The organism is Desulfosarcina sp. (assembly GCF_055467485.1).
Genome location: NZ_JBUOIV010000025.1, coordinates 1 through 56,681 on the forward strand (window position 1 = coordinate 1; position 56,681 = coordinate 56,681).

Genomic DNA, 56,681 nt, shown 5'->3' on the forward strand with positions numbered 1-56,681 from the left:
AGATGGGGTCCACCACATAGGTGTCCGTGGAAAAGGCGAGGCGGTCGCCGCCCACACGCAGGGTGGCACCGTCATCGAGCATGGCCAGGGCCGGGTTGTTGAATGCGGGCAGCAACAGGTCCGCCGTCAGGCGGTGGGACATTTTCCCCCCGCCGCCGTGGTCCAGTAGGATCTTGTCCAGTTTCATGGAATTTCGATTTTTCCTTCTTGAATATAGATAGTTATCAAACTACTTGCCGGAAAAGGGGTCGCCGGTTCATACGCTGCCGTGGTAGCGATAGTAGGCTGCGCAGGTGCCTTCGCTGGAGACCATGCAGGGCCCCACCGGTGCCATGGGGTTGCACACTGTTTTGTACAACGGACACTGGGGGGGGATTTTCAGGCCGGTAAGAACCGCGCCGCACGCACACCCCTTGGGCTCGGCAACGGGCTTGAGCCGGATATCGAAAACCTTGACGGCGTCGAAAGCGGCATAGGTTTTCCGGATGGCCAGCCCGCTCTTGGGGATGGTGCCGATACCCCGCCAGTCGGCATCCGCCGTCTCGAACACCTCGTTCATGACCGCCATTGCCTTGGGGTTGCCGGCGGGTGAGACGGCCCGGGGGTAGGCGTTCTCCAACGCCGGCTGCCCGGATTCCACCTGGTCCACCAGCATGGCGATGCCCTGGAGCAGGTCGGCCGGTTCGAAACCAGCCACCACGCACGGCACCCGATGGGCCCCGAAAAAGGGACGGTAGGCGTCAAGGCCGATGATCACGGACACGTGGCCGGGAAGCAGGAACCCGTCGATGTTGATCTCGCCGCCGGCCAGGGCCTCCAGGGCCGGTGGCACGGTCTTGTGGGCCGACACCACACAAAAGTTGTCGAGTTTTTGCCGGTGGGCGGCCAGAATGGCGGCGGCCACCGTGGGCGCGGTCGTTTCGAACCCCACCCCCAGAAAAACCACCCGCTTGTTCGGGTTCTCACGGGCCAGAGTCACAGCGTCGAAGGTGGAATAGACGATGCGCACGTCGGCGCCGTCGGCCTTTTCGCGCTGCAGCGAGGAGCCGCTTCCCGGCACCCGGATCAGGTCCCCGAAGGTGGCCACGATGGTCTTCGGCTCCCGGGCCAGGGCGATGAAGGCGTCGATCTCCTTTTGCGCGGTGACGCACACCGGGCATCCCGGCCCCGAAAGCAGGGCGATGGTCTCCGGTAACAGAGAGCGGATGCCGCTCCTGAAAATGGAAACGGTATGGGTGCCGCAGACCTCCATGAAACGAACCGGCCTTCGGCTGGTGCGGGTGATGCGACCGGCCAGATGCCGGGCGATTCGTGGATCGTGAAAGGCGTCGCTGTGTTTCAGGGTCATGATGGGTCGTCCCTCATGGATGGTTTACTGTTGCTGCCGCCACCACAGCCTGTCCCAGCGAAAGCCCCCCGTCGTTGGTCGGCACCAGCCGGTGGGTGAGCAGATCAAATCCGCTTTTTTCCAGGGCGGCCGTCAACCCGGCCAGCAGCCGGTGGTTCTGGAACACGCCGCCACTCAGGGCCACGCGGTCGATGCCCGTGGCGCTGCGCAGGTGGCGGCACAACTGCTCAAAAAGCAGGATCAGGGTGTTGTGAAAGCGGGCGCTGACCGCATTCGGGGAAACACCCTTTTCCGCGTCCCTCGTCACGGCCTGAATGATGGGCGCGGTCGCTATCCGGCAGGGTTCGTCGCCCTCCCAGGAAAAATCGTAGCTGCCGGACTCGGCGTTGTCGAGGATCATCTCCAGCTCCATGGCGGCCTGGCCCTCGAAGGCCACCCGGCCGCGCAATCCGACAATCGCCGCCACGGCATCGAACAGACGGCCCAGGCTGGACGTCAGCGGGCTGTTGACCTGTTGTTGCATCATGGACAGCAGAATGCCCACCCGTTGGGGATCCAGCGACCGCAACCAGGGCAGCCGGAGGGCGTCAAGGTCCTCACCGAAAGCGGCGCTCAGATGGGCCACGGCCATGCGCCAGGGTTCCCTGATGGCAGCGGCGCCGCCGGGCATGGGCACCGGTGCCAGATGAGCCGCCCGGGCAAAGGAGTGGTAGTCCGCCACCAGCACCTCGCCCCCCCAGACCGTGCCGTCCGTCCCCAGCCCCGTGCCGTCGAAGGAGAGGCCGATCACCGGCCCGTCGGCATTATTCTCGGCCATGCAGGCGGCTATGTGGGCATGGTGGTGCTGAACCTCCACACAGGCAACGCCCCCCAGTTCCCTGGCATAGCGGGTGCTCATATAGTCCGGGTGCAGGTCGCAGGCCACGATCTGCGGGTCGATGTCCAGGATGCGCTTGAGGTGATCGACCGTGAGGCGGAAGAATGCGTCGGTGGCCCGGTTTTCCAGATCGCCGATGTGCTGGCTCACAAAGGCCTGCCTGCCCCGGGTGAGACAGACGGTGTTTTTCAGTTCGGCCCCGCAGGCCAGTACCGGCGGCATGTCGCCCTTTAAGAAAACGGGAACGGGCACGTAGCCGCGGGAGCGCCGGATCAACCGCATGTGGCCGGCACTGTGGCGGACGATGGAGTCATCGCTGCGTAGGAGGATGTCCCGGTCGTGGACCAGAAAGTCGTCGGCGATCCCACCCAGACGTTCGACCGCTTCGGCGTTGCCGATGGCGATGGGCTCCTCGCTCAGATTGGCACTGGTCATCACCAGGGCGATGAAGCCGGCATCGAGCAGCAGGTGATGCAAGGGGGTGTATGGCAGCATGATGCCGAAAAAACGGTTGCAAGGTGAAACCGATGCAGCAATCGGTGTGTTCCTGCGTTTTTTCAGCAGAACGATGGGACGCTGGATCGACACCAGCAGCCGTTCCTCCGCCTCACCGAAACGGGCAATCCCCCGGATGCGGTCCAGGCTGCTGCACATGAGGGCAAGCGGCTTTTCCTCGCGGTGCTTGCGGCGCCGAAGGCGCGCCACGGCGTCTTCCTGGGTGGCATCCACGGCCAGGTGAAACCCGCCGAGCCCTTTGACGGCCAGGATACGGCCGGCCTTGATCCGGGCGGCGGCGGCGGCGACGGGATCGTCCGTATCGATGGGCACCCCGCCGGCATCCAGCAGGGTCACCCGGGGCCCGCAGGCCGGGCAGGCGTTGGGCTGAGCGTGAAAGCGCCGGTCGGCGGGATTGTCATACTCGGCCTGGCACAAAGGGCACATGCGAAAGTGGCGCATGCTGGTTTTGGGCCGGTCATAGGGAATATCGTCGATGATCGTGTAACGGGGACCGCAGTTGGTGCAGTTGATGAACGGATAGCCGAAACGGCGGTCCGCCGGATCGCGCATCTCGGCCAGGCAATCGTCGCAGACCATCACGTCCGGTGAGATCAGTGTGGCCCGGGTGGCACTGCCCTGGCTTTTGACGATGGAGAACGCCGCAAACCCCTTCACGGCTTCGGGTGTTTTCGACACCTCGACGATGTGCGCCAACGGCGGCTTTTTGCCCGGGAGGTCGTCGATGAACTGCCGGATGTCCGTTTCCAGGCCCTCCAGCACCAGGGACACCCCGGTGGCGGTATTGGCCACCTCCCCCTTCAGACCGTGGTGGTTGGCCAGCTGGTAGATGAATGGCCGAAAACCCACCCCTTGAACAATGCCGTTGATCTCCAGGCGATATGCGGTGCGTGCATCTGTCATGGTCCGTGCAGGACGCCGTCCTTGATTAACATGTACCAACCATCACTTCAGCTGAGCTCGCATCAATCCCAGGGGATACGGCGTGTTGAACCGACTGGGCGGTGATGAGGGATGAAGCGAAACGCAGGTGCCGGGTGGTTAACCCACCCGTCATCCTTTACCGGCTTCCAGATTGTCCACAAAGGCGGCGGCCTCTTTGAGGAGCCGGATGGTTTCCATGGCCGATGCTTCGTCCAGTTTCTTGATGGCAAATCCGGCATGCACGATGACATAGTCGCCCACCGCCGGATTCTCCAACAGCATGAGACTGGCCGAGCGCTTGACCCCGTCCACGTCGATGGTGGCCATTTCGTTTTCGATATGGGTGATTTTAGATGGGATTGCAAGACACATGGCCGTCCGCTCCTTTATCTTGACAGGTGACACCCAGTCGCTCGAGTTCGCCCAGCACCATCCGGATGATGGCTTCCATCCGATTCTTGGTTGTTGCGGTCAGCTCCGTGCTCAAGGTGTTGATATCTTCAGGTTCCACGCCGAGGATGACTGCTTCAGGCACCTTTTCCATGGCCTGGCAAAGGGTCAGGGCTTCGAGGAAATCAATCTGGTGCAGCGAGTTTTTGGCCCGGATCCGTTCGGGGATGGCATCTCCGTCGAGACGATAAAGATCACCGGGCACGCCTTTGTTGCGAATCACATCCACCACGATCAGGTGGTCTGCTTCGGACATGACGCCCAGCAGACTCACTCCAAGGACACCGCCGTCGACGAGGGAAACGTTTTCGGGAAAGGCATACCGGCGCTCCAGTTCCTCCACGACCCTGACACCGAAGCCCTCATCGGAGAATAAAAGATTGCCGACACCCAGAATCATTACATGATCATTCGTCATTGCTGGCGTTCTTTCTGAAATTTTGAACCCTCCCCGCGGCAAGCCGCGGCGAATGTTCCGCCTGTAACGGCGGTGCTGCGCAGCACCGTTAGGTAGATATCGATTTCCAGTTCGCTCGCTGTCGCGGTTCAATGGCGGGCCTTCATTTACCTCAGGCACGAACCGTCTTAAACGAATGACCGGTCATCGGGAATACAGCAAAGAGATGTGGTAGCATGGATTGATCAACGGTTCAAGCCGTGATCAACGGATACGGCACCGGGCGTCTGGCGACGCCGGTGTGGGGGCACCCGATCAGCGTCGGCGGTTTTTGGGCAGGACCAGATTCTCATCGTTGAGGGTCACGACGCCGATCCGACCGGGAATCACGGTCACCGGTTCCTGCCAAGCGACCTTGTAGCCGTCGATCAGGGCTGGAAATTTCACCAGCACATAGTGGGTTCCGGGGGGCGCTTCCAGAAAGGCAAAATTTCCGGTTTCAGCGGTCACCGTCTGCGCGATGAGGTACCCGGCTTGCCGCTGCATTTGCTGAAACCGCTTGTAAAAATCAAGGTGGCAGCTGTTGATACAGTCCAATTGTCGCTGATGGTTGGTTTCTTCGGCGCATCGTATTGCCGGGACCGGGATTTTACCGCTCACCAAAAACACCGACAGACGCTCGCCATACTGGCGGTGGCCGGCATCGTTTTGAATGCAAACGGACCCCACAATCCAATTGCCGGCGAGGGCCTGGCCGATGCCTGCAGAGCCGACAACGACGAGCATCACTGTCAACACTTTGATCGTATTCTTAACCATCGCGCCTCCTTCGTTTCGGTACGATCTATATTGAAATTATACTCAAAACGTGAAATAGTAAAGTGTTCCTTTGGCCCTACCCTGAAAAACCTTCTCTTTCGATCCGCTTAGCCCGGGGGGCCCGATGAATCGCGCTTACATGGGAAAGGTACTGTGGGTTGACCTGACCACCGGCCGCATCGCCGCCGAGGCCATTTCAGAAGCGCTGTACCGCCGTTTTCTGTCCGGTACCGGTCTGGCCGCATGGCTGCTTTACCGACGGATTCCAGCCGGGGCGGATCCCCTGGGGCCTGACAACGTCCTGGGATTCGTTTCCGGCATATTGACCGCCAGCGGCTCCCTGTTCACCGGTCGTTGGATGGCGGTGGGCAAAAGCCCCCTCACCGGAACCTGGGGCGATGCCAATTGCGGGGGCAACCTGGCACCCGCTATCAAGGGGTGTGGGGTTGACGGCGTTTTTTTCACCGGCCGGAGCAGCCGGCCGGTTTACCTGTATGCCGACACCAAGGGCGCCGAGCTGCGCGACGCCTCGCATCTGTGGGGCCGTGATGCCGTTGATACCGAACGTCTGCTGATCGAAGAACACGGCAGCAGGCAGCGGGTCCGTGTGGCCTGCATCGGCATGGCCGGGGAGCGCCGCTCGCTGATCGCCGGCATTGTGAACCACGGCGGCCGGCTGGCAGCCCGCAGTGGATTGGGGGCCGTCATGGGAGCCAAAAGACTCAAGGCCGTTGTCCTGTGCGGCGCCCATCGCGTCCAGGTGCACGACCGCAAGGCCATGAAAACCCTGAGCCAGGCGTGCAACCGCCATGTGTCATTCCAACCGCCTTTTTTAAACGGCACCATGACCGCCTACCTGGGCGCGATCATGCGCATGCTGCCTGCCCAGATGGAAATCGACGGCATGCTCTACAAAATCATGTTGAGCAAGTGGGGCACCGTCAATCAGAACCAGATGGCCATTGAGATAGGCGATGCCCCGGTGATGAACTGGAAGGGGTCCAACCGGGATTTCGGGCTGGACAAATCCACGCTCATCGATCCCGACGCATTCACCCGCCCGGTGGTGGCCAAATACTTCTGCTATTCCTGCCCCCTGGGCTGCGGCGGCATCAGCCTGGCGCCTGACGGCAAGACCGAGGTGCACCGTCCCGAATACGAATCGACCATCGCGCTGGGAGGACTGTGCCTCAACGAGGATGCCGACAGCATTTACTATCTCAACGAACTGCTTAACCGCGCAGGCATGGACACGATCTCGGCCGGCGGCACGGTGGCCTTTGCCATCGAGTGCTTTGAAAACGGGCTGCTGACCGTCGCGGACACGGACGGGCTCAAGCTGACCTGGGGCAACACCGAGGCCATTGTCCGCCTGGTGGAAAAAATGGTCAGGCGCGAGGGCATCGGCGACCTCTTGGCCGACGGCGCCAAACGCGCAGCCCAAAAAATCGGCCGTGGCGCCGAAACGATGGCGATCCATGCAGGCGGGCAGGAACTGGGCATGCACGACGGCCGCTACGATCCCGGCTTTGCCCTTCACAACGTGGTCGAACCCACCCCCGGCCGCCACACCATCGGGGCCTATATGTACTATGAAATGTTCCAGCTCTGGCAGGTGCTACCGGACTTACCCGACCCCTCCCTGTTCTACCTCAAGCGCAGCAAGTACCAGGCGAACCGGGAAAAGGCAGCCATGGGGGCCGCCTGCAGCCAGTTCATGAACGTGGTCAACGGTGCCGGCTGCTGCCTGTTCGGCGCCTTCATGGGGGCCCACCGAATCCCGCTGTTTGACTGGCTCAATGCCGCCACCGGCTGGGCGCAATCGCCCGAAGCCTTCATGGCCGTCGGCCATCGGATCCAGACCGTCAAGCAGCTGTTCAACATCAAGCAGGGTATCAATCCCGCAGATATCCACCTCAGCAAACGGGTAATAGGCGACCCGCCCCAGCAGGAAGGGGCCAATAAAGGGGTGACGGTCCCTTTGGAAAAGCTGCGGCGATATTACTGGTCGGCCATGGGCTTCAACCCCGATACCGGTGTGCCGACGCCGGAAACTCTGGCCGGTCTTGATCTGAAAATATGATCGGCCTGCGTTCCCGCAGGAGCGTTTCCAACACGCCGAGGATATCCAATGGCCTATGTCATCACCCATGGATGTGTCGGGTGCAGCGTGTGCATGCGCGTCTGCCCGGTGGATGCCATTGTGGGCAAACCCAAGGAGCGCCACCGGATTATTTCGGACGTCTGCATTGACTGTGGGGCCTGCGGCCGGATTTGCCCTTACGCCAGCGTTAAGGATCCGGAAGATCGGGTGTGTGAACGAATCCGCATCCGCTCACGCTGGCCCAAGCCGGACTTCGACAATCAGCGCTGCATGGGGTGTACCATCTGTGTGGAAGCCTGCCCCACGGGCTGCATTGATTTGAAAGCGGATCGGGGCACCCGGGAAACCATTCGTTATCCGGTTTTAAAAAAAGCGCGCGATTGTATCGGCTGTGCCTTTTGTATGCTGGAATGCCCGGTGGACGCAGTGGGGATGGAAGAACCGACGGGATAACGGGACGAAAGAAGACCCCCTTCCCGGATCCGAAAGACCCGGGAAGGGGGCGCCTAAAAACTAAATTACCTTGAATTTGTAAACCTGATTGGAGTCCGGGTCGATCACATGGACGCCGCAGGCCACGCACGGGTCAAAGGAGTGGACGGTGCGCAAGACTTCCAGAGGCTGCTTGGCATCGGCCACGGGCGTCCCGATGAGCGCCTCTTCCACCGGGCCCAGCTTGCCCTTGTCGTCACGGGGACCGAAGTTCCAGGTCGACGGCACCACGTACTGGTAGTTCTTGATCTTGCCGCCCTCGATGTTAACCCAGTGTCCCAGCGATCCTCGGGGTACGTCGTTGAGCCCCAGGCCCATGCCTTCGTCGGGCATTTCCCAGGGGGTGTAGGTCTGGGTGTCGCCGCTCTTGATGTTTTCCAACAGTTCCATGACCCAGCCGGGCATGGCCTGGCCGATGGCGATGGTTTCAAGCCCTCTGGCGGCAGTCCGGCCGAGGGTCGAAAACAGGGCGGCGGCGGGGATGCCGAGCTTCTGAAGCGTGGCGTCCACCAACGGCTTGATTTCCTTGTGACCTTTGCCGTAGGCCACCAGCACACGCGCCAGCGGACCGACTTCACAGGGTTCGCTTTCATACCTGGGCGCCTTGAACCAAGAGTACTTGCCGCCGTCAGGCCGGTACTTGGGATCTTCCTGAAGGGGCTTGGTCTCGCCCTCGTAAGGATGCAGGGCGGCGCCGTCCTCATACCAGGCGCGGGTCACATTCTCCGCCACCTTTTCCTGGACCGCCATTGATATATTGGCCAGGTCCCGCTTATTGATCACGCCGCGGGGCATGAACAGGCTATCGGGTTCATTATCGCCTTCGGGGAATTCGCCCCAGGCCAGGAAATTGGTGGTACCGCCGATGGCGCCCCAATCCTTGTAGAAAGAAGCAACGGCCACCAGGTCGGGAATGTAGACGTTTTCGATGAATTCCTGGGTCTCCTTGGTCAGGTAGAGGAACTCGGCGATGCGGTCGGGCTTCAGGTCGGCCACGCTGGTAATGCCGCCCACCACCAGGAACTGCGGGTGGGGGTTCTTGCCGCCGAAAACGGCGTGCATGCGCGCGGATCTGGCCTGCAGGCGCAACGCTTCGATGTAGTGGGCACAGGCCATCAGGTTGGCTTCCGGCGGCAGCTTGTAGGCCGGGTGGCCCCAGTAGGCGTTGGAGAAGGGACCCAACTGGCCGCTGTCCACAAATGTCTGGATGCGCTGCTGGACCTGCTTGTAATATGCCGCACCGCCGACCTTGGCGTTGCTGACGTTGTCCGCCAGAGCGGCGGTTGCCTTGGGATCGGCCTTCAGGGCGCTGACGATGTCTACCCAGTCAAGCGCATGCAGGTGATAGAAGTGAACCAGATGGTCGTGCTGGAACTGAGCGGCGTGCATCATGTTCCGGATCAGTCTGGCGTTTTTGGGAATCTGGACACCAACGGCGGCTTCGACTGCCCTCACCGAGGACAGAGCATGGGTGTACGTTCAGACGCCGCAGGATCGGGCCACGAAATGATGCGCATCGCGCGGGTCGCGCCCCTGAAGAATCAGCTCGATACCGCGGAACATCTGTCCCGAACTCCACGCATTGACGACTTTACCCCCGGCCACTTCCACTTCGATGCGAAGGTGACCCTCGATTCTGGTGATTGGATCCACTACGACTCGTTTGCCCATATTTAGAACCTCCCTTTATTCGTCAACGGACTATTTCAGTTTGAAATAATTGGACTTACATCTCTTCATAGAACGGGGTCATGGTGTCCCAGAAATTGGGCTGGCTGCAACCGATGCACGGATGCCCCGCCTCCACCGGCCAGCTGGTGCCGTCATTGAATTTGGCGGTGGGGCAGTTGTTGTAAGTCTCCGGCCCGCGGCAGCCCACTTTGTAAAGGCAATAGCCCATGGCGGCTTCTTCGCTGCCGAACTCCTCCACAAATTCCTCGTTCTCGAAATGGGAGCGCCGGGGGCATTTGTCGTGGATGGTGTTGCCGAAGGCAAACAACGGCCTGCCCATGTCGTCCAGTTCGGGCAGTTTGCCCAGCAGCAGATAGTTGACCACGGTGCCCACCAGGTTGATCGGATTGGGCGGGCATCCCGGGATTTGCAGGGGTTTGATGCCGATGGCCTCGCCAACCCCCTTGTAACCGCCCGGATTGGGCGCTGCAGCCTGAATGCCACCGAATGTCGCGCAAGTGCCGTATGCGATGACAGCCGCTGCCTTGGGACAGACATCCTTGGCGATTTCCAGGAATGAACGGCCTCCCACTTTGCCATAGCCGCCGTCGTATTTGGTACCCACGCCGCCTTCGACGACGCAGATGAACTTGCCTTCGTATTTCTTTATCGCATTGTGAAGCTGCTCTTCGGCCTGGTGACCGGCGGCGGCCATGATGGTCTCGTGGTATTCAACCGAAAGCACCTCGAGGACCAATTCGTCGATATAGGGATACTGGGACCGCAGCAGGGACTCTGAGCATCCGGTGCACTCGGCGAAATGCAACCAGACCACGGGCGGACGCTGCGCCGGTGCGGCAAACACTTCGGCCACCTTGGGGACAAAGGATGACGACAGTCCCATGGTTGCCGTCAGCGCTGTACAGTACTTCATGAAATCTCTTCGCGAGACTCCTTTTTCCTTCAGCCTTTGATAAAATGATCTTTCCTTTTCCATTGGCACCTCCTGATGCAGATTATGGATGATAGTGGAGCAAAAAAAGAGAACCAGCCGTCCATCGAAAAAGCCGTCCGTGCCGCAATGCAGACGGCGCAGTCATGGTCGTACTGGTTCCACTTGTCTTTTCAAAGGCGTTGGAACGTTTTATCCGGGAAACTATCAATGGGCTTTTCGAACCACTCAGTTTTCAGATCCGGTAGTCGGAGTCACCATACAACTCACGGACGGGTGCCGCAGCCAAGAGGATGCGGCACGGTCAGTGTTTTTCGGCAATGCTAGATTGATTTCGAATTAAACGTGATGAAAAAAACTAAACGGCGCCTGGAACTATTAGTGGAAGACCCAGGGCAAGTCAAGGTAAAAAGCGTAATTTGGCTATTGTTCAAGCCGGTTGGAATCGCGGGCAGGGAATGTTGACGCGTGAATGGGGTTATGCAAGGAAACCCAAAGGCGCCGCATGCAGCCCGTACGATTTTGCAATGAACCTTCGCCGCGGTAAGCTGCAGGGAAGGTTCACCATGAGGTTAAGATCGATTTTCGGTTCACTCGCCACCCTCGCCGCAGACGACGGGGAATGTGCTCGCTATCAGGGTTCAATGACGTGGACAGATGTCTCAGGCATCGTCGATGCTGGCATCCTCATCGGAGATTTTTATGGATTTTTTCAGGCCTTTGATAATCCCTTTTTCCTCATAATCGTCATCGATGTCGTCATCGATGTCGTCATCGAGCAGGTCGTCCACCTCCAACCCGGCGTCCTCATCCTCATCCTCATCGTCGTCAGGCTCGTCCACCGCCGCTTCAACCACGGGTTCGAACATATCCCGTTCTTCGAAAAAGAGCTCGGCAGATGAATTGGCGCCGGGCTGAAACATCTCGACAATGGCATCGGCGATGCGTTCCGTGTAAGTGCCCGGTGGGTACATATTGTGCGTGCGAAGCGCCTGGATCAAGGCATTGCGATCTTTTTCCATGGCTGCCTTGATCGCTGCGGCATCGTATGTTTCTTCACACAGCAGCGAGAGCATCTCCTTGTCCAGTTCAGCGTATTCCTGAATGGCCAGCTTCCCGGCTTCATTGTCCAATAGAACCACATATTTTTGTTTCATCCGTGTCTTCCTCCAGAGGCGATATACCTCTATATTTTTTTTGGTGCACGGAGGAACATCACAAAACATCTTTGATGTCAACCATCATTTAAGATATCTGCGGGTCAGCGCTTTCAGTGAAACCTTCCTTATCGCCGTCGTTCTTCAGGCGTTGACATAACCCTTGCTCAGTGCTCCTGCTCGGGGAGAAGGCACTTTGCAGAGCGGGCATCACTGATCCCATCCCGGACTGGCCGGGGATAAAAGGATTGACGCTGATGGTCCGAAATGGTAATGAGGCGACTTATTTCAGTGGAGGGATGGCCGAGTGGTTTAAGGCGGCGGTCTTGAAAACCGTTGAGCGAAAGCTCCGTGGGTTCGAATCCTACTCCCTCCGCCAGACCCGAATTGCTGAACCTGGAGAGATGGCCGAGTCGGCTGAAGGCGCTCGCCTGCTAAGCGAGTGTGTGGTGAAAGCTGCACCGAGGGTTCGAATCCCTCTCTCTCCGCCAGTTTATACCATGACCCGATAGCCCGCCGATTCTGCGGGCTATCTTTTTTTGGCCGGGCGGATAGCGCCGCCTTCGCGCAGCTGTCGGCTTTTCCCCCACGGTCAACCCGGTATGCAGATAACCTTGGCAAATAGAAATCCGGCGGCGATAGTGGTCATGTACCTGCTTTGCACCGGGTTTCTGGCATGCGCCCTTTTCGGGTTCGCACCCAAAGCCCAGGCCGCCGACGCCATACTCGATCGGGTGCAAGCTGTCATCCGCGCCCGCTTGGACGGGGACCCGACAACGGCCTCCTTTTCCTGCCAGGGAGAAATAATCTGCGGCATCCAGATGCTGCCGCTGGTCTACCGCAACAGCAAGCATCTACCCCTGTGGATTGACGCTTCGCTTCGCCTGGAAAAGGCTCAGGCCCTGGCCGAGGCAATCGACCGTGCCGGCGAAGACGGACTCGTGCCGTTTGACTATCACCAGGAAGCTATCCATGGACTGCTGGCCGAGATTTGTGAGCAGTCCTCTGGGTCAAGTCCGGCTTCGGTCCCTCCCGAATGGTGGGCGGACCTGGACCTGATCCTCACCGACGCCTACCTGTTGTATGGTTCCCATCTGGCTGCCGGGCGGGTAAACCCCGAAACCCTGCATACCGACTGGATGATCAACACGGGTCCCGTGGACCTGCCAGCCTCCCTTGCCAACGCTGCCTCAACCGGCGATGTCATCGCCGCACTGAACAAATTGCGGCCGGCACACACGGGGTATACGACCCTTCGGCGCGCGCTGGCCCAACTTCGCGATCTGGCCCATGCCAATGGCTGGCCGGTGCTGGATGAGAGCAAAACGTTCAGGCCGGGCGACAGCGATTCTGCCGTTGGCGAACTTCGCCGTCGGCTCACCGCAGGCGGAGACCTCGACCCAGCGGCCCCGGATGAAGATTCGCTTTATTTCGATGCCGTGCTCACGTCCGCGGTGAAGCGGTTTCAACAGCGCAACGGATTGGAGGCGGATGGCATCGTAGGCCGACGCACGATCGGCATGCTAAACGTTCCCGTCGAAGCGCGCATCCGTCAGGTCATGGTCAATCTCGAACGGTGGCGGTGGCTGCCCCACGATCTGGGTGCCCGGCACATCATTGTCAACACAGCCGATTTCAGTCTCAAGGCGGTGGAGAACGGCACTGTGGACTTTCAATTGCGGGCGGTGGTCGGGCGGCCGGCCAGGCGGTCGCCGGTGTTCAGCGCCGACATGACCTACCTGGTGATCAACCCGTACTGGAATGTGCCCACCTCCATCGCCGTCGAGGACATCCTGCCCGAACTTCAAAAGGATGTGGCCTACCTGGCCCATCGTGGTATCCGCGTGTTTCAAAGCTGGGCGCTGGAGGCACCGGAAGTCGATCCCGCCACCGTCGACTGGCATGCCTACCATGCCGACCGTTTCCCCTTCAGGCTTCGCCAGGACCCGGGACCGGCTAACGCTCTGGGCCGCATTAAATTCATGTTTCCCAACCCGTTTGCCGTTTACCTGCATGACACACCCAACCGCTCTCTTTTCAAACGGGTTCAGCGGGATGTCAGTTCCGGCTGCATCCGGGTGGAAGCACCTTTCGTTCTGGCCAATTTTGTGCTGGCGGGTGATGGACGATGGACGCCGGCTGCATTGAGTGACGCCGTTGAAAAAGGAGAGACCCGGACCATCCGGCTGAAGCATCCGGTTCCGGTCCACCTGTTGTATATGACTGCCTGGGCGGACGAAACGGGTGAGATTCAGTTTCGCAGCGACATTTACGACCGGGACAGTGACCTTTATCGCGCGCTGGGCCAGCGACGGTCCACCCCACCGCCAGATTTCGTCCATCAGCCGCAAAACCGGCCGAGCAGCCGATAGGTGCATTAAGATAAAGGCCACCATGGCGATGAAGCCCTCCATCGTGGCCTTTCAGTTGTTAAACAAAGGTAGGTGCGCTTGGGCCGTTAGCCGTTCCAGGCTCGAAAGGCCCCGGTATCCAGGTGCACAAAGTCGGACCGGGGATAGTAGCCGACACCGCCGAGTTTCAAATCCAGGCAGGCTTGCCGGAGCTGGTGGGTATCGCATCCGGGCAGGCGAATATCGATGGCGCGGCCCAGCATGTGATAGCTGAACTTGGCTACACCGGTGCTTTGTTTGCGGAGCCGGGCATTGGTCTGGGGGGAGCGGTAACCGGAAATGATGTGAAAGGGAGAACAGGAGCCCAGCCGTTGGCTCACGGTAAAGAGCAGGTCAATCAACCGGGCATCCATGTTTTCAATGTCACCGGTGCGATGATCCCTCAGGATGCGGTTGATCTGTCCCATGGCGCCGGGGCAATACGCGCCGTTCCGGTAATAACAGACACCGAGCCGTTCGCCGGTGTGCGTGTTATAAAAGGACAGGGAACGGCGGGTGCTGTCCGGCAGCAGGGCGGACCATCCGGTTGCCGGCGCCAGGCAGGAGGTCAGCAAACCCGCGCCGATTTTTTTAATAAAATGGCGTCGACTGCAACTACCCATGTTTCTCTCCGCATTTCAGCAATTTGAATTTGATTCGGCCATTATTCCAAATTGTCGAAGATAAAAGCAAAAATCATACCTGAATGCTGAAGCGGGGGAGAAACTCAGGGGCCTGACCATCCGAAGAAGCATAACCCATTGGTATCAATTTATATTTTAACGTTCCGGGTTTTCATTTGCCGCATGCCGTCGATTGGTTAAGGCGCTCATTTACGGCTGTGGGGTACACCTTTTGTCAACCGGTTGACGTAAATCGGACCATCAGACGATCCGCTGGAAATGTTTTTCAAGTTCTTTGAGGCGCCATTGGATCCAGATGGGTCTGCCGTGGGGGCAGTGCGACGGATTGTCGCAGGCGTCCAGTTGTTCGAGCATGGCCTTGATCTGGGTCCCGGTCAGTTGCTGGTGGGCACGGATCGCATTGTGGCAGGCCATGACCATGAGGCATTCATCCACAATCGTTTCCATGTCGGCGCCCACACCGATTTCCGCTGCTTTTTCTACCAGCTGGGTAACCATCCCCGCAATACCGGAGCTGTCGAGCAGTGTGGGTACAGCCTTGACGACGAAGGTGTTCCCGCCGAAAGGCTCGATCTCAAGCCCGAAGCGGTCCAGTTCCGGAGCCAGCTTTTCCAGGATCTGGGTTTCACGGAATCCCAGGTCGATGGTTTCGGGCAGCAGCAGGCGCTGGGCGGCGGGTCGGTGGGCATTGGACTGGCGCCTGAGCTGTTCGAAAACGATACGTTCGTGGGCCGCATGTTGATCGATGAGCATCAGGCCGTCTTCGGATTCACAAATGATGTAAGTGCCCTTGTACTGACCAATGACAGTCAGGTCGGCAAAAAACCGCTGTTTCCACAGCAGCGCCTGCCGGGCTGGTTTGGTGTTGCGGGCCGTAGGGTCAACCGGTGGCACCGGCGGATTGACGGAATCTGCAGGCGGCGGGGATTCCTGCCTGTTCTCGGCCATGGCCGCGTGGGCCGTCGACGCCGCTTGGCGGGCCACCGTGTCACCGGCCGAGGAGCCAGTCCGGCTAACCGTGGGTGGCAGGTGGTATGCGGCATGCGGCTCGGACACGCGTGCCGGCTGCTGAGCCAATTCGGCAGGCCTGGGTTCGCTCGCTTTCCACCGGGTGGGATCGGATTGCCTGAGTGCATCGGCCACGGCGTCCCGCACGGTGTCGTGAACCATCTTCTGGCGGACAAAGCGGATCTCGTGCTTGGTGGGGTGGACATTGACGTCCACCTGGTCGAAGGGAACCTTTAAAAACAGCACCGCCACCGGATACTGACCCTTCATCAACCGCCCGGTATAACCGGCGAACAGGGCGTGCTGAATCACCCGGTCCTTGACCCAGCGACCGTTGACGAAGAGGTAGATGCCCCGGGCGGTGGACCGGTTCATCCGCGGTGAGGCGATCCACCCGCCGATTTCGATATCCCCGGTCGTCTGGTCAACCGTATACAGCTCTTTCTTGATGGCTGCCCCAAGAACATCGGCAACCCGATCCATGGGTTCTGCGGCCGGGGCCCAGCTTTTCACGATCCGGTCGTTGTGGGACAGTCTGAATTGAACGGACGGACGGCACAGGGCCATGCTGGCAATGGTGTCGGCGATGTGGCCCATCTCGGTGTCGATGCTTTTTAAAAACTTTCGCCGGGCCGGGGTGTTATAGAAGAGGCCGGCCACGCTGATCAGTGTGCCGGGAGGGGCCCCCACGTCGGAGACGTTGTTGATCCGCCCCCCCGCCACTTCGATCTGGGTACCCACATCGGCGTTGGCTTCCCGGGTAACGAGGGTGAACCGGGAGACCGAGGCGATACTGGGCAGCGCCTCTCCCCGGAACCCCAGGGTGCAGATGGCAAACAGGTCCGGGGCCGTGGCAATCTTGCTGGTGGCATATCGCTCCAGGCAGAGCAGGGCATCGTCCCGGCCCATGCCCTGTCCATTGTCCGAGACACGGATGAGTTTTCTCCCGCCCTGCTCAACGTCGACAAGGATCCGGGTGCTGCCGGCATCGATGGAATTTTCGACCAGCTCCTTGACCACGGATGCCGGACGGGCCACCACTTCTCCGGCAGCGATTTTATTGGACAGGATTTCCGGAAGGATTCTGATTCTGGCCATTAGTTAGACTTGGCAATCTCCTTGAAACTGCGCGCCAGATACTCCGCCTCCATGGGGGTCAGGTTGAACTTCAAACAAGCCGCCTCGATGAGTTGCTGCCGGCTTTTGGATGAGTGCGCCTTTTTTTCTTCGGATATCCACTGGACCGCTTTTCTCAGGCTTTCGCCTTCGGGTTGTATGCTCATAAAAACCTCTCTTCAACTATCTGTTTACAGTTATTTTTCGCCTCAATCCGCAATCACAGCGGCGGCTTCTTTTCGGTGATGTTCGCCGCCTTTTCGAACTGCCGGGCGATTTTAAAAAGCATCGGTTCGTTAAAGTGGCGGCCCATGATCTGCAGGCCGATGGGCAGCCCGTCGTCGGAGAATCCGCAGGGAACCGATATCCCCGGGATGCCCGCCAGGTTGGCCGACAGGGTGAAAATATCCGACAGGTACATGGCCAGCGGATCGTCAAGGGTCTTACCGATGGGATAGGCCGGTGTGGGTGCCACCGGGGAAACAATCGCATCGCAGGCGGCAAATGCCGTTTGAAAATCGTTCTTGATCAGCGTGCGGATCTGGGACGCCTTGCCGTAGTAAGCATCGTAGTAACCGGCGGACAGGGCATAGGTCCCTAAGATAATGCGACGCTGCACCTCCGGACCGAATCCTTGTGACCGGGTGCTGCGGTACATCTGAAGCAGATCGGCCTGCGACTTGTCGCGGAATCCGTATTTCACGCCATCGTAGCGCGCCAGATTGGAACTGGCTTCACTGGGGGCGATCACGTAATAGGCGGCCACGGCATGATCGGTGTGAGGCAACTGGACATCGATGCATCTGGCGCCCAGCGATTCGATGGTTTTTATGGCCCGTTCCACCGCCGCACCGACCTGGGGGTCCAACCCCCGGGCGGCGCTGTAGGCCGTGGGGATGCCCACCACCACATCCGAAAGCCCATCATCGGCGATCGCCGCAAAAGCCGGCACCGGTTCGGGGACGGAGGTGGAGTCTTTGGGGTCGTGCCCGGCGATGGCGTCCAGCATGATGGCACAGTCGGTCACCGTTTTGCCCAGCGGACCGATCTGGTCCAACGAAGAGGCAAAGGCCACCAAGCCGAACCGGGACACCCGGCCGTAGGTCGGCTTGATCCCCACCACGCCGCAGTGCGAGGCGGGTTGACGGATGGAGCCGCCGGTGTCCGAACCCAGGGCGCCCAGGCACATGTCCGCCGCCACGGCGGCAGCTGATCCGCCGCTGGAGCCTCCGGGGATACGCTCGAGATTCCAGGGGTTGCGGGTGGTCTGAAAGCCGGAGTGCTCGGTGGTGGAACCCATGGCGAACTCATCCATGTTCAGCTTGCCCACGATCACCGCGCCGGCCTTCTTCAACCGCGCAATGACGGTGGCGTCATATGGCGGGATGAAATTGTCGAGCATCTTCGACGCACAGGTCGTACGAAGGCCCTTGGTGCAGATCAGGTCCTTGATGCCCATTGGGATGCCGGTCAGGGGGTGCGCGTCACCTGTGGTCAGGCGACGATCCGCCGCTTCGGCCTGGGCCATGGCGCCGTCGGCATCGACGGTCAGGAAGGCGCCGACCTTGCCGTCGACCGCCTCGATGCGATCGAGGACGGCCCGGGTCAGTTCCACGGAAGCGACTTCTTTATCTTTCAACAGGCCGCTGGCCTGTTCGATGGTCAGTTCGTGCAGTTTCATGGCATCGGTTCCTTGCGGTGTTGCGGTCCGGAATGACGACGGCCAAGTCGTCGATGCGGCGTCAGAGTATCCTGGGTACGACAAAGGCGCCGTCTTCCTTCTCCGGGGCGTTGGCCAGAGACGCCTGCGGGTCCAGATGGTCCTGCGCTTCATCCTCCCTGAATGCATTGGTCAGGGTGATGGCATGGGAGGTGGCAGGAACCCCGCTGGTGTCCACCTGATTCAAGGTGTCCACATAATCGAGAATGGTGCCGATCTGGTCGGCCAGCCGGTCGACGTCCGCTTCAGCGATATCCAGCCGGGCCAGGTGGGCGACGTGCAGGACTTCCTTTTGGGATATTTTCATTGTTGCTGTCTCGGCATCAATAGATGGTGAATAGGGTTGGTAGTATGTGCAATTCGTGAAGCGCTTCGATGATTTCCAGAAAACCAACGATCCATACAAACCAGAGTGCGTCAAACATGTGGCGTTTATACACTTTTGGTTTCACCACATATTCGTCGGGTTCGGTGATTGGCGACAGCCTGGGGAAGAACCGCGGCACCCGCTGGCAATAGCTGTCGAAGGCGGCTTGATGAATGGTCGACAAAACGGCCTCCTCACTGTTGATCACAAACGGATAATAGGCGCAAAAGGCTATCAGGATGACCGCGGGGATCAGGATCGATTCCGTGGCCAGACCAACACCCACCGCACCCACCAGACTGAAGAGATAGAGCGGGTTGCGGCACATCGAGTATGGTCCCTGGGTAATCAGTGTGTCCGTCTTGTACCCCGCGATGTAGAGCGAGCACCACAGCCGCCCCATGGAAGCGACACCCACCAGTACGATGCCCGCAAAAAACAACAGGGTGCTGAATACAGGCGCCCCTTCTTCAAGCGCGCTGGACGACACAAGAATCACTGCCACCAGTGCGAAGGCGAAAATCCGGGAGATAAGGATTCTCAGTTTTTCGATCATTTCAGATCCTGTAGGCGCCTCCATTGGCAGTGGCTGCGCCGCTTGGGTTATTTTTCCACCAGGATGGGTTTTATCTGGTTTCGGGCCAACCGGTCCATGTCCGTCGCTGCCTGTTCACGGTCCGCGTAGTGGCCCACCTGAACCCGGAACCAGAGTCCTTTATCGGGGATGACGATTCGCGACACGTAGGCAGGATACCCGTCCTTTTTCAGATTTGCAACGATTCGCTCGGCGGCGGCCCCATCCTTCATGGAAGCCACCTGGATGGTAAGGTTGCCCGTGGTTCCAGCAGTTGCCGGAGGTTGCGACGACGCTTTCCCGACGGCTGGTTTTTCAGGCGCCTTGGTTTTTTTGGCCATGGTGACGGTTCGCGACTTGTGGGGCAGTTGAGCCGATTCGGCGGTGTCGGCGCCCGGCGAGGGTTCAGCCGTCGGCACCTCGGGCACGGGAATATGAACGGCGGTGTCCAATCCGTCCTTCTTCAGGGCCTCGTAAAACTCCAGCGGCGCTTTTTCATCTTCTCCCCGGATGGCTTTTTCCACCGCTTCCCGCTCTTTTTTCATCATGGCGTCACGCAGGGCGGCCAGTTCCTCCTGCAGCGCCTGGGTATCGAAATGCACGGGTGCCGTTCCCCGGCCCACCAGCACGCCGAGAACGAACATCCATGCCGCAACGAAAAAGACCAGCAGGTATCGCCCCCAGGCGATCCGGCGTTTTGGCGCGGTGGCCTTGCCCTCTGTCACAGGTTTGTTCCTCTGCCCGGAAAATGGGGCGCGCTGAAGTCGCCCCTACATCTGGTCGGGTGCCGACACGCCCAGCAACGCCAGTCCGTTGCGGATCACCTTGCGAACGGCCGAGATCAGGTACAGCCTGGCCCGGGTCAACTTCAGATCGTCTGCACACAATACCCGGTGACGGTTGTAATAGGTGTGAAAGGCGGCGGCCAGGGTCATCAGGTAATAGGTGATGCGGTGGGGCTCCATCAGCGCCCCGGCGGTTTCGACGGTTTCCGGATAGCGGGCCAGGGCCTTGATCAGTGCAATGTCCTCCGGCGTTTCCAGGGCAGTCAGATCCGATGGCGTAAACCCGCTGACCTCCAGCCTGTCGCTCTCAGCCTTGCGATGGATGCTGGAGATGCGCGCGTGGACATATTGGACGTAATAAACGGGGTTGTCGTTGGTCTTTTGTTTGGCCAGCTCCAGGTCGAAGTCCAGGGCGCTCTCATAGTGGCGGGTCAGAAAGATGAACCGGGCCGCATCCCGGCCGACCTCCTTGACCACGTCGGCCAGGGTGACGAACTCGCCGGCCCGGGTGGACATGGCCACGGGCTGGCCGGCCCGCAGCAGGTTGACCAGTTGCACCAGCAGGACGTCGAACTGGTCGCGTTCGTATCCGGATGCCTCCACGGCGGCCTTCATGCGCGGGATGTAGCCGTGGTGGTCGGCCCCCCACACGTCGATCACTTTTTGAAAACCGCGCGCAAACTTGTCCTTGTGATAGGTAATGTCCGATGCGAAATAAGTGGTCTGGCCGTTCTGGCGAACCACCACGCGGTCCTTTTCGTCGCCATAATCGCTGGTCCTGAACCACAGGGCGCCGTCTTTCTCGTAGATCAGCCCCTTCTCCTTGAAATCGCGGATATCGCCTTCCACCCTGCCCGAATCGTAGAGGCTCTGTTCCGAGAACCATCGGTCGAAGGTCACCCCGAAATCCACCAGGTCGGCCCGCATACCCGCGGTAATTTTCTCCGCCGCGTACCGGGCGCAGGGCATGACGGCCTCCGCCTCGCTTTTTTCAAAAAACTCCCGGCCCTCCCGCTCCAGCAGTTCCCCGGCAAGGTCCCGGATGTAATCACCCTGGTAGCAGGTGTCTGGAAAATCCACCGTTTCGCCCAGCATCTCTTTTCCCCGCAGGTAGACAGACATGCCCAGGGTCTGGATCTGCCGGCCGGAATCGTTGATGTAATACTCTTTTTGTACATCATAGCCGCAGAATGAGAGAATGTTGGCCGTGCTGTCGCCCACGGCACCGCCCCGGCCGTGGCCCACGTGAAGGGGGCCGGTGGGATTGGAACTGACGAATTCGATCTGGATGCGGCGCCCCTTGCCCAGGTCGCAGCGGCCATACTGGTCATCCTGCTCGTGAATGGCGGTCAGCACCGGATACCAGGCGGACGGTCGGATGAAAAAGTTGATGAACCCCGGCCCGGCGATTTCCGTACGGTCGATGATGCCCTTTTTGTCATCCAGGTTCCCGATGAGCGTTTCGGCGATTTTTCGCGGTGACATGCGCTGGGCCTTGGCCATCTGCATGGCCATGTTGGTCGACAGATCGCCGTGGCTGTCGGCCTTGGGCTCTTCCAGCAGCACCTCGCAAAAATCGGGCGAGGCGAAGATGCCTTTTTCGTAAGCGGCCGTTGCCGCCGCCAAAATGATTTCCTTGATCGCGTTCTTCATGAATGAATTCCTGACGGCTGATCGATCGGGTCGGGTCAGCCGATGCGGCTTGGTCTCGTTGATGGTTGCCGTCAGCCGGCAACGGCGTCTGCCGTCGGCACGCGCCTGTTTCGATAAAGTCCAGTTCATAAAGAGTTTTCCGATCCAAGTCAAGGAAGTTCACCCCGGCCGCCGGATGCATGCACGGTGTCTTTTTGGCTGGCGAAAACCCATCGGTCCATGGAACCGACGACAACACGAGCGGCTTAGTCCCATAAAGGATCAGGCCCCTTTTTCAGGCCGCCCGGTCTGCCATTGGTTGGCGGGCTCGCCGGATTTGGCCTTTTCCCTTGCATATCCATGATTTCCAACGTATTTTATTTACCTGCTGGACACTGCAACACAATCGTCTGGATTCTGGGACGACCAAAGGGTTTAAAATCATTATGAATGTGAGTATCTGCAAACAACGGCGAAAGCTTGCTGTTGATGTTGATGCGGTGTGCCGGCTGATCATGGCCACCCAGCTTCCTTCCGGTGAAATCCCCTGGTCCGCGGGAGAAAAGACCGATCCCTGGGATCATGTGGAAGCGGCCATGGGGCTGATGGTGGGGGGATATCTGGAACAGGCCCGACAAGCCTTTCACTGGCTGCGCAGCATGCAGCTGGCCGACGGAAGCTGGTTTGCCGCCTACCGCAGGGGCATCCCCGAAGACCGGACCCGCGAAACCAACATGACCGCATACATCGCCGTGGGTGTGTTTCATTACTGGCTGATCACCGGCGATCGCCATTTCCTGGAATCGATGTGGGACACCGTGCGGCGGGCCATCGATTTTACCGTCGGCCATCAGCGTGCCAACGGTGAAATCTGCTGGGCGATCAGCCCCCAGGGCAAGGTGGACCCCATGGCCCTGCTCACCGGTTCCAGCTCCATCTACATGAGTCTGAAATGCGCCATGGCCATTGCCGGCGAACTGGGCAAGGCCGTCATCCCCTGGGCCCTTGCCTACAAGCGTCTCGGTGATGCGATCCGCAATCGACCCTACCTGTTCAACATGACCAAATCCAGATTTTCCATGGACTGGTTCTACCCGGTGCTGTGCGGCGCCGTTACCGGGGAGATGGCCGGCGGGCGCATCAAGCGGCAGTGGAAGAAATATGTGGTGGAAGGCCTGGGGGTGCGCTGCGTTTCCGACCAACCCTGGGTGACCGTCGCCGAAAGCTCTGAATTGGTGCTGACCCTGGCCGCCATGGGAGATACGGAAAAGGCGCTCATCCTTTTCAATTGGCTGTCGGAGCACGTATTCGATGACGGCTCTTTCTGGTGTGGGTTCACCTTTCCCGACATGATCCGGTGGCCTGAAGAAAAAATTACCTGGACCAATGCGGTGGTGCTGTTGGCAGCCGATGCGCTGTTCGACCTTACCCCGGCAGGACGGCTGTTCAGCCACGCCTGGTGGACCGATGCCGGCTATTCCGGCTGACGGACGGTCGTACATCGCCTTTCAGCGCCACGGGATTCGGTTCAAATTCATGAAGCAGTAAAAAGTCACATTTTAGACGGATTCGTAAATAGGCCGAGATCAAGGCTTGCGAATCTTAAGGAGTGAGGCGTACTTATGGTACGCCGCAGCGACGAGGGATGAAGCGTAACGCAGATATCGGGCTTTTTACGGATCCGCCATGATTAAAGATCATCGCCCCTACGTTGTCAAAAAAGCATACCTGAAGTTTCAGAGGTTCTATGCCCGCCACTTTCTGGCCCCCCAGCTCGATCACTTGGGAAGGGGGTTCACTTTCATGCGGCCCTGGCACGTGGAGCTGTTCGGTACGCCGATCGCCATCGGGCGATTCGCCACGGTCATCGCCACCCCGGACAAGAAAATCCGGTTGTCGGTATGGCCGGACCAGGCGGGCAAGGGACATATCACCATCGGCAACTACTGCCTGGTCTGCCCCGGCGTCAGGATCAGCAGCGCCGCCGGCATCACCATCGCCGACAACTGCATGATCGCCAATGGCGCCTACATCACCGATTCCGACTGGCACGGAATCTATGACCGCATCTCCTTCGGCAACGCCATGCCGGTAGCCATCGAAAAAAATGCCTGGATCGGGGACAGCGCCATCATCTGCAAGGGCGTGACCATCGGCGAGAACAGCATCGTGGGCGCCGGGGCCATCGTCGTCGATTCGATTCCCGACAACTGCGTGGCCGCCGGCAACCCGGCCCGCGTGGTCAAACGGCTTGACCCGCAAGAATCCTTCACCACCCGCGCCGAATTTTTCTCCGACCCGGCCAAACTCTCCCGTGAATTCATGGCCTGGGAACAGGCCATGCTCCAGGGCAACACCCTGTTCGGCTGGCTGCGTCACCTGCTGTTTCCCGCCAGGGGGGACTGAAACCGGGGCGGCAGACCGCCGCCCTGAGCTACCCTGCTCAGGAAGGTCCCTTGGGAACGCCGACGATATGCGATCCCAACCCGGAGCCGGCCATGAAGCCCTCCTGGCCGGTGGTCATCCGAATATCCCTTCCCTTGCACCGGGGGCATACCGGCGGGGTGTCATCGCCTTTGAACGTCAGGTGCGCAAACGTGTGACCGCATGCGTTGCACCGGCACTCGGCTGTGGGCATGGCCATCGAATCCTTTCACGGTCTACAGGCTGATGACCGCCGCATCACATGACATGTGGATCAGTTCGGCGGCCGTGGCCATCCGGGCACCGTCGATGAGTTCCTTCTCGTCGATATGACGGGCTTTGGCGCAGGGCGTGCAGACCAGAATCGGCACCTCGTGGGCCTGAAGATAGGCGATGAGGTCGTCGGCCACATCCCCCGTCGCCGCCCGCAGGTGATCCGCAAGCCCTTGTTTGGCAATGTATACCCCTTCATCGAGCAGAAACAGGGTGGTTTGCTTGCCTTCCTTGTGGGCGATGGTGGCCAGATGGATCGCACGGGTCGACCGGTTGGGATTGTCGGTGCCGCACGACAGGACGATGAGGACGTGGGTTTTCATGATCCTTCCTCTCCTTTTTTTGGATTGTGTATTTTTTCTTGTCAAAGCCCCCACGGCCGGTTCCGGTGACGGCTCAGGCCCCGGGTTTCGGTTTTCCGCAGGATGCGGCCCAGTGAAATCCAGCGAACAGCAATCCTCCTGCAAGCGCCACACCGGCGCTGGTCAGGAAAAGCGGTGCAGTGTTGTCCGGGTCGTAGAGAGCACCGCTGACAAAAAAGCCCACGGTGAGCCCGAGGCCATAGGTCACGGCGTTGTTCACGGCCTGGCCCAGGGTTTTCTCCGATGCCGGGGCGAGCTGATCCATGTAGAGGATGCCGGCCATGTGAAAAGCGCCGTATGTGACCGCATGGAGCAACTGGCTGGCCAGAATCACCATCGCCGACTGGGCGACATACAGGATGCCCCACCGGATCGCCGCCGCCGCAAAAGATACAGCCAGCACCCGCTTGAAAGAAAAACGGGCGAACAGCCGGGGGGAGTTGATCATCATCACCACTTCCGCCGTGGATGCCAGGGCCCAGCATACACCGATAAAGCTGCCGTCGTGCCCCAATTGGGCCAGATGAATGGAAAAAAAGCCATAGTAAGCCCCATGGCTCACCAGCATGAGAAACGCACACACCAGAAAAACCAGGGTGTGGCCCGAGAACAACCTCACCGCATCATGGGATGGCGCTTGGCGCTGTTGACCGATCCGGGGCATACCGATGGCAGTCATGGCCTGGGCGCTCGAGATGGCCAGTGCCAGGGCAATGACGATACCCACGGTATACCGGTCGATCATTTTTCCAGAAATAAGCACCACGGCGATGAATGCGATCGACCCCCATGCCCGGGTACGGCCATAGCGATGTTTGGTTTTGCCCAGCACGTCCATGGCAAAGGCTTCGAGAAAGGAGATGATCGGCGCGTAAAAGGCACCGTAAACGATGGTGAGGGCCAGCATGAACCGAAAATCGGTGGTGAAGAGAAAGAGCGCCCACAGGGCGGTACTGGCAAAGCTGCACAGGATGTATATGGGACGGCGGATGCCCTTTCGGTCCGCCAGGACGCCCCAGAAAATGGAAAAAAGGATCAGTACGGCTGCGCGAACGGCGGACAGGCTGCCGATCTGAAAACCGGTAAAGCCGATGTTCAGGCAGTAGAGGTTGAAATAGGGCAAAAATACGCCCATCGCCCCGAAATAGAGGAAATACTGGATTCTGATGGCGTTCTTTGCGCTGATCATAGACAGTCTGCAAACATTGAGGGCAAAACTTATTGATGGTCCGGGCATCATATCCAATTCAGCGGGAAAGGCAACGCCTTTCACCGTTCGCATGCTTGGTGGAAAATGGCCGGGAGTATTGAAATGTTGACATAAATCGAAAACATGCGCATCATTCACGACATTGAAGGTTGCCTGTCATCGTCCGATCCCGGAAATCTGATCCACTTAAACAATCGTTTCACCAAGGAGGATAAAATGAAGAACAGGGCCAGAAATCCAATATGGATTTCCCTGGTGGTGGTCGGTCTTGCCTTGACCGGATGTGTCCAGTCTCAGATAGCCGGCTCCGCGGCCGCCCTCGACCCGAACCAATCCATGATGGAAAATCCGGTGGAACTGGTCAACCAGCTCAGCAGCGACATTTCCGAAGCACGCATGGCCCAGCTCAACATTCTGTCCCCCGATGGATTCAAAAAAGCGGAGAGAGCCTTTTTCAACGCCCAGGAAGACCTTGAAAAAGGCAACGAGATCGCCGACATCCGCAAGTCCGTAAAGGAATCGCGAGACTACCTGTTAAACGCGAAAGAGATTGCCACGATTTCGCGAACGACCCTGGCCGATGCCCTCGAGGCGCGTGAAATGGCCCGGACTGCCGGGGCGGCCAAGTTCGAAGATGAATACCGTCGGGTGGAAAACGACTTTCTTGATCTGACGCGGGCCATTGAACGGGATAACCTCAGTTATGCCCAGAATAACCGGAGCAAGGTGATCGAGCGCTACCGGGAACTGGAAGTTCGCGCCATCAAAGAGGAAACCATCGGCGAAGTCCGTGCGCTCATCGCCCGGGCCGAAGCGGCCGATGCCCGGAAAATAGCGCCCCTCACCCACGGCCAGGCCGTGGATCAGATCACCGCCACCGACGCGTTCATCTCGGCCAATCCCTATGCCAAGGAAGAGATGCACGCCATGGCGCAAGAAGCCCTGTTCAAGGCCAACCGCCTGGTGGTGGTCACCGAACAGAGCAACCGGATCAAAACCATGAAGCCGGAGGCCATCGTCCTGCTGATGGAAACGCACCTGCACACGATATCTGACGCACTCGGCGCCCAGGACATGCGCGACCAGGCCTACCAGACCCAGTTGGACAACATCGTCGGTTCGGTCAACTCCCTGAAAAGCGACCGAACCTTCATGTCCGAAAAAAATCAGTCCCTGCAGGCAGAGATGGAATCGCTCAAGGCGGACTACCAGGCCAGTATCGACGCCCTCAATGTGCGCGTGGCCACCCTGGAAGGCAAAACCCGGGAGGACCAGATGGCCAAGGAGCGCATGGCCAGGGAACGCATGGCCGTAGAGCAGCGACTGGCCGCGGAAAGAAAATTCAACCAGCTTTACGTGACGGTCCAGGATTATTTCGAAAATGATGAAGCCGAGGTCTATAAAAAGGAGAACCAGCTGGTACTCCGGCTCAAGGCCATGCGGTTCCCCGTGGGAAAAAGCATCATCATGCCGGAAAACTACGCCCTGCTCAGCAAGGTCCAAAAAGCCATCCGCACATTTGACGACCCGCGGGTGATCGTAGAGGGGCATACGGACGCCACCGGTTCCGACGACGTGAACATGCTGCTCTCCCAGCAGCGCGCCGAGGCCGTCCGCGAGTACATGATCGCCAACCAGACGCTGCCCCCGGACAGCGTTTCCGCCGTGGGCTATGGTTCCGAGCGCCCATTGGCCTCCAACGCCACGACGGCGGGCCGGGCCATCAACCGCCGTATCGACATCCTGATCATTCCCGAAGCAAAGCCCATTTGACCGGGATTGTAGGTTCGTCAACCCCATCGACAATCCATCAACCAAGGAGGACACATGAAAAAAGTACTTGTCGCCTATGTCAGCCGAACGGGAAAAACCGAAGCCATGGCCAACTACATCGCCGAAGGCCTTCGGATCCGTGGACAGGACGTGGATGTCAAGAAAATCGCAGCCATCGAGAGTGAGAAAGGCATCACCGGATACGACGGTTATGTGTTCGGCTGCCCCACCTATCACAAGGACATCACCAGCGGCATGAAACATTTCCTGTTCAAGGCCGAAAAAGCCAACCTGACAGGCAAGATCGGCGGCGCTTTCGGCTCCCATACGCATAGCGGTGAGAGCGCCCCCATGATCTTCGACACCATGCAGCACGTTTTCAAGATGGACATGACCAACCTGGGTCCCCTGAACCTCACCGAAGCCATGGTCGACAGCGGAGAAGGGATGAAGGCCTGCCAGGATTATGGCAAGGCGCTGGGCGAAAAACTCGGCGCATAAACCGGTCGAACGCAGCAGTGGCCGGTCGCCGAATCGCGCCGCGACCGGCCGCTTGGATTATGGGGTGGGAGACACCCTTTTCGAATTCGTCATCATTTTGCAGGTAGCACCGTATGCGACACCGACCTTGAGTCACCTCCCTTGACGACATATCACATCTTGAAAAAAATGAATCCCCACCGTCCGTTTCACCTTTCACCGGCAACGATGTTCAAGTGCTCCCCCTAAAATATCGATAAATGAATACGGTTCACAAACTGTTTCTTTAGACAGGTGGATGTGATAATTTGCCCAAGCAATATCTGGAATCGGATGCAGGGCATCATCCTTATAACGGAGGGCGTCGGGTGAAGGATCGGATTGGCGTGTTCATCTGCGAGTGCGGGCCGAATATCAAGGATGCCATGGACATCCCGAAACTGGTGCGCTTTGCCGGACAGCTGGAGGCGGTCGTGCTGGCCGAACCGGTAGGCCTGATGTGTGCACCGGATGGTCGAAAAAAGGCCGCCGAGACCATACGACGCCACCACCTCACCCATGTGGTATTCGCCGCCTGCTCACCCCGGGAGCACGAACAGAGCTTTCGGGACGTGCTCGAATCCGCCGGACGCAACCCGTTCATGATGCAGGCGGTCAACCTTCGGGAGCAGTGCGCCTGGGTGATCCATGACCGCGATCAGGCCACCCGCAAGGCCAAAGGGCTGATCCGCGCAGCGGTTCAGCGCGTGCGGCATCACGCCCCCATCACCATCAAAGAGATCGACTGCCGTCCCGATGTTCTCGTGATTGGCGCCGGTGTGGCCGGCATCAGCACGGCCCGCACCCTCAGTCAGAACGGCCGGCGGATAGTTATGGTGGAGCGTTCCGCGTGCATTGGCGGCATGGCGGCATTGTACGAAGACCTCTACCCGGATTTCAACTGTGCTGCCTGTCTGATCGAGCCCGACCTGGACGAGGTCATTCATGACGAGCGGATCGAAATCCTCACCACAAGCGAAGTGCTGTCCGTGCGCGGCACCCAGGGCAACTTCACGGTCACGGTGAAACAGGCGGCCTGCCATGTCGATCCCTATCGGTGTATCGGTTGCGCAGCCTGCATCGAAGCCTGCCCGATCACGGTCCCCAATGAATTCAATGCCGGGATGGACTCCCGTCGGGCGATTTATATCCCCTATCCTGGGTCACTGCCGCATGTGGCTGTTATCGATAAGCAGCATTGCCTGCAGTTCACGGGTGACTCGTGCAATGCGTGCAAGGATGCCTGCCCATTCGACGCCGTCGACTATACGGCGGTCCCCACCGTCCGCAATATAGAGGTGGGGGCTGTGGTGGTGGCCACCGGTTTTCAGGGGTTCGATCCCAGCCGCAGCACCCGATACGGTTATGGCGAAGTGGACGGTGTCATCTCGGCATTCGCCTTTGAGCGGCTGGTGAATACCACCGGTCCCACCGGCGGCAAAATCGTGACGGCCGGCGGACTGGCACCGGATACGGTCGCATTTGTGCACTGCGTCGGCTCACGGACCGACAGGTTCAACCGATTTTGTTCAGGTGTCTGCTGCCTGTCTGCATTCAAGCAAGCCCGACAGGTCCTAAAACAACTGCCTGAAGCCGCCATTCACCATTTTTTCGCCGATCTCTGTCTACCCGGAAAAACCGCCCAGCGATTTTTCGACGGGGTCCGTGCAATGGTCGGCGTCACCCTGCACCGGCTCGCTCACCCCGGCGCCATCCAAATCAGTGCTGAAAACGGCCGGACGATCGTTCGAGGCACCGACGCCTCGGGAGCCGTCCAGCAGGTCGACGCCCAGTTGGTTGTCCTGGCAACGGCCATGGAAGCCCCTGAGGACATGCCGCAAATGGGTCGAATCCTCGACCTGGGTCTCGACGATGACGGTTTTTTCAAAGAAGCCCACCCGGTTGTTGATCCGGTGGCCGCGGACCGGGAAGGATTCTATCTGGCCGGCTGCTGCCAAGGACCAAAAGACATTCCCGCTTCCGTGGCCCAGGGCCAGGCAGCCGCCGGCAGGATTTTGCAGAAACTAATCCCCGGCGGCAAAATCACCCTGAATCCGATCGTTGCCCGGGTGGATTCGGATCTTTGCTCCGGCTGCCGGACCTGCGAGGCCCTTTGTCCCTTTGGCGCCCTGGTCAGGGATGAAAACGAAACCTGCATGACCATCGAAGAAACCTTGTGCCGCGGCTGCGGGATATGTGCGGCCGCCTGCCCCGGCGGCGCCATCAGTGTAGGTCACTATTCCTCTGACGCCGTTTACGCGGAGATCGCCGGTCTATTGAAACCCGATGGAAAGTGATGCCCCATGACCGTCTTTGAGCCCAGAATCATTGCCATGCTATGCAACTGGTGCGCCTATGACGGTGCCGACGCGGCCGGCAGGGCCCGACTGGATCTCCCGGCGCAGGTTCGGGAAGTCCGCGTCATGTGCAGCGGCCAGGTGGATCCCGACATGATTCTCAAAGCCTTCGCAGCGGGTGCGGACGGCGTCATGGTGCTGGGCTGCAAACCGGGGGACTGCCACTATAAGGAAGGAAACCTTCACGCCCTGAAACGCATCGTTTTGCTCCGCTCGGTACTCAAACCCACGCCAGTCCATCCGCATCGCCTGCAGTTGGACTGGGTTTCCGCCGGGCAGGGGCACCATTATGCCCAGGTGGTGAATGACATGGTTGAAACGATCAGGTCCCTGGGGCCCCTAGCCGTCGGTGTTTCCCGGGAGGAACGGTAAATGGCGGATAGACCGAAAATCGCCCTGTATTGGTGTGCGGGCTGCGGTGGCTGCGAAGAGTCGGTCATCGACCTGGCCGAAGACCTGCTGAATGTTGCCGAAAAAGCGGAGATCGTCTTCTGGCCCGTTGCCCTGGATGCCCGTTATCGCGACGTGGCAGCCATGAATGACGCTGAAATTGATGCGACGTTCATCAACGGCGCCATCCGCCTGGACGACCATGTTCGCATGGTGCGCCTGCTGCGCAAAAAATCCAAGCACATCATCGCCCACGGAAGCTGTGCCCACATGGGTGGGGTGATCGGCCTGGCCAACCTGTTCACTCCCCGGCAGCTGCTGGACTGTGCCTACCGGCAGGTGCCCAGCATGGCGGATCCCTCGGGGCCGCTTCCCGGTGAGGGTGAGAATGGACCCCTGATGCCCGAACTGCTGCCAGCGGTGAAGTCCCTCGATCAGGTAGTCAAGGTGGACGCGATCATCCCTGGATGTCCGCCCCCTCCCGACACCATGGCACGGGTGATCGATGATGTCATCCATGGGCGGCTGCCGGCAGAGAAAACCGTCTTTGCCCATCGCAAGGCCCTTTGCCATCAGTGCCCACGGCTGGATTCCAGACCGGAAAAAATCGAGATCACCCGCTTCAAGCGGCTTCACGAGACCCGTTGGGATCCGAATGTCTGTTTTTTGCCCCAGGGGCTGATCTGTCTGGGACCGGTGACGCGGGGCGGTTGCGATGCCAGATGCATCGACGCCAACATGCCTTGCCGGGGGTGCTTCGGCCCCACGGAGCGGGTGGATGACTTCGGCGCCGGTGCAATTGCCTGTATTGCCGCCATGATGGCGGAAACGGAAGAACCGGCGCTGACGCAACTGGTTGACAGCATCGCCGACCCCGCCGGCCTGTTTTACCGCTATTGTCTGGCCACATCGATCCTCGGCACGGGGCATACCCCATGACCCGACGCATCCTCATCGATCCGGTAACCCGCCTGGAGGGCCATGGCCGCATCGACATTCGCCTGGATGATGCCGGCAATGTGGAACGTGCTTTTTTCCAGGTGCCGGATTTCAAGGGGTTTGAGAAGTTCTGCGAGGGGCGCGCCGCAGAAGAAATGCCAACCCTGACACAAAAGATCTGCGGGGTATGCCCCACGGCTCACCACATCGCCTCCACCAAGGCGCTGGATGATCTGTTCGGCGTGTCACCCCCGCCCGCGGCCCTGACGATCCGTGAACTTATGCAGACGGCATTTGTCTATGAAGACCACCTGCTTCACCTTTTCTATCTCGGCGGACCCGATATCCTGGTGGACGGTGACGTGCACAGCAACACGCACAATGTGTTCGGTGCCCTTCAGGCGGTCGGAGAGGTGGCAGGCACGCGTGCCATCCAGATCCGCAAAAAAGTCCGTGCCTTGAATGGCATGGTAAGCGGCAGCCCCCTTTATCCGGTCTGCGGGCTTCCCGGCGGGGTGTCAAAGCCGGTCGCTGAAAAGGCCCGAAAGACCATCGCGAAGACCGCCGCCGAAGCGCTGGTTTTTGCGCGTCAGGTGTTGGCGCTGTTCCATCAAAAGGTACTGAAACACAAAAGCTTCAGAGACATGTCCCGAAGCGGAATCTATTCCCTGCAGACTTACTACATGGGCCTTGTGGACGAGGACTGCCGGGTGAATTTTTATGATGGAAAGCTCCGGATCGTTACCCCGCAGGGTGGCACCTTCGCCCACTTTTCCGCCGATGCCTATTTGAACCACCTGCAGGAGCGAACAGCCACCCGGAGCTTTATGAAAATTCTCTATCTCAAAGCGGTGGGTTGGAAGGGTTATGTGGATGGCGTGGAAAACGGATTGTATCGGGTGGGCCCGCTGGCACGACTCAATGCCGCCATGGGCATGGCGACACCGTTGGCCCAGCGCGAATACGAACGGTTGTACGATGCCGTCGGCCAAAAACCAGCCCACAATACCATGCTCTACCACTGGGCACGCTTGATTGAGGTGCTGTACGCCGCCGAACGGATGGTGGAACTGGCCCGGTGCCGCGAACTCACCGACCCCCACGTGAGGAAACTGCCCGAACGGCAACCCTCACAGGGTATTGGAGTGTGCGAGGCCCCCCGGGGAACCCTGATTCACCATTATCAGACCGATGCCCGAGCCATCGTAAAGCGGCTCAACCTGCTGGTGGCCACCCAGAATAATGCGGGCGCCATTTGCCTTTCCGTGGAAAAAGCAGCCCGGGCACTTATCAAAAACGGTCATGTAACCGATAATCTTTTGCACCAGGTGGAGATGGCCTACCGGGCCTACGATCCCTGCCTGGCCTGTGCCACCCATTGATTCCTCTGGGGAACCTGGGAATGGACCAAATGGATGTGGTGCATCATTGAGCTTCGGGTTGATGGGCCATCATTCCATCGCTCAGAACGAAAAAGGAGAGTTGCGTATGGCTGTGGAAATTTTGGATATGGTGGGTATGAAATGCCCGCAACCGGTGCTGAAAATTGCCGTCAAAGCGCCTGAAATGAATCCCGGCGACATTCTTGAAGTGGTTGGGGACTGCCCGACGTTTGAGCGGGACGTGCGGGTGTGGTGTCAGCGGCTGAAGAAAACCTTCCTCTCCATCTTGGATGAGGGAGCCGGCAGGAAGCGAATCCAGATCCTCTTCGAATGAACGGCAACAGGAGGCTTCCACGGCTACGGCATTCACGAGAGCAAACCGCCTTCACCCCTGCCGGGTAATCGCTACCGCCCTTCGCCACCGCGACAAACGAGAACATGAACCATGAGCGACAAAATCAAATGCAACGATTTTTTTGACTGTACGAAAGAAGATTGCCCGGCGTATGGTTCGGAAAATACGAGCTGCTGGCTGATTGACGACACCCGTTGCCGGGATGCCGGACAGGATAATTTTCTGGCCAAAGTTCAACTGTGCCTCAAGTGCCCGGTATTCAAGAAAAACATGGACAAGGACGCCATGGAAGCCTCCTGCGCCATGCTGGCCCGCCAGTTCACCGAAGCACGAAATGCGCTTCAGGAAAGAGACCGGGAACTGGAGTCCATCAGCATGGAGATGGCCATCGGCCTCTCCGAAGTCTTCGAAGCCCTGAAAATGATCTCCGCCGGTGATCCCCAGGTTCGGCTCAATGAAAGTTCCAGCCTCGAACTGATTGTCAAACTCAAGCAGATGGTCAACCGGACCGCCGAGAACATGGGCGAAATGGTCGACATGACCCATGAGTTCGCCATGGGACTGGCCGAACATTTCGATGTCCTGCACCGGGTTGGCACCGGAGACCTGGATGCCCGGGTCCAGGGAGAATCGGAGATCGAGCTTCTGGAGTCTTTCAAGACCGTCACCAACCGGATGATCGTCAGCGTAAAGGACGAGATCGAGCATCGACAGCAGGTATCACGGGATCTGCAGGTAAGCGAAGAACGCTTTCGCACCTTTGCGGAAAATGCCCCTATCGGCATTACCATCATGAAGCCCGATCTGACTTTCGCCTTCATCAACCGAACCTTCACGGAAATGTTCGGCTACACCCTCGCGGATATTCCGGACAAACCGACCTGGTTTAAAAAAGCCTACCCGGACATGGCTTATCGGGAGAAGGCGATTGCCAGATGGGAAACCTACCGGGGGGAAACCGCCAGGATCGGCGAAGTCCAGCCGTTCACGCTGGAGGTCCGATGCAAAAACGGGCTGAAAAAGATCATCAGCTTTCGTACGGTCGTCATGGGCAACGGCAGGCATTTCGTAACCTATACGGACATTACGCGACAGGCGCGGGCGCAGGAAATCCTCAAGGAATCGGAAGAAAAGTATCGCATGCTCATCGACAACATTCAGGACGGCGTGATCCTCATCGAGAAAAACCGATTCCTGTTTGTCAATGAGGCCATGGCGCGCATAACCGGCTATACCGTCGAAGAGTTGATCGGCATGGATTTCAGCAGGGTCATTGCCCCGGAAGATGTTCAAATGGTTGTCGGCCGCTATCGCCGGCGACAGGCGGGCGAAAACGTAAAACGGAATTATGAATGTCGCCTGCTGCACAAAGATGGGCAGACCCGCTTAACCGCCAGCATCCACGTGGGCATCATCAACTACCAGAACCGGGTGGTGACCATCGGCACTGTCAAAAACATTACAGACCGAAAAATGGCCGAGCAGGAGCGGCGCAAAATGGCCGAGAAGCTGCAGCGGTCTAAAAAGATGGAAGCCATCGGCGCCCTGGCCGGCGGGGTCGCCCATGACCTGAACAACATCCTGTCCGGCATCGTGAGTTACCCGGAACTGCTGCTAATGGACCTGCCTGACGACAGCCCGCTGAAAGGACCCATTTTAACGATCCAGAAATCCGGCGAACGGGCGGCAGCCATCGTTCAGGATTTGTTGACCCTGGCGCGACGCGGCGTCGCCACCATGGTGCCTGTCGATTTCAACCGAACCGTAACCGAATATCTGGAAAGCCCCGAATTCGCCAAACTCGTATCCTTTCATCCCCGGGTAACCGTTGAAACCCGACTTTCCGACGACCTGCTCAATGTCTCCGGATCTCCGGTCCACCTGTCCAAAACGGTCATGAACCTGGTTTCCAACGCCGCTGAATCCATGCCGGAAGGCGGAAAGATAATCATCTCTACAGAAAACCGGTATGTCGATCGGTTCCTAAAAGGATATGATGAAGTCATTGAAGGAGAGTACACCACCCTGACGGTATCGGACACCGGCGTAGGAATTTCACCCAAAGACATTGAACAGATCTTCGAGCCCTTTTATACCAAAAAAGTCATGGGCAGGAGCGGCACCGGGCTGGGAATGGCCGTGGTGTGGGGTACGGTAAAGGACCACAAAGGCTACATCGATTTGAGGAGCGCCGAAGGGGAAGGAACCACGGTAACGCTTTACTTCCCGGTTACCCGAGACCATTTGCCTGAGCAAACGGACAAATCTTCTGTCGACACCCTCATGGGCAACGGCCAACGCATTCTGGTGGTGGACGATATGCCGGAACAACGAAAGATTGTGTCTGCCATTCTGAACCGACTGGGGTATACCGTTGTCACTGTTTCCGGCGGGGAGGCCGCCGTGGACTATCTCAGGAGCCACTCGGTGGATCTCATGGTCCTTGACATGATCATGGATCCGGGCATTGATGGCCTGGAAACCTATCGTCGGGTAGCTGCATTCAATCCCGGGCAGAAGGCAGTAATTGCCAGTGGCTTTTCGGAAACCGAACGGGTCAAATCCTTGCAGCGGCTGGGCGTCAACGAATACCTGAAAAAACCCTACACCCTTGAAAAAATCGGTTTGGCGATAAAAAGAACCCTCGCCGGCTGAGAGCATATGCCACCGAAATTGGCGCTGACGCTTTTTTTCAATACCGTCTTTACGATGCCGAATCGTCCAGCCATGACCCGATTTGGCAATCCCTTCAATGGTGTCGCCTGGCTTCAGGCGGCAAGCCATTAATGCCTGCCGGTTGAAGGAGGGCGGCCGCCCGCGCTTTCCAGCTTGAATGGCCCTGCCATGTCTTTTCGCCTGCCCAGCCGATAGGCATCCACCAGGCCGAACAGCCAGCATCCCAGCAGTCACATCAGTAAAAGATTGATCATCATACTGCCGGAAGCAGTGCCGCTGCGGACGACAATGTCTGAAACTGCTTCCATGTCGATGGCTCCGCCTTCGACGACGATCCGGTCAAGGATTTGCAGCGCCTGGTTTACCGCGTAAATCATAAAAAGGGCCATCAGGACCAAAGTCACCACCACCACGGCGATACCACGCTTGTAGTGTTTTAACATGATCTGGCCCAGGCCTGGAAAAACCAGTCCGGACAGCAGGGCAGCCTTCAGCGCATGGCTCATAAGGATTCTCGCCTTAGGGTCTATGTTGCAAGTCCCGAGATTTCACTTTTAAAAGGTAACCGGAAGTTATCCCCGCATCAATGGCTGGTTTGCATGCGCCTTTTCAGTTGACTTGACACCTGCTGATGGGCTATTTTTAATTTACTGATAAAATAAGATGTTGCAGCAACGTACGCGGTCCGTTCACGCCATCGCACAACCTCGATCCAGCCAAGCGTCCCATCTCTTTTTCCTGTGACATCGCGCTTTTCGTAAAACCCGTTTGGTTGACATCATAATCTGTTTTCATTCGACTGATTCAATGCTCCTCCGAAATGCCCATGTGTTGGCGCCGGCACCTTTTTCAGGTTAACGATCACGCATCGGCGGGCGGGTCCGGCAGTTCAGGAGCGTTCACCCCCGTCATGGATCCATGGTGTCTCCTGGATCCATGATAACACCCCTAACGGAAAGGAGGCCCACCCATGTATCTTAAACAAGGAGATCTTTTCTGGGGCATGGACCCGGACTTCGTCAAGGAGGCGATGCAGACCACCATCAAAGAGAACCTGGAAGAGGGGGCGGTGGTGTTCAGGGAAGGAGACCCGGCCGAATCCTTTTACATCCTGATCAAAGGCCGCATCAAGCTTACGCTGGGGGAGAAATCACGTGAAGTATACGTGGCCTATCAGCCGGGAGAGATCATCGGGTGGTCCAGCCTTATCGGTCGCGACACCCTCTCCGCCACCGCCCGCTGCCTGGAGCCCACCATCCTAAGTAAAATCGACAGGCAGCGATTTCTCGACATTCTCGGGAAATACCCGACCGAAGGGGCCACCCTCTTTCAGCGCCTGGCCAGCATGCTGGGCAACCGGCTGGTGACCCTCTATCCCAGTATTGCCTGATTTTCGCTGAACAGGCGACGGCCCGATGGGATCGCCGGCACGGATTTCGGGCGCCAGCCGGTTGGCTCGATTGACCCCCGGCGCCAGGGATGGGTTTCACGCCACCTGAAATAATGCCGGGAAGGGACATGCAGGCCCCATGAACCATCAATGCGCATGGCGAGCCGATTGACAGCGTGGCTGAGGCGCCAGCCGGCGTCTGGCAACCGCCATATCGAGATTAAACCAGGTGTTTGGTGGCCTTGTAGATCGCAGGGCTGGTACAGACCTCGTAGTATTTGCGGTGGGTCACCTTCAGCGGGCTGAGGTCCTTGGGGTTGACCGCGGGCACGTCGGCTTCGCGCAATACCAGGCGTTGGTATCGGCCGGACTTGGTGGGAAACTTGCCCGTGTAAAGACGGACCTTTTCGAGCTGAAGGGCGGGAATGTCTCCGTAAAACGGCTTCAGGTCGATCTCCTGAGCCAGTTTGCGGAAGCCGGCCTCGTTCAATTCAATGCCGTTGACGTTGTATCGCAGCAAGAGATCGTCGGCTGTCTTTTGCATTTCCGAATCCGAAGTCCCCTGAAAGACAAAGAGGTTGAAGGGGCTGCTGGTTTTACGGATGATCCGCCGCACGGATTTATGACACCCGGAAAGGCGGTCGGCCAGGTTGATGGCCGGGGATATCATGATGCGGTTGTCGCCGTCGAAAAGAAAGGTGGGCGCCTCTGCCCGGTGGCAGATGCCGATGCCCAGCTCCAGGATCGGCAGCTGGTATTCCTGGCTCTTCTTGTTGTAGCGGTTGATAATCATCAGCACGTTGATGGCCATGCCGCAGGACCGGGCCACGCTGTACCAGCCGCTGGGCGTATCCTCCCGCTCGAAAATGGAGAGGATGATGGCATCGCCTTCGATGAACACCTTGTGGGCGTCGTATTCCGAAAGGATCTCGGATATGGGATCAAAGAAGTTGAGACTGAAGTAGGAGGCCGGATTGAGCCCACGTTCGTTCATCTGGTGGGTGATATCCGTTGATCCGCGCATATCGGCCTTGATGATGGTGTGGTTCATGATGGGCTTCTCGCCCATTTCCTGCTCATGGGGCAACAGGAATTCATACAGGGTGTGGTTGGCCTTGGAGAGCGCCAGGATTTTCTTGTCGGTGACCAGATTGATCCGCTCGGCCGCTTCACGGTAAATTGTGAAGCAGCAAAAATCGCGATGATAGCGCGAGAAGGCCCGGAGGAATCGGACCAGGTAGTCCTTTTTCCGGCGGCTGCCCATCCGCTCCATCTGGACCACCTTGCGGTTGAGGGGCCAAGTGCGGAACGTCTTGCCGTAGAGCTGTTTCAGGCGCTTGAGCCGGCTTCTCACCAGCTTTCGACTCTTGGGGTGGATCAGGTACTGCAGCACCTGCTGAGGAACAAGGGGGGGGCAATAGTCGCGATAAAGGGACTGCATTTCATATGACGCCGAAATCCGCTCCATGAGGCCGGTTCGTGAAAACTGCCGGAAAAAATAACCCATCAACAATCGCTGGTTTTTCATCCGCAACCGGTGGGCGCGGCGGGTCTCCTTGTCCGCCTTGGCCCGTTTCAAGGCCCGGTATTGTTTTTTGGCCAGCTTTCGATTCAGCAGCAGGTCGATATTTTCCGGGCACTTGATCCATTGATCCAGACGCTGCAGCTGAAATTGCTTGGCTTCATCGCTACCCGATAATTCAGCTGCGGATATCTCCCGGCGCCGCCGGTCCAGTGTCCAACTGATGGCAGCGGTTTCCTCCATGTCAAGGAAACCGAAGATGCTGCGCATCAGGCTGAGCATCATTTCATAGCGGTCCGGATCGTCGACCCGACGCCCCAGGCAGAGGTCATACTCTTCGATCATGAAGTGGTCGTTGGATGGGTTGTCCATGTGAACGATAGGGTTGGTGAGCAGATCGAACAGAAATGGCAGGTCCTGGCCGAATACCGCTTCGCGCATTTCCCGAATGTCGGTTTCCCGGATCTCCCTGAAATACCCGCAAAGCTCCAGCCCCACCTTCTGCTGCACCGCTTCTCGGCTTTGCAGGACATGGGCCAGGTTCTCCTTTAGCGTGAGCGCCTTATTCTGATCGTCGTGCTGGGCCAGGTCCGACCGGCGGATAGCGCTTTTACAATGACCGATCAAGATATCGTACTGCTTGCGGATTTCGTCGTGGACCATGGAAAGAATGGCGATCTGGGCCAGAAAATCAACCTGCATCTCTTTAGCGGCCCTGGCTTTGTTGACCGCATCGGTCATGATCTGGCCGTAGAGTTGACGGTAGCCCTCCTGCTCTCTGGCGAGTGCACTGAGCCGCTTTCTTTCAGAAGTGGTCCATATGCCGGTTTCACGCTCGATGAGAAGGGCGGCCAGCTTGGCCGTGGCGCTGCAGAACGCAGGACTCAAGCGCACATCGCAGCGGATGTTGTCCACTCCCAGGACCAGGCGCTCCAGCGAAAAGTCGGTGGAGTAGGACTCCATTGGAAAATCCTTGAGCCCGGGCAGTCTGGGTTGGAATTTTAAAAAATCGAGCATCCCTGCGCGTTCCGTCCGCTGTTTGAAAATAGAAAAGGCCTGATCAACCCTTTGTTACCTTTACCATTTGGCTCTTGTGGTGTCCATATAATTAACCCGCACCCGCGGCCGCATGGATTGTGCGGCATTGGGAACAAAGGGTTGGCGCGGGTCGTGCGCCCTCCGACCGGGCGGGGTCGCCGCATACATCCCTGCCGCCGGCACGGTCAGGTCTGGACAAGCGGGCGGCCACCGGCTAAAGTGGCTGCTGATTACCCGATCAAGATTGGCGTTCGATCTCGCTGCAACGCCGGGTTATCGGCCGCAGGCACAAAGGGCTATGCCGATGATGTGAGAAGAGGATTGAAGCCTCACCCCTGGCGAACCGCAAGAGATGTTCTGCCTGCAAAGGAACCGTGTCACGCAGCACCGGTTGGCTGAACAATCGATTCTCCGTTTTGTCGCTGTGGCGGTTCAACAGTGAGGTCGAGCCAAAAGACCGTTTTCGAAACCGTTTCCAGCAACCCGCCACAACCGAGACCCTTGCCCATCGTGAAAGGGAGCATCCATGGCATCCATTCTTATCACCAATGCATTGACGGTAAATGAGGGCCGGTCGATCCATCAGGATCTGCTGGTTCGTAACGGCCGCATCGAGGCTATCGGCGGAAATCTGGCCGGCAGGGACGCAGGCATGGTCATCGACGCCGACGGCCGGGCGCTGTTTCCGGGGATGATCGACGACCAGGTTCATTTCCGTGAACCGGGCCTGACCCACAAGGGAGACATCCGCTCGGAATCCCGCGCGGCGGTGGCCGGCGGCATCACCAGCTATATGGAGATGCCCAATACATCACCGCCCACCACCACCATCGCCCTGTTGGAGGAGAAGCATCGCCTTGCCCGGGACACCTCTTTTGCCAACTACAGCTTCTACCTGGGAGGCGCCAATGACAACATCGAGGCCGTCAAAACGCTCGACCCGAAACAGGCCTGCGGGGTGAAGGTGTTCATGGGCGCCTCAACCGGCAACATGCTGGTGGACGACCCCGTTGCACTGGAACAGATCTTTACCCACAGCCCGACCATCGTGGCCACCCACTGTGAGGACAGCCCCACTATCGACGAGAACACCCGTCGGTTTCAGGCCATCCACGGTGACGACATTCCCATCGCCCTTCACCCGGCCATCCGCAGCGAAGCGGCCTGCTACCGTTCCACGGCCCTGGCCGTGGAACTGGCCCGGCGGTGCAACACCCGGCTGCACGTTCTGCACCTGAGCACGGCCAAGGAGCTGGCGCTTCTCTCTTCGATGCCGTTGGAAGCCAAACGGATTACCGCCGAGGTCTGTGTCCATCACCTGCTCTTTTCCGGAACCGACTACAGAGACAAAGGCAACCTGATCAAGTGCAACCCGGCCATCAAAACGGAGGCCGACCGCCGGGAACTGCTGGCGGCCCTGCAGGCGGGGACAATCGACGTGGTGGGAACGGACCACGCGCCCCACACCCTTGCGGAAAAGCAGCGCTCGTACATGCAGGCGCCATCGGGCCTGCCACTGGTTCAGCATGCCCTGGTCAGCCTGCTGGAGCACGTTCATGACCGGGCGCTTTCCCTGGAGCAGGTGGCGGAAAAGACCGCCCATAACCCGGCGCGCCTGTTCGGGGTAAAAGAGCGGGGGTATCTTCGGGAGGGTTACTGGGCGGATCTGGTGCTGGTCGATTTGCAACGACCCTCCGTCGTGGACGACCAGCCGGTGCACTACCACTGCGGGTGGACACCCTTTGCCGGACGCACCTTCCGGTCGAGCGTCGCGGCCACCCTGGTTTCCGGGCACCTCGCCTTTATCGACGGCAAGATCGACCCGAGTCCCGCTGGCAGGCGGCTTGAATTCGACCGCTGAGCCCCATGGACAATCAGCCATACATGAATGAAAAGATATCGTAACGTGTCGGCGACCACGGCGCGAGGATGCGGCTACCGGGGCTGAACCTGTCGACGTTGCGGCGGTGCGCCGCCATGCGGATGGATCAGGTGTGACGCAGCTATCGTTGCCTCGACGGCATGTTCAGCGAAAAAGCGCCGCCAGCGCCCCATGCTCACTGAGAATATTCACGCCGATCGCCAGCAGGACGATCCCCCCCGTCATTTCCGCCCAGCGGCTCAACTGCGCCATGTTGCCGATCATTTTTCCCAGGTGCATGCCGACCGTGGTAAAAACACCGGCCACCAGCCCGATAATCAGCGCTGGCGTCCAGATGGAGACGTTGATCATGGAAAGGCTCAGGCCCACGGCGAGGGCGTCGATACTGGTGGCCACGGAAAGCATCACCATCGTCATCCCTTTGGTGGGGTCCTTGGCGTCTGCCTCCACCGATTCTCCCTTGAATGCGGATCGAAGCATTCCCTGGGCCACGAAAGCGAGCAGCGCGAAGGCGACCCAGTGGTCGTATGCCTCGATGCGGCTTCTGACCGTAAACCCGGCACTCCAGCCGATGACGGGCATCATGGCCTGAAAAAGACCGAAGTGCCATGCCAACCGAAAGGTCTGGCGGGCGCTGACGGTCCGGAGGGAGACCCCCGAGGCGATGGAGACGGCAAAGGCATCCATGGCCAGGGCCACGGCAAGGGCCAGTGTGTTGATCATTTCCAATGATCGATTTCCTGCTGCCGGCGGTTGAATCGCCGATGCCTTCCACCGGCCGGGAATAATAAAAAAGGGCCCGGCAGGTGCGACCAGGGCCCCAAGCAAGTGAAACCGGTCCGGATGGCAAGGGTTGCGCGGCGGAAAACCGAACCGGTTTGCAGATTAAAGAGAGCTACCGCTGGGCAGAACGGGGTGCCTTGCCTGCCAGCGGGTTGTAGAGCTTCATGATGGCGAACTTCATGACATCCAGCGTTTTCGTCTCGGCGATGATCCCCATCAGCTTGTCTTCCGCCTCGGCGGGAAGCGTGCAGGCCTTGGAGTCGTCACAGGTCAGTCCGGAAAAGCCCTTACCGAGCTTTTTGTACTCTTTGGCAGTCATTCCAACCTGAATCGCCTCTTTTCCACCGATGTTGACGATCTCGTCTGCCAGGCCGGCACCGTTAATCGTGGACTTTTTCGCCTCATCCAGAATCACGTTAATGTAATAGTCAGCCATCTCGCCGTTTCTCCTTATTGAAAAAGAATAGTGGTATTGAAAAAGACTTCCCCAGTGGGGCCTTTTACAAAATATCATAAAACCGGTCAAGAAGGGATTGAAGGTTCAACGCCGTATCACCAGCACTTTTCCGCTTTAGGGTAACTGCCCAGCAACTTGACGAAAAGGGCGTGCAGGGTCAGTTCGCCGATGGCCGATTTGACCTCGTCCGAGTCGATGCCCGCTTCGAATGCCGCATAGAAGACATACTCCCAGGGATTTTCAGGGATGGGCCGCGATTCCAACTTGGTGAGGTTCAGGTTGTATTTTTGAAAAATTTTCAGACAGTCCACCAGGGCGCCTGGATAGTGGCGGGTTTTGAATGCCACGGTGGTTTTGCCCGTCTTGTGGTCTTCCGGCACGTTCTCCTTTTTGGCAATCACGAAGAACCGGGTGGTGTTGGAGCTGTTGGTTTGGATGTCCCGCTCCAGGATCTCCATGTCGTAGATCTCGGCGCACAGCGCAGAGGCGATCGCGGCACAGTCCATACGATCGCCGGATGCCACGGCATGGGCGGCGCCGGCGGTGTCGTAAGAAGGCACCATTTTTATGTTTTTCGACTTCAGGTACGCCTTGCACTGCTTGAGCGCGTGCGGGTGGGAGAACGCCTCCTTGATCTCCTCCAGTCGGGCGCCTTTTTTGGCCAGCAGGGTGTGGCGGATAGGCAGATACACCTCGGCGATAACGAAGATGTCATTGGCAAACAGGAGATCGTAGTTCTCCACCACGGTGCCGGCGATGGTATTCTCCACGGGAATGAAGCCGTAGGTCACCTCTCCGCTTTCCACCAGATTGAACACATCGTCGAAGGCATCGCAGCCGACCGTCTCCACCGCTTTTCCAAAATGTTCGTGAACGGCCATCTCGCTGTAGGCGCCCCGGATTCCCTGAAATGCAACTTTCATTGGCTGAGCCTTTCGTGTATGTCGGTCATGGCGTCGATAAACGCCTGGCGTTTTTGTTTGGCATAGGGGTTGTAGGTGTGCATGTCCTCGAAAAGCTGCCAGGTGTCGTGGCTGACCACCCCTAAAATGTGCATGAGCCGCTTGTACCCCTCGGTGTCGATGTCCAGATCCCGGGCGCCGAAGGCCGACAGGGACCGGCCGATGAAATGGGTCAGGGAGAGGCTCACGGCAATCTTCTCGTCGTGCTCCTGGGCTGTCGCCGTGATGACCACCAGCCCCTGGCTCTCCAGCCAGGCCCTGATTTTCTCATATCGATCACTGTCGATGCGATCCGGGCAAAGGACGATTTTGCGGCCGACCAGTGAGTTGGCCGCACTGTCCGGGCCAAACATGGGATGGGTGGGCAGGATGGACACGCTTGCGGGAAGCAGCTCGTGCATCCATTGCACCGGGTAGACCTTCACCGAGCACACATCCACCACCACAGCGTCCTCTCTGAGCAGCGGTGCCACTTTCCGCAGGGTGTCCCGCATGGCGGAAATGGGCATGCACAGGATCACGATCCGTTGACGGCAGGCCGATGCAAAGGATACCGGCCGGGCGCCGCAGGCCTTGATGGCCACATCCTTGTCGCTGCGGGTAAATACGGCCACGGAGAATTCCTTGGACAGGTAACGGGCGGTGAGCTTGCCGAAGCGACCGAACCCGATGATACCGATGCTGCTCATAACACCTCGCGAATTCGTTTGAATGCGTCCATCAACTGATCGTCAGGGGCGGCAAAACAGATGCGCACGTGACCGTTCGTGCCGAAATCCTCGCCGGGCACGATGGCGACGCCGGTCTTTTCCAGGATCCGGGCGGCGAAATCCCCCGATGTCTCCCCCCGGTGAAGCTGGCCGGATATGTCCGGAAACAGGTAAAAGGCACCCTGCGGGCGGATGCAGGGAAACATGGCGGACACCTGCTCGAAGGCCAGGTCCCGCTTGCGCTGCAGGTCCGCCCGGCGCCGGACCAGCAGTTCGTCATCCATTGCCAGGGCAGCCACGGCACCGTGCTGGGCAAAGGTGCAGACATTGCCGGTCAGATGGCTCTGGAGCCGCACCATGGCCGCCGCCACGTCTGCCGGGGCAACGGCATAGCCTACGCGAAACCCGGTCATGGCATAGTGCTTGGAAAAACTGCGCGTGAGAATGAGCCTCTGCCGCACCGCTTCCAGTTGGTATAAAGAAAAATGCGACAGGTCGTCGTATACGAAAAAATCGTAGGCTTCGTCGGCAATCACGACCAGGTCATGGTCGACGGCCAGGCGGGCGACCCGCTCCAGGGTCTCCCGGGGATAGACGGCACCGGTGGGGTTGTTGGGAGAGTTGATCAATATGGCTTTCGTTTTTGCGGTAACGGCGGCCGCCAAGCCCGCCAAGTCCAACTGGTGGTCAATGGTGGGGACGAAAACCGGATCGGCGCCGGCCAGCTTCACCTGCTCGGCAAAACTCACCCAGCAGGGCACGGGAATGATCACCTGGTCCCCGGGATCGCAGATGCACTGAAAGATGGTGTACAGCGCTTGTTTGGATCCGTTGAAAACCACGATGTTTTCCGGTTCGCAGCCCTCGAAGCGGCCGGCCAGGGCAGCCCTTAAAGCCATCAACCCGGCCATGTCGCCGTAGCGGGTCTCCTGGCGGTCCAGGGCCCGCTTGGTGGCCTCGACCACCGGCACCGGCGTATCGTCGGTCGGTTCGCCGATGGCCAGGCTGATCACCGGCCGCCCCTGCCGCTTCAGGGCATCCAGCAACGGAATGAACCGGGCCGTCTTGGAGCCCTCGACCGTTTGAATTCGTTTGGACAGTTTCAATCTTTATTTCCTCATTTCCTTAATCGCCTATTGTCCGTCCACAACGGGTAGATTTCGGTTCAGGCCAAGGTCGCAGCGATGTTGAAACCGCAGGCGTAGCAGCGCTACGTCGAGGATTTCAACAGAGCGAGAACGCTGGACTAGGCCGAAAGATGCCCGTTGTGGACGGACAATTGCCTAAGCTCGCATTTTTTGGCGCAGCGCAAAATCCCCCAGCACCAGCGCAGCCATGGCTTCCACGATGGGCACGGCCCGCGGGACCACGCACGGGTCGTGGCGGCCCTTGGCCTCCAGGGTCACCGGGTTGCCGTCAAAATCCACCGTTTGCTGAGCAAGGCCGATGGTGGCAGGCGGCTTGAACGCCACCCGGAAAAAAATCGGCTCCCCGTTGGCGATGCCGCCCTGAATGCCCCCGCTGTTGTTGGTGGTCGTTCCCAGGCGCCCGTCGCCAGCCACGAAGGGGTCGTTGTGAACCGATCCTTTGAGCCGGGTGCCGGCAAAGCCCGAGCCGACCTCAAACCCCTTGGTGGCGGGAATGGAGAGCATGGCCTGGGCCAGTTTGGCCTCCATCTTGTCGAAAACCGGCTCGCCCCAGCCGGCAGGCACATGGCGGCAGACGCAGGTGACGATACCACCGACACTGTCCTTGTCTTCCTTGACCCGGGCCACCAGGGCCTCCATCCGGGCGGCGGCAGCGGCGTCGGGGCATCGCACCAGGTTGCCGTCAACGGCCTGCCGGGTGATGGTCTGCAGGTCCACGTCCGTTGCCGAGATGTCGCTGACGGCGCTGACCCAGGCGACAATTTCAACCCCATAGACATCCTTGAGCATCTTTTCGGCCACCGCGCCGGCCGCCACCCGGCCGATGGTCTCCCGGGCACTGGACCGTCCCCCGCCGGAGGAGGCGCGCACGCCGTATTTCATCTGGTACGTGAAGTCCGCGTGGGAAGGCCGGGGGATCCGGCTCATCTGGCGGTAGTCGCCGGGCCGCTGATCCTTGTTGGGCACAAACAGGCCGATGGGCGTACCCAGGGTGACACCGTTTTCCACACCGGAAAAAATGGTTACCCGGTCCGCCTCCTGACGGTCGGTGGTGAGCTTGCTCTGGCCCGGCCGGCGCCGGTCCAGCTGCGGCTGGATGTCCGACTCGCAAAGCTGCATGCCCGGCGGGCATCCATCCACAACAGCGCCCACCCCCTTGCAGTGGGATTCGCCGAAAGTGGAGACTTGTAAAAGGGTTCCAAACGTACTGGACATGGTTCCTATTCCTGTTCATGCGGTTGACTTCATCCCAAGCTGAAACCTGCACCGCAACCATCGGTCATCGGGCCGCGGACGGGTTCCCCCCGATCTCCTTACCTATTCCCAGTGCCGCCACAATTCGTTCACAGATCGCGGCAACCGTTCTCCGGTCCGTGGCGACCACCCGATCAGCCGCCGTTTCATAGAGCGGCGTTCTCTCCGCCAGCACCGACGCGATCTCGGCATCCAGGCCCTCACGGGTCAGCGACGGCCGGCTGGCGGCAGTGGCCGGATCGTCGAGCATACGGGTCAGGATCGTCTTCTCGCTGGCCGTGAGCCAGACGACCCTTCCGGATTGCTTCATGGTGCTGATATTGCGCTCATCGAGAACGATGCCCCCACCGGTGGCCACCACCTGGCGGTCACCGGTTGACACGGCGACCAACGCCTGTCGTTCCTGTTCACGGAAAAACGGCCAGCCGTGGTCCGCCACCATCCGGGCAATGCTGACGCCGGCCGTATCGACAACCATCCGGTCGGTATCCATGAAACGCCAGCCCAGCCGCTGAGCCAGGCGTTCTCCCACGCTCGTCTTGCCCGTGCAGCGATATCCGATGAGAAACAGATTCGTGGTGGCCGTCAGCATGCGTAAAGCGTCTCCCACACCTCCCAGAAGTTGGGGAAGGACTTCTCCACGCAGTGAGGCTCCAGAATGTGCACCCCGGGAGTCACCAGCCCGGCCATGGCAAAGCTCATGGCGATGCGGTGGTCATCGTACGTTTCGATCGTTGCGCCGCGGGGCGCGCCTCCCGTCACCAGCAGCCGGTCATTTTCGGCAACGGCGGCAATGCCCATCTTCTTCAGTTCGGTGCAGGTGGAAGCCAGACGGTCGCTCTCCTTGGCCTTGAGGTGAGAGACATTTTCAATCACGGTCGTGCCCTCGGCAAATGCCGCCACCACCGCCAGGGTCGGCACCATGTCGGGCATGTCGGCCATATCCACCGTAACGGCCCGAAGCTTGCCGCCGGTCACCGTAATCCCCTCTGACCCGCGGTCCGTCCGGCACCCCATCTGCTCAAAGACCCGGACCAGTCCCACATCCCCCTGGCTGGAATCGAGGGACATCCCGCTGACGGTGACGCTGCCACCGGTAATGGCGGCCGCTCCCCAAAAGTATCCCGCCTGGGAAGCATCCGGCTCCACCGTGTAGTCGCCTGCCCGATAGACCTGGCCGCCATTGACCTCAAACCGGGTGTATCCGTCGCGATCGACCCTGATGCCGAACCGTCTCAATATTTCCACGGTCATGTCCACATAAGGCCGGGACACCGGTCCGTGAGAGACTGTGATGGACACGCCCTTCGGGGTGCACGGCGCCATGAGCAGCAGGGATGAGAGAAACTGGCTGCTCACGCTGCAATCGATGGCCACCGCCCCCCCGGCAGCCTGACCGCCCGGTATCTCTATCGGCGGGCAGCCGTCGCCGTTCACCGACCGCGCATCGATGCCCAGCTGGTTCAACGCCGCCAACAGGTGGGCAATCGGCCGATGGTGCATGCGCGGGGTACCCGTTAAGGTATAGGTTCCCTCTCCCAGGGCCGCCACGCCGGCCAGCAGTCGCATGGAGGTGCCGGAATTGGCCAGGTAAAGTGCCTCGCGGCAAGGCTTGAACCGGCCGTTCAATCCGCGGATGGCCAGGGTCGGCTCATGGTCGGCGACCACCGCCCCCATCTTTTCCAACGCGGCCAGGGTCAGCCCGGTGTCCTGGCTGCGCAGCGCGTTGCGGATCGTGCAGGGACCGTCTGAAAGGGCTGCTGCGATGAGTGTCCGGTGAGTGTAGCTCTTGGATCCCGGTACACTGACCTGGCCGTGGCCGAGGCGATGAGGCTTGATTTCAATCATGACGTTCGTTTTCCTTGTACACCTGCTTTTTTCCCAGGACATCGAGAACCGTTTGTTTCATCAGCTGGACGGGCGCCTTTTTGCCGGTCCAGCGCTCGAACTGGAAGGCGCCCTGGTGGACGAACATGGCGACGCCGTTCACCACCGTGCAGCCGGCCTGCCTCGCCGCGCCCAGCAACCGGGTTTCCAGCGGATTATAGACAATGTCCATCACGGTCATGCCGGGCCTGAGACAGGCATGGCCAACGGGCATCTGATCCGTGTGGGGGGCCATGCCCACGGAGGTGGTGTTGATCAGGATGTCGCAGCCGACACCCGAAAAATCGGCAAGCGGAAAGAAGTCACATTCCAGCTGGCTGGCCAGGCGGCGCCCCCTGTCCTGGCTGCGGTTGACGATGGTCAGTTGTCCGCCGTGTTCGGCAATCCCATGGGCCAGGGCTCTGGCGGCACCGCCGGCACCGATTACGGCCACCCGCCTTCGGATGACCGGGGTTTTCTCCAGCAGGGCGGCCATGGCACCCGGAGCGTCCGAATTGAAACCGTAAAGCCGTCCCGCGTCATTGACGATGGTGTTCACCGCACCGATTTTGCGGGCCATGGGATCCACATGGTCCAGGTGATCCATGACCTCAACCTTGAAGGGGATAGTCACGCTGCAGCCGCGGACGCCCAGCGCCCGGATCCCGGCGACGGCTCCGGGCAGATCCGTAACGTTCAGGGCCACATAGACCCCGTTGTGACCTGTCTGACGAAAGGCCGCATTGTGCATGACCGGGCTGAGGCTGTGGCCCACCGGGTTCCCCAGGACCGCGTACAGCCGGGTGTCCGCATCGATACACAACATACCGGCATCCGGAACCATGGCCTACACTCCCACACCGACCATGGGATAGGATCCCAGGTTCTTCAGATAAAGCGCGTGGGGCTGAATCAAGGCGATGGCCTGCTGGATGCTGCCGTCTTCGAGGTGCCCTTCCAGGTCGACAAAAAAGAAATGGCTCCAGCTCTCGTGTCGCGTGGGGCGGGACTCGATCTTGACCAGATTGATGCCGGCTTCGGTAATGGGCGCCAACGCACCGGCCAGGGCACCCGGAACATGGGCCAGGGCGAACATCAGTGAGGTTTTGTCCTTGCCCGACGGCCGGACCTTCTCCTTGCCGATAACGAGGAACCGCGTGGGTGGTCGGGAAAAATCCTCGATCTTGGAGGCCGCCGCTTCCAGGCCGAAGATCGCCGCCGCACCGCCGCCGGCAATGGCCGCCACCCCCTTTTCCGCCGCCGCCCGTCCCACGGCGAAGGCGCTGGAACTGCACTCTTTCAATTCCGCTCCGGGAAGGTACTGGTTGAGCCAAATGCGGCATTGGTTCAGCGCCTGGGAGTGTGCGTAGACGGCCTTGATGGCGCCCAGGCTGATCTCCTGGGCCAGCAGATCATAGGAGACCTGTTGGTAACGCTCGGCGCAGATACACAACTCTGATTCGAAAAAAAGATCCAGGGTGTGGCGCACCGATCCCTCCACGGAATTTTCCACCGGCACCACCCCGTAGTCACAGGCGCCTTTCTCCACCTCGCTGAAAATCTCCCGGATGCTGGGCTGGGGAACATAAGTGACCGAGAAGCCGAAGTGGCTGGTGGCCGCCAGGTGGGTGAAGGTGGCCTCGGGACCGAGGTAGGCCACGCGTTGGGAAGCCTGGATGGCGCGCGCGGCCGCAATGATGTCGATGAATATGTGGTGCAGGACATTGGGGTTCAGCGGCCCCTTGTTCAGGGCGGTCAGGCGTCTGAGGATCTCGCTTTCCCGGGTGCTGTCCACCACCCGGTTGCCGCTGTCCTTTTTCAGATCCCCGATCCGCTTGGCCAGGTTCAGCCGACGGTTGATCAACTCCAGGATGGTATCGTCGATACTGTCGATCTGCTGGCGGATGTCGCAGATGTCGGTGGCCATTGTACAGGCCGGTGTGTTCTGACTCTTTTCCATGGTGCGTGCGGTCTCTTTCTTGGCTGCAAGTCTTGCCCATAAACAAAGGGCCGCGGAGAGCATCTCCACGGCCCGGATAAAAAAAAGCCGTGGGTTTTTCGGTCTGCCCACGGCTTGGTTTGTCTGTTTGGATGTTCAGGACACTCAGCGCGCAGCGGGCAGACCCTTGCTAAAAAAATAATAAAAGTAAAAAAATCTGCCGGTGTAAAAGCGGAGCATCGGGTCGATCCCTTTCAAGCGCAAAAGATGAAGAAAAATACAAGCTTGCCTTTCCCCTGTCAAGCTTTTTCCGGGAAAAAGCATCGCGTCTCGACATGACCATCGGCGGATGATCAGCGCCGCCGGGCAATTATGGCAAGCCGGCATGTCCGCTACGGGATTATCTTTATGGTCGTTTAATCGAGCCGCTTGCCGCCGCGTCCCGGGACAACGCGCACCTCGTGAGTGCCGGCGCTCGCCGATCATCAACCGCAGGCACGGCGCGCTGATCGCATTCGATGCGCATAACAAAGCCATTTTCAAAGAAACGGTTTCACCGCATTCGATGAGATGCTTTGCCGTCGGGTTATTTTTCTTCTTCAGCAGTTTTTTGCGGCAGGAACAGGCCGAAAAGCAGACAAATCAATGCGGTGACCAACGCCAGCCAGAAAACGTCGATGACGCAGTTGCCGATGGCCTGGTGCAATGCCTTTCGGACCTCCGGCAGCAGTTGCTGCTGGACATCCGGGCGGAAGAAGTTCTCAAAGTTCTGACGGATCTGGTCCATTACCGCAGGACTTATTTTACCCGTCAACGCCGATTGGTTGAGCGTGCCTGCGACCTGGGCGAATCGGGCGGTGACCAGGCTGCCGCAGATGCCGATGCCCACGGTCCCCCCGAGGGTGCGGGTAAACTGGTGGGATGACGTGGCTACGCCCAGATCTTTCTTTTCGACGCTGTTCTGGACGACCAGCAGGGTGGCAATGGACGTGAACCCCATGCCCACACCGGCCAGGCCCATGGCCGCGGCGCAGGTCCACAGGCTGGTGGCCGCGGAGAAACGCACGGCCATCATACAGCCGGCGACCAGGATGAGTCCCCCGGCCAGAGCAAAGGGTTTTTCGCCCCAGCGGTTGGATTGCCTCCCGCAATACAGGGCCCCGGCCGACCATCCGAAGCTGAGAAACATCATGACAATGCCCAGCTGGAGGGGCGACTGGCCCAGGGCGCCCTGGATGAACAGCGGGCTGAAGGCGGAAAGTGAAAAAATCGACACGCTGCTGAAAAAGACCAGACCGTTGCCGGTGGAAAACCCCCTCAAACGGAAGAAATCGAAGCAGAGGATCGGCTCGCTGCTGCGTTTTTCAGCCGCGTAAAAACCCATGGCAGACAGGCAAAACAGGGCAAGCAGCCCCATGATCGGCAGCGATGTCCACCCGTATTCCCGTCCACCCAGCAAAAAGGCGGTAAGAAAAGAGAGGATCGCCGCGACCAGGGTGATGATGCCGGCATAGTCGATTTCGATGACCTCGTGCTTGTCCCGGGTTTCCGACAGGAAGAACCAGATGCCCACCAGCGAAAGCAGGCCGATGGGCACGTTGATGTAAAAAATCCATCGCCAGGAGACCCAGCTGACGATAAAGCCGCCCAGGGATGGCCCCAGCACGCTGGCCAGCCCCCAGACGAAACTGGCGTAGGACATCATCCGGCCGCGGTTTTCCGGCTCGGAAATGTCCGCCAGAACGATGTACACCAGGGCGAAGTTGCCGCCGGCCCCGATGCCCTGAATGGCCCGAAACACCGTCAGCGCCATCATGCTCCGGGCCATGCCTGCCAGCACGGACCCAAGCAGAAAAATAAGGATGGAAATCAGGTAAAGGGTACGATTGGGAAACAGGTCGGCCAGTTTGCCGAACACCGGCAGGGCGACGGCCCGGCTGAGCAGGTAGGTCGAAAAAACCCAGCTGTAGAGGTGCAGGCCTCCCAGGTCGGCCACGATGGTGGGCATGACCGCGCTCATGATCAGCGTGTCCAAGGCCGCCAGGAACAGGGCCAGCAGGGTGGCCAGAATCAGCAGCAGGCGGCGATTGGGAGAAAGATGGTCAGGGGGCATCGGGTCTTTTTTGCCAATTAGCAAGGATTGGTTCGGAATCGATTGACGATACCCCGACAGGGAGGCCAATTCAAGGGTCTTTCATTCGCGGCCCGTGCGTGCGGTGGACAAAAACGGATCATATCTGTTAGGATTGGACCGGTTGCATGCGCTTTTTTAAGGAATAGGCCCATTCATCGATCAGGGCCACCGATACCCGGGTTGGAACCATGACCGTGCCGCTCGCCGAGCCCGTTTTTGCCAGGGTCTGCTCCTGGCTCGCCCACAGCGCCGGTTACCTGTCCGCGGGGATACTGCTGCACGCCATCACCGTCACCGAACTGTTTACGATCACCGCCATCGCCACCTGTATCGGCGACCATCCGCTGGCGTACCCGGCCCTCGTATCGCTGGGCCTGTTTCCCCTGTTCACCCAGTTGGATGCCCGGTCCCGATTCCAGGAATACAAGCGGGTCAGGGATCAGCTGGCCCGCCATGGACCGGACAGAAGGATTTTCAGGTCAGTCGCCGGCTCGCGTTGCCAGCGTGATGCCGCCCTGGCCGCCGCCCGGAAGGTGGGTTATGCGTCGCACTGCAGGGACTGCTTCAGCGCTGCCGGTTACCGCTGGTATCACCTGCTGCCAGACTTCTCGAGGAGGCCGCCCCGTTTTCTCTTCTCTGCCGTATTCTGGCGCACGACCTTCTTCATGCCGGCCTACCAGTCCGGAGATCGGCCGTTTCCCGAATGCAAATGCCTCAGGGTTCTTGACCCGGTGCGATGATGCTGTAAATTAGGTTTGCCATGGCAACCAGCGACCGATGCGTTTCACCCCCACAGGAAGGACAGGCCCGTTGAAGGTCACCGTCTGCGAACTGCCCAATGACCCGGTCGCGCTCACCAGGCAATGGAAGCGGCTCACCGACCACACGCGCACGGTCGGGAGCGATCTGGTGCTGCTGCCTGAAATGCCTTTTCACCCCTGGCTGGCCGCCGCGGAACTGGCGGATCCCGAACAGTGGCATCAGGCGGTGGCGGCCCACCAGCGCTGGATTCAGCGCCTGCCCGAACTGGGCGCCGGCCTGGTCATGGGCACCCGGCCGATGGTCATAAGCGGATCGCCGTGCAATCAGGGGTTTGCCTGGACGCCGGACGGGGCGGCCGTTCCCACCCACACCAAATATTACCTGCCCGACGAAGCCGGTTACTGGGAGGCCTCGTGGTACCAGCGGGGAGAAGGCGCCTTTGAAACGATAGACTGCGGTGGGGCGGTCTACGGATTTCTCATCTGCACCGAAATATGGTTCTCCCGGCATGCCCGCGACTATGGCCGGCACGGTGCCCACATCATCGTCTGCCCGCGGGTGACACCGGCCTCGTCCACCGACAAGTGGATCGCAGGCGGCCGGACCGCCGCCGTGGTTTCGGGGGCATACTGCCTGTCGTCCAACCTTGTCGGCCCCAACATTCCCGGGTCGGATTTTGGCGGCACAGGCTGGGTCATCGAACCCGAAGCCGGAGACGTGCTGGGCACCACATCTGCCAGCGAGCCGTTTCTGACCATGGATATCGATATCGGCCGGGCGGAAGCGGCCAAAGCCACATACCCGCGCTATGTTGCCGATTGACTGGATACGTGACCATGAGCGTTGGCCGTAAAAAATGGTTATGGTGCATCGTCGCCCTGTTCATGACAACCCCACGGGCAATGGCATACGAAGAGGTCGAGGACCTGGTGGATATCTTTGCCACGGACAGCGCCTTCATCGCCGTGGTGGATGGAAAACGCAATTTTTCCGAAGCGAAACGTTCAGATGAGACGATTCTCTGGCAGGGGGCCAAAGGGGAAATCGGAGCCTTTCTGACCAATGGGCGCCTGCTGGCCGTCTCGGTCAGATCGGGGAAGTGGAACGTTCGCCCGTTAAAGATCATTGAAAAAAAAGAGCCGCCCGACATGCTGATCGCGGCCCACCTGCTGGTGATGCTGACCGGTGAACGCATCGTCACCTTCGGCACCCATACCGGCGGCTTCTTCCAGACCCGCCTTCCGCTTGGCGAACCGATCGTCGCCAAGGAAGCGGAAGGCCGGGTCGCCGCCGTGGTCACCCCGGCGCGGGCATACGGGTTCTCCTCCTATCGCAGGGGCGTTGCCGAAATTCGATTCCAACTCAAAGAGACGGTTGATTCACTGAAAACCACCTACAACAAGATTACCCTGCGGACGTCTCGACGACTGATTACCCTGAAGGCCGAAGACGCCGTATGGCGACAGGTTGACCTGAAGTGATCGATGGTAAACGGCGCCGCGAACGAAAACCACTTCGATGCGGGATGGAAGGACCGTTATGGATATCGACTACCAATCACTGATCGAAAACATTTTTGACGGGCTTTACCTGGTGGACAAGGACCGGTCGATCATCTACTGGAATCGCGTGGCCGAACGGATCACGGGATACCGTTCCGAAGAGGTCATCGGTCGTCGGTGCCGGGACAACATTCTCGTTCATGTGGACCAGGATGGTAACAACCTGTGCCATGGCAGATGCCCCCTGCAGGCGACCATCCAGGACGGCAACTTCCGGGATGCGGAAGTGTACCTTCAGCACAAAGACGGCCATCGCGTGCCCGTCTGGATCCGGGCGGCCCCCTTGCATGACACCGCCGGCAACATTATTGGCGGCGCCGAGATGTTCACCGACCTGAGCGCCAACAATGCCATCACCACCAAAGTCAACGAACTGGAAAAACTGTCTTTTCTGGACAACCTGACCCAGCTGGCCAACCGCCGGTACCTCGAGATGGAGCTAAACAACCGGATTTCTGAGAAAAATCGCTACGGGGCGACCTTTGGCATCGTCTTCATGGATATCGATTTTTTCAAACGGGTCAACGATACCTATGGCCATGACGTGGGCGATCGTGTACTCAGGGCCGTGGCCCGCACGTTCACGAACACCGCCCGTCCGTCGGATCTGATGGGGCGCTGGGGCGGAGAAGAGTTTGTCGGCATCCTCAAACGCGTCGATGGCGATGG

Annotated in this window: 51 protein-coding genes, 2 tRNA genes and 1 pseudogene (1 of these 54 running past the window's edge); 21 read left to right on the plus strand and 33 right to left on the minus strand. The window is 59.3% G+C overall.

The features are described from left to right. From ACZCED_RS13120 to ACZCED_RS13145, 6 genes and pseudogenes are all read right to left on the minus strand, one after another. A pseudogene (locus tag ACZCED_RS13120) lies at window positions 1-187 on the minus strand (hydrogenase expression/formation protein HypE); the annotation flags it as partial. A gap of 69 nt (window positions 188-256) precedes the next feature. Next, window positions 257-1,348 carry a hydrogenase formation protein HypD gene (hypD, locus tag ACZCED_RS13125; protein WP_464860964.1) on the minus strand — a complete coding sequence of 364 codons (1,092 nt, stop codon included), beginning with the start codon at window positions 1,346-1,348 and terminating at the stop codon, window positions 257-259. A 13-nt stretch (window positions 1,349-1,361) separates the two neighbouring features. After that, entirely contained in the window at window positions 1,362-3,644 is a 2,283-nt protein-coding gene (gene hypF, locus ACZCED_RS13130; RefSeq protein ID WP_464860965.1) for a carbamoyltransferase HypF, read from the minus strand. Window positions 3,645-3,794: 150 nt separating this feature from the next. Beyond that, window positions 3,795-4,037 (minus strand): HypC/HybG/HupF family hydrogenase formation chaperone, encoded by a 243-nt coding sequence (locus ACZCED_RS13135; RefSeq protein WP_462968769.1) that lies wholly within the window; start codon window positions 4,035-4,037, stop codon window positions 3,795-3,797. Beyond that, window positions 4,015-4,533 (minus strand): HyaD/HybD family hydrogenase maturation endopeptidase, encoded by a 519-nt coding sequence (gene hybD / locus ACZCED_RS13140; protein ID WP_462968770.1) that lies wholly within the window; start codon window positions 4,531-4,533, stop codon window positions 4,015-4,017. Before hybD ends, ACZCED_RS13135 begins: the two co-directional genes overlap by 23 nt. A 294-nt stretch (window positions 4,534-4,827) precedes the next feature. Beyond that, window positions 4,828-5,331 carry a carboxypeptidase-like regulatory domain-containing protein gene (locus tag ACZCED_RS13145; protein WP_462968771.1) on the minus strand — a complete coding sequence of 168 codons (504 nt, stop codon included), beginning with the start codon at window positions 5,329-5,331 and terminating at the stop codon, window positions 4,828-4,830. Window positions 5,332-5,455: 124 nt separating this feature from the next. Here ACZCED_RS13145 and ACZCED_RS13150 point away from each other — a divergent pair, with 124 nt between their 5' ends. Together ACZCED_RS13150 and ACZCED_RS13155 are read left to right on the plus strand one after the other, a co-directional pair. Further along, window positions 5,456-7,414: an aldehyde ferredoxin oxidoreductase family protein gene (locus tag ACZCED_RS13150; RefSeq protein WP_462968772.1), complete on the plus strand. Its 1,959-nt coding sequence runs from the start codon at window positions 5,456-5,458 to the stop codon at window positions 7,412-7,414. Window positions 7,415-7,462: 48 nt separating this feature from the next. Beyond that, window positions 7,463-7,888 (plus strand): 4Fe-4S binding protein, encoded by a 426-nt coding sequence (locus ACZCED_RS13155; protein WP_464860966.1) that lies wholly within the window; start codon window positions 7,463-7,465, stop codon window positions 7,886-7,888. Between the two features lie 60 nt (window positions 7,889-7,948). On the opposite strand, the gene ACZCED_RS13160 is transcribed toward ACZCED_RS13155, so the two are convergent. The 3 genes from ACZCED_RS13160 to ACZCED_RS13170 form a co-directional block, all read right to left on the minus strand. After that, complete coding sequence (locus tag ACZCED_RS13160) at window positions 7,949-9,598, minus strand: nickel-dependent hydrogenase large subunit (RefSeq protein ID WP_462968774.1); 1,650 nt, start codon at window positions 9,596-9,598, stop codon at window positions 7,949-7,951. 55 nt (window positions 9,599-9,653) lie between these two features. Further along, window positions 9,654-10,595: a hydrogenase small subunit gene (locus ACZCED_RS13165; protein ID WP_464860967.1), complete on the minus strand. Its 942-nt coding sequence runs from the start codon at window positions 10,593-10,595 to the stop codon at window positions 9,654-9,656. A 617-nt stretch (window positions 10,596-11,212) separates the two neighbouring features. After that, window positions 11,213-11,707: a hypothetical protein gene (locus ACZCED_RS13170; protein WP_462968776.1), complete on the minus strand. Its 495-nt coding sequence runs from the start codon at window positions 11,705-11,707 to the stop codon at window positions 11,213-11,215. Between the two features lie 293 nt (window positions 11,708-12,000). On the opposite strand from ACZCED_RS13170, the gene ACZCED_RS13175 reads away from it, so the two are divergent. The 3 genes from ACZCED_RS13175 to ACZCED_RS13185 all read left to right on the plus strand — a co-directional run bounded on the left by ACZCED_RS13175 (window position 12,001) and on the right by ACZCED_RS13185 (window position 14,079). Then, a tRNA-Ser gene (locus tag ACZCED_RS13175) sits at window positions 12,001-12,086 on the plus strand. A gap of 19 nt (window positions 12,087-12,105) precedes the next feature. After that, window positions 12,106-12,198 (plus strand) — tRNA-Ser (locus tag ACZCED_RS13180). Between the two features lie 123 nt (window positions 12,199-12,321). Further along, window positions 12,322-14,079, plus strand: coding sequence for a L,D-transpeptidase family protein (locus ACZCED_RS13185; protein ID WP_464860968.1), 1,758 nt, complete (start codon window positions 12,322-12,324; stop codon window positions 14,077-14,079). Between the two features lie 86 nt (window positions 14,080-14,165). On the opposite strand, the gene ACZCED_RS13190 is transcribed toward ACZCED_RS13185, so the two are convergent. From ACZCED_RS13190 to argS, 8 genes are all read right to left on the minus strand, one after another. After that, complete coding sequence (locus ACZCED_RS13190; RefSeq protein WP_462968778.1) at window positions 14,166-14,720, minus strand: peptidoglycan L,D-endopeptidase MepK; 555 nt, start codon at window positions 14,718-14,720, stop codon at window positions 14,166-14,168. A gap of 261 nt (window positions 14,721-14,981) precedes the next feature. Next, a complete protein-coding gene (gene mutL / locus ACZCED_RS13195) occupies window positions 14,982-16,847 on the minus strand; it encodes a DNA mismatch repair endonuclease MutL (RefSeq protein ID WP_464860969.1) in 1,866 nt (621 codons plus the stop codon). After that, complete coding sequence (locus tag ACZCED_RS13200; RefSeq protein WP_462968780.1) at window positions 16,847-17,032, minus strand: hypothetical protein; 186 nt, start codon at window positions 17,030-17,032, stop codon at window positions 16,847-16,849. The genes mutL and ACZCED_RS13200 overlap by 1 nt, the downstream gene beginning before the upstream one ends. A 53-nt stretch (window positions 17,033-17,085) precedes the next feature. Beyond that, entirely contained in the window at window positions 17,086-18,546 is a 1,461-nt protein-coding gene (gatA, locus tag ACZCED_RS13205) for an Asp-tRNA(Asn)/Glu-tRNA(Gln) amidotransferase subunit GatA (RefSeq protein WP_464860970.1), read from the minus strand. A 61-nt stretch (window positions 18,547-18,607) separates the two neighbouring features. After that, window positions 18,608-18,892, minus strand: a complete 285-nt coding sequence (gene gatC / locus ACZCED_RS13210; RefSeq protein ID WP_464860971.1) for an Asp-tRNA(Asn)/Glu-tRNA(Gln) amidotransferase subunit GatC — start codon at window positions 18,890-18,892, stop codon at window positions 18,608-18,610. Between the two features lie 16 nt (window positions 18,893-18,908). Next, window positions 18,909-19,508: a methyltransferase family protein gene (locus tag ACZCED_RS13215; protein ID WP_464860972.1), complete on the minus strand. Its 600-nt coding sequence runs from the start codon at window positions 19,506-19,508 to the stop codon at window positions 18,909-18,911. Window positions 19,509-19,555: 47 nt separating this feature from the next. After that, a complete protein-coding gene (locus ACZCED_RS13220; protein WP_464860973.1) occupies window positions 19,556-20,251 on the minus strand; it encodes an SPOR domain-containing protein in 696 nt (231 codons plus the stop codon). A 45-nt stretch (window positions 20,252-20,296) separates the two neighbouring features. Then, complete coding sequence (gene argS, locus ACZCED_RS13225; protein WP_464860997.1) at window positions 20,297-21,964, minus strand: arginine--tRNA ligase; 1,668 nt, start codon at window positions 21,962-21,964, stop codon at window positions 20,297-20,299. 494 nt (window positions 21,965-22,458) lie between these two features. Here argS and ACZCED_RS13230 point away from each other — a divergent pair, with 494 nt between their 5' ends. Both ACZCED_RS13230 and ACZCED_RS13235 read left to right on the plus strand, forming a co-directional pair. Then, window positions 22,459-23,430, plus strand: a complete 972-nt coding sequence (locus ACZCED_RS13230) for a prenyltransferase/squalene oxidase repeat-containing protein (protein WP_464860974.1) — start codon at window positions 22,459-22,461, stop codon at window positions 23,428-23,430. Window positions 23,431-23,629: 199 nt separating this feature from the next. Continuing rightward, window positions 23,630-24,349 (plus strand): acyltransferase, encoded by a 720-nt coding sequence (locus ACZCED_RS13235; RefSeq protein WP_464860975.1) that lies wholly within the window; start codon window positions 23,630-23,632, stop codon window positions 24,347-24,349. Window positions 24,350-24,386: 37 nt separating this feature from the next. Here ACZCED_RS13235 and ACZCED_RS13240 read toward each other — a convergent pair whose 3' ends face one another. The 3 genes from ACZCED_RS13240 to ACZCED_RS13250 form a co-directional block, all read right to left on the minus strand. Beyond that, on the minus strand, window positions 24,387-24,581 hold the full coding sequence (locus ACZCED_RS13240; protein ID WP_464860976.1) for an FmdB family zinc ribbon protein: 195 nt from the start codon (window positions 24,579-24,581) through the stop codon (window positions 24,387-24,389). Between the two features lie 22 nt (window positions 24,582-24,603). Further along, window positions 24,604-24,963 carry a DsrE family protein gene (locus ACZCED_RS13245; RefSeq protein ID WP_464860977.1) on the minus strand — a complete coding sequence of 120 codons (360 nt, stop codon included), beginning with the start codon at window positions 24,961-24,963 and terminating at the stop codon, window positions 24,604-24,606. 73 nt (window positions 24,964-25,036) lie between these two features. Then, window positions 25,037-26,191 (minus strand): MFS transporter, encoded by a 1,155-nt coding sequence (locus ACZCED_RS13250; RefSeq protein WP_464860978.1) that lies wholly within the window; start codon window positions 26,189-26,191, stop codon window positions 25,037-25,039. A gap of 237 nt (window positions 26,192-26,428) precedes the next feature. On the opposite strand from ACZCED_RS13250, the gene ACZCED_RS13255 reads away from it, so the two are divergent. The 8 genes from ACZCED_RS13255 (at window position 26,429) to ACZCED_RS13290 (ending at window position 36,582) form a co-directional block, all read left to right on the plus strand. After that, window positions 26,429-27,985 (plus strand): OmpA family protein, encoded by a 1,557-nt coding sequence (locus ACZCED_RS13255; protein WP_464860979.1) that lies wholly within the window; start codon window positions 26,429-26,431, stop codon window positions 27,983-27,985. Between the two features lie 54 nt (window positions 27,986-28,039). Further along, window positions 28,040-28,486 (plus strand): flavodoxin domain-containing protein, encoded by a 447-nt coding sequence (locus ACZCED_RS13260; RefSeq protein ID WP_464860980.1) that lies wholly within the window; start codon window positions 28,040-28,042, stop codon window positions 28,484-28,486. Between the two features lie 347 nt (window positions 28,487-28,833). Further along, entirely contained in the window at window positions 28,834-30,801 is a 1,968-nt protein-coding gene (locus tag ACZCED_RS13265) for a 4Fe-4S binding protein (protein WP_464860981.1), read from the plus strand. 6 nt (window positions 30,802-30,807) lie between these two features. Next, window positions 30,808-31,233, plus strand: coding sequence for a hydrogenase iron-sulfur subunit (locus ACZCED_RS13270; protein WP_464860982.1), 426 nt, complete (start codon window positions 30,808-30,810; stop codon window positions 31,231-31,233). Continuing rightward, complete coding sequence (locus ACZCED_RS13275; RefSeq protein ID WP_464860983.1) at window positions 31,234-32,190, plus strand: NADH-quinone oxidoreductase subunit B family protein; 957 nt, start codon at window positions 31,234-31,236, stop codon at window positions 32,188-32,190. Continuing rightward, window positions 32,187-33,572, plus strand: coding sequence for a Ni/Fe hydrogenase subunit alpha (locus ACZCED_RS13280; RefSeq protein WP_464860984.1), 1,386 nt, complete (start codon window positions 32,187-32,189; stop codon window positions 33,570-33,572). Before ACZCED_RS13275 ends, ACZCED_RS13280 begins: the two co-directional genes overlap by 4 nt. Before the next feature lie 106 nt (window positions 33,573-33,678). Continuing rightward, a complete protein-coding gene (locus ACZCED_RS13285; RefSeq protein WP_462968862.1) occupies window positions 33,679-33,906 on the plus strand; it encodes a sulfurtransferase TusA family protein in 228 nt (75 codons plus the stop codon). 111 nt (window positions 33,907-34,017) lie between these two features. Next, the gene (locus ACZCED_RS13290) at window positions 34,018-36,582 is read left to right on the plus strand and encodes a PAS domain-containing hybrid sensor histidine kinase/response regulator (protein ID WP_464860985.1); all 2,565 of its coding nucleotides are present in this window, start codon (window positions 34,018-34,020) and stop codon (window positions 36,580-36,582) included. A gap of 251 nt (window positions 36,583-36,833) precedes the next feature. On the opposite strand, the gene ACZCED_RS13295 is transcribed toward ACZCED_RS13290, so the two are convergent. Continuing rightward, the gene (locus ACZCED_RS13295; RefSeq protein ID WP_462968860.1) at window positions 36,834-37,109 is read right to left on the minus strand and encodes a hypothetical protein; all 276 of its coding nucleotides are present in this window, start codon (window positions 37,107-37,109) and stop codon (window positions 36,834-36,836) included. A gap of 464 nt (window positions 37,110-37,573) precedes the next feature. Here ACZCED_RS13295 and ACZCED_RS13300 point away from each other — a divergent pair, with 464 nt between their 5' ends. Next, complete coding sequence (locus ACZCED_RS13300) at window positions 37,574-37,993, plus strand: cyclic nucleotide-binding domain-containing protein (protein WP_462968859.1); 420 nt, start codon at window positions 37,574-37,576, stop codon at window positions 37,991-37,993. A 220-nt stretch (window positions 37,994-38,213) separates the two neighbouring features. Here ACZCED_RS13300 and ACZCED_RS13305 read toward each other — a convergent pair whose 3' ends face one another. Next, window positions 38,214-40,532: a hypothetical protein gene (locus ACZCED_RS13305; protein WP_464860986.1), complete on the minus strand. Its 2,319-nt coding sequence runs from the start codon at window positions 40,530-40,532 to the stop codon at window positions 38,214-38,216. 547 nt (window positions 40,533-41,079) lie between these two features. Between ACZCED_RS13305 and ACZCED_RS13310 the strand changes: the two genes are divergently transcribed. Continuing rightward, entirely contained in the window at window positions 41,080-42,414 is a 1,335-nt protein-coding gene (locus ACZCED_RS13310) for a dihydroorotase (RefSeq protein WP_462968857.1), read from the plus strand. Window positions 42,415-42,579: 165 nt separating this feature from the next. On the opposite strand, the gene ACZCED_RS13315 is transcribed toward ACZCED_RS13310, so the two are convergent. The 11 genes from ACZCED_RS13315 to ACZCED_RS13365 all read right to left on the minus strand — a co-directional run bounded on the left by ACZCED_RS13315 (window position 42,580) and on the right by ACZCED_RS13365 (window position 53,667). Continuing rightward, on the minus strand, window positions 42,580-43,158 hold the full coding sequence (locus ACZCED_RS13315; RefSeq protein ID WP_462968856.1) for a manganese efflux pump MntP: 579 nt from the start codon (window positions 43,156-43,158) through the stop codon (window positions 42,580-42,582). A 172-nt stretch (window positions 43,159-43,330) separates the two neighbouring features. Continuing rightward, window positions 43,331-43,654, minus strand: coding sequence for a DUF6955 family protein (locus ACZCED_RS13320; protein ID WP_462968855.1), 324 nt, complete (start codon window positions 43,652-43,654; stop codon window positions 43,331-43,333). Window positions 43,655-43,770: 116 nt separating this feature from the next. Then, window positions 43,771-44,598 (minus strand): prephenate dehydratase, encoded by an 828-nt coding sequence (pheA, locus tag ACZCED_RS13325; protein ID WP_462968854.1) that lies wholly within the window; start codon window positions 44,596-44,598, stop codon window positions 43,771-43,773. Continuing rightward, the gene (locus tag ACZCED_RS13330) at window positions 44,595-45,326 is read right to left on the minus strand and encodes a prephenate dehydrogenase/arogenate dehydrogenase family protein (RefSeq protein WP_462968853.1); all 732 of its coding nucleotides are present in this window, start codon (window positions 45,324-45,326) and stop codon (window positions 44,595-44,597) included. Before ACZCED_RS13330 ends, pheA (ACZCED_RS13325) begins: the two co-directional genes overlap by 4 nt. Continuing rightward, a complete protein-coding gene (locus ACZCED_RS13335; protein WP_464860987.1) occupies window positions 45,323-46,453 on the minus strand; it encodes a pyridoxal phosphate-dependent aminotransferase in 1,131 nt (376 codons plus the stop codon). Before ACZCED_RS13335 ends, ACZCED_RS13330 begins: the two co-directional genes overlap by 4 nt. Before the next feature lie 177 nt (window positions 46,454-46,630). After that, window positions 46,631-47,710, minus strand: coding sequence for a chorismate synthase (gene aroC / locus ACZCED_RS13340; protein WP_464860988.1), 1,080 nt, complete (start codon window positions 47,708-47,710; stop codon window positions 46,631-46,633). A 64-nt stretch (window positions 47,711-47,774) separates the two neighbouring features. Then, window positions 47,775-48,341, minus strand: a complete 567-nt coding sequence (gene aroL, locus ACZCED_RS13345; protein WP_462968850.1) for a shikimate kinase AroL — start codon at window positions 48,339-48,341, stop codon at window positions 47,775-47,777. Beyond that, window positions 48,335-49,597, minus strand: a complete 1,263-nt coding sequence (aroA, locus tag ACZCED_RS13350; protein WP_462968849.1) for a 3-phosphoshikimate 1-carboxyvinyltransferase — start codon at window positions 49,595-49,597, stop codon at window positions 48,335-48,337. Before aroA ends, aroL begins: the two co-directional genes overlap by 7 nt. Next, entirely contained in the window at window positions 49,590-50,459 is an 870-nt protein-coding gene (locus tag ACZCED_RS13355) for a shikimate dehydrogenase (protein ID WP_462968848.1), read from the minus strand. The genes aroA and ACZCED_RS13355 overlap by 8 nt, the downstream gene beginning before the upstream one ends. A gap of 3 nt (window positions 50,460-50,462) precedes the next feature. Then, window positions 50,463-51,575: a prephenate dehydratase gene (gene pheA / locus ACZCED_RS13360; RefSeq protein ID WP_462968847.1), complete on the minus strand. Its 1,113-nt coding sequence runs from the start codon at window positions 51,573-51,575 to the stop codon at window positions 50,463-50,465. A gap of 565 nt (window positions 51,576-52,140) precedes the next feature. Next, entirely contained in the window at window positions 52,141-53,667 is a 1,527-nt protein-coding gene (locus ACZCED_RS13365; RefSeq protein WP_464860989.1) for an MDR family MFS transporter, read from the minus strand. Between the two features lie 209 nt (window positions 53,668-53,876). On the opposite strand from ACZCED_RS13365, the gene ACZCED_RS13370 reads away from it, so the two are divergent. From ACZCED_RS13370 to ACZCED_RS13385, 4 genes are all read left to right on the plus strand, one after another. Further along, window positions 53,877-54,428: a hypothetical protein gene (locus tag ACZCED_RS13370; protein WP_462968845.1), complete on the plus strand. Its 552-nt coding sequence runs from the start codon at window positions 53,877-53,879 to the stop codon at window positions 54,426-54,428. A gap of 70 nt (window positions 54,429-54,498) precedes the next feature. Continuing rightward, window positions 54,499-55,272, plus strand: coding sequence for a carbon-nitrogen hydrolase family protein (locus ACZCED_RS13375; RefSeq protein ID WP_462968844.1), 774 nt, complete (start codon window positions 54,499-54,501; stop codon window positions 55,270-55,272). A 14-nt stretch (window positions 55,273-55,286) separates the two neighbouring features. Further along, window positions 55,287-55,931, plus strand: coding sequence for a hypothetical protein (locus ACZCED_RS13380; RefSeq protein WP_462968843.1), 645 nt, complete (start codon window positions 55,287-55,289; stop codon window positions 55,929-55,931). 58 nt (window positions 55,932-55,989) lie between these two features. Then, a protein-coding gene (locus tag ACZCED_RS13385; protein WP_462968842.1) for a sensor domain-containing diguanylate cyclase crosses the window boundary here: on the plus strand, window positions 55,990-56,681 show its 5' portion. 202 nt of this gene lie beyond the right edge of the window; 692 of the gene's 894 nt are visible here — the first part of the coding sequence; its start codon is at window positions 55,990-55,992; its stop codon lies off the right edge, out of view.

Excerpts from the sequence above, each read along its gene's own strand:
- hypD (WP_464860964.1), bottom strand. The coding sequence starts at position 1,348 with ATGACCCTGAAACACAGCGACGCCTTTCACGATCCACGAATCGCCCGG.
- hypF (WP_464860965.1), bottom strand. The coding sequence starts at position 3,644 with ATGACAGATGCACGCACCGCATATCGCCTGGAGATCAACGGCATTGTT.
- ACZCED_RS13135 (WP_462968769.1), bottom strand. The coding sequence starts at position 4,037 with ATGTGTCTTGCAATCCCATCTAAAATCACCCATATCGAAAACGAAATG.
- hybD (WP_462968770.1), bottom strand. The coding sequence starts at position 4,533 with ATGACGAATGATCATGTAATGATTCTGGGTGTCGGCAATCTTTTATTC.
- ACZCED_RS13145 (WP_462968771.1), bottom strand. The coding sequence starts at position 5,331 with ATGGTTAAGAATACGATCAAAGTGTTGACAGTGATGCTCGTCGTTGTC.
- ACZCED_RS13150 (WP_462968772.1), top strand. The coding sequence starts at position 5,456 with ATGAATCGCGCTTACATGGGAAAGGTACTGTGGGTTGACCTGACCACC.
- ACZCED_RS13155 (WP_464860966.1), top strand. The coding sequence starts at position 7,463 with ATGGCCTATGTCATCACCCATGGATGTGTCGGGTGCAGCGTGTGCATG.
- ACZCED_RS13165 (WP_464860967.1), bottom strand. The coding sequence starts at position 10,595 with ATGGAAAAGGAAAGATCATTTTATCAAAGGCTGAAGGAAAAAGGAGTC.
- ACZCED_RS13170 (WP_462968776.1), bottom strand. The coding sequence starts at position 11,707 with ATGAAACAAAAATATGTGGTTCTATTGGACAATGAAGCCGGGAAGCTG.
- ACZCED_RS13190 (WP_462968778.1), bottom strand. The coding sequence starts at position 14,720 with ATGGGTAGTTGCAGTCGACGCCATTTTATTAAAAAAATCGGCGCGGGT.
- mutL (WP_464860969.1), bottom strand. The coding sequence starts at position 16,847 with ATGGCCAGAATCAGAATCCTTCCGGAAATCCTGTCCAATAAAATCGCT.
- ACZCED_RS13200 (WP_462968780.1), bottom strand. The coding sequence starts at position 17,032 with ATGAGCATACAACCCGAAGGCGAAAGCCTGAGAAAAGCGGTCCAGTGG.
- gatA (WP_464860970.1), bottom strand. The coding sequence starts at position 18,546 with ATGAAACTGCACGAACTGACCATCGAACAGGCCAGCGGCCTGTTGAAA.
- gatC (WP_464860971.1), bottom strand. The coding sequence starts at position 18,892 with ATGAAAATATCCCAAAAGGAAGTCCTGCACGTCGCCCACCTGGCCCGG.
- ACZCED_RS13215 (WP_464860972.1), bottom strand. The coding sequence starts at position 19,508 with ATGATCGAAAAACTGAGAATCCTTATCTCCCGGATTTTCGCCTTCGCA.
- argS (WP_464860997.1), bottom strand. The coding sequence starts at position 21,964 with ATGAAGAACGCGATCAAGGAAATCATTTTGGCGGCGGCAACGGCCGCT.
- ACZCED_RS13230 (WP_464860974.1), top strand. The coding sequence starts at position 22,459 with ATGGCCACCCAGCTTCCTTCCGGTGAAATCCCCTGGTCCGCGGGAGAA.
- ACZCED_RS13235 (WP_464860975.1), top strand. The coding sequence starts at position 23,630 with ATGATTAAAGATCATCGCCCCTACGTTGTCAAAAAAGCATACCTGAAG.
- ACZCED_RS13240 (WP_464860976.1), bottom strand. The coding sequence starts at position 24,581 with ATGCCCACAGCCGAGTGCCGGTGCAACGCATGCGGTCACACGTTTGCG.
- ACZCED_RS13245 (WP_464860977.1), bottom strand. The coding sequence starts at position 24,963 with ATGAAAACCCACGTCCTCATCGTCCTGTCGTGCGGCACCGACAATCCC.
- ACZCED_RS13250 (WP_464860978.1), bottom strand. The coding sequence starts at position 26,191 with ATGATCAGCGCAAAGAACGCCATCAGAATCCAGTATTTCCTCTATTTC.
- ACZCED_RS13255 (WP_464860979.1), top strand. The coding sequence starts at position 26,429 with ATGAAGAACAGGGCCAGAAATCCAATATGGATTTCCCTGGTGGTGGTC.
- ACZCED_RS13260 (WP_464860980.1), top strand. The coding sequence starts at position 28,040 with ATGAAAAAAGTACTTGTCGCCTATGTCAGCCGAACGGGAAAAACCGAA.
- ACZCED_RS13270 (WP_464860982.1), top strand. The coding sequence starts at position 30,808 with ATGACCGTCTTTGAGCCCAGAATCATTGCCATGCTATGCAACTGGTGC.
- ACZCED_RS13275 (WP_464860983.1), top strand. The coding sequence starts at position 31,234 with ATGGCGGATAGACCGAAAATCGCCCTGTATTGGTGTGCGGGCTGCGGT.
- ACZCED_RS13280 (WP_464860984.1), top strand. The coding sequence starts at position 32,187 with ATGACCCGACGCATCCTCATCGATCCGGTAACCCGCCTGGAGGGCCAT.
- ACZCED_RS13285 (WP_462968862.1), top strand. The coding sequence starts at position 33,679 with ATGGCTGTGGAAATTTTGGATATGGTGGGTATGAAATGCCCGCAACCG.
- ACZCED_RS13290 (WP_464860985.1), top strand. The coding sequence starts at position 34,018 with ATGAGCGACAAAATCAAATGCAACGATTTTTTTGACTGTACGAAAGAA.
- ACZCED_RS13295 (WP_462968860.1), bottom strand. The coding sequence starts at position 37,109 with ATGAGCCATGCGCTGAAGGCTGCCCTGCTGTCCGGACTGGTTTTTCCA.
- ACZCED_RS13300 (WP_462968859.1), top strand. The coding sequence starts at position 37,574 with ATGTATCTTAAACAAGGAGATCTTTTCTGGGGCATGGACCCGGACTTC.
- ACZCED_RS13305 (WP_464860986.1), bottom strand. The coding sequence starts at position 40,532 with ATGCTCGATTTTTTAAAATTCCAACCCAGACTGCCCGGGCTCAAGGAT.
- ACZCED_RS13310 (WP_462968857.1), top strand. The coding sequence starts at position 41,080 with ATGGCATCCATTCTTATCACCAATGCATTGACGGTAAATGAGGGCCGG.
- ACZCED_RS13315 (WP_462968856.1), bottom strand. The coding sequence starts at position 43,158 with ATGATCAACACACTGGCCCTTGCCGTGGCCCTGGCCATGGATGCCTTT.
- ACZCED_RS13320 (WP_462968855.1), bottom strand. The coding sequence starts at position 43,654 with ATGGCTGACTATTACATTAACGTGATTCTGGATGAGGCGAAAAAGTCC.
- pheA (WP_462968854.1), bottom strand. The coding sequence starts at position 44,598 with ATGAAAGTTGCATTTCAGGGAATCCGGGGCGCCTACAGCGAGATGGCC.
- ACZCED_RS13330 (WP_462968853.1), bottom strand. The coding sequence starts at position 45,326 with ATGAGCAGCATCGGTATCATCGGGTTCGGTCGCTTCGGCAAGCTCACC.
- aroC (WP_464860988.1), bottom strand. The coding sequence starts at position 47,710 with ATGTCCAGTACGTTTGGAACCCTTTTACAAGTCTCCACTTTCGGCGAA.
- aroL (WP_462968850.1), bottom strand. The coding sequence starts at position 48,341 with ATGCTGACGGCCACCACGAATCTGTTTCTCATCGGATATCGCTGCACG.
- aroA (WP_462968849.1), bottom strand. The coding sequence starts at position 49,597 with ATGATTGAAATCAAGCCTCATCGCCTCGGCCACGGCCAGGTCAGTGTA.
- ACZCED_RS13355 (WP_462968848.1), bottom strand. The coding sequence starts at position 50,459 with ATGGTTCCGGATGCCGGTATGTTGTGTATCGATGCGGACACCCGGCTG.
- pheA (WP_462968847.1), bottom strand. The coding sequence starts at position 51,575 with ATGGAAAAGAGTCAGAACACACCGGCCTGTACAATGGCCACCGACATC.
- ACZCED_RS13365 (WP_464860989.1), bottom strand. The coding sequence starts at position 53,667 with ATGCCCCCTGACCATCTTTCTCCCAATCGCCGCCTGCTGCTGATTCTG.
- ACZCED_RS13370 (WP_462968845.1), top strand. The coding sequence starts at position 53,877 with ATGACCGTGCCGCTCGCCGAGCCCGTTTTTGCCAGGGTCTGCTCCTGG.
- ACZCED_RS13380 (WP_462968843.1), top strand. The coding sequence starts at position 55,287 with ATGAGCGTTGGCCGTAAAAAATGGTTATGGTGCATCGTCGCCCTGTTC.